This is a genomic window from Tsukamurella pseudospumae (assembly GCF_001575205.1).
GTDB lineage: Bacteria > Actinomycetota > Actinomycetes > Mycobacteriales > Mycobacteriaceae > Tsukamurella > Tsukamurella pseudospumae.
This window is the reverse complement of sequence record NZ_LSRE01000007.1, coordinates 1-54,004: the sequence shown is the minus strand read 5'-3', so window position 1 is coordinate 54,004 and position 54,004 is coordinate 1. Positions and strand designations below refer to the sequence as shown.

The window sequence follows — 54,004 nt, the reverse complement described above, 5'->3', positions numbered from 1 at the left end:
CGCAGCGATCGCCGCCAACGCCGCGTCGACATCGCCTGCTAAGGCGGTGATCAGCCGCGACACCGTCGGATCGGAGGCGACCTGGCCCATCACCTGTGGTTGGGTGCGGAGCTGATCGAGGTCGGCCAGGCAGTCCCCGCCCGCCGCGATCGACACCGCCAGATCAAGCACCGTCTTCCCCGGATCGTGGATCGCGTTCGGCTTGCGCCACGGCATCAACGCACTGGTCAGAGCCGCGGTCAGACCGACCGTCTCGGCGGTACGAAGCAACAGCACTGTCCCGGCATGCGAGACGAGGTTCGTTCCGGCCGCGTCGACCGACACCTTCGGGTAGCAGGACGTAGACTGACTCACCAGAAAGGTGCTCCTTCGAGACTGGAAATAGGTTGGTGTGGTAACCCCTATTCTTCCAGCTCAGAGCACCTTTCTTCATGTCCGACACGACCTCACCCGCGAAAGGCCGAGGCTAGTCGTTGCCGCAATCGTAGCGGGAGCCACATCACGGTGGCTGGCACTTCTGACTGGCCGCTTCCGGCTGAGCGTAGACAGGTTCGCCCCGAATCGACGCGCGGCCCCAGCGCGGCCCCAGCCCCTTGCAGCGCCCCCGAACACGACAAAGACCCCGGCCGGAAACCTACTCCGACCAGGGCCTTTCCATCTGAGCGGGCGACGGGAATCGAACCCGCGTAGCTAGTTTGGAAGACTAGGGCTCTACCATTGAGCTACGCCCGCGTACGTCTCACGACGCTCGCAACATGCTACGGCATGGCCTCGCACGGGTGGAAATCACCTGCGGCGAACTGTTCGGCGGGCACCGAACCGTTCCGGCACCAGGCTGGTGTCATGCATCCCGATCGGCGGCGCACCGTCGCACTCCTGGCCCTGTCCCTGGCGTTCGGCCTGATCCAGTTCGACGCCACCGTCGTCAACGTCGTCCTGGGCTCGATGACCCGCGATCTGGGCGGCGGCCTGGGCCTCGCGCAGTGGGCGGTCGACGGCTACACCATCCCGTTCGCGGCGCTGATGCTCCTCGCCGGCCCCGCGGCCGACCGATTCGGACGCAAGCAGGTCTGCGTCCTCGGATTCGCACTGTTCGCGCTCGCCACGGCGGGCTGCGCACTGGCCCCCGGCTGGGCGGCACTGATCGGCTTCCGCGTCGTGCAGGGCGTGGCGGCGGCGATGATCCTGCCCAGCTCGCTGGCGATGATCGGCGAGCTCTACCCCGGTGCGGCGGAACGGGCACGGGCGCTGGGGATCTGGGGCGGGATCGCCAGCGCCGGATTCGCGGCGGGTCCGCCGATCGGCGGCCTCCTGGCCGCGAGCGCGGGGTGGCGCGCGGTGTTCTGGGTGGGCGCGCCGATCGCGATCCTCGCGGGGCTGGCCGTGTGGGCGACGGTGCCCGACTCGCCCCGGCACGCCCGCCCCCTGGACGTGCGGGGCGCGACCGTCGGCGCGGCGGCGCTGGCTCTCGGCACGGCCGCCCTCATCGAGCTCGGTCAGGGGCGCGCTGCGCTCGCGGGCGCCCTGGCGGCCGCCGCCGTGCTCGCGACCAGCGCCTTCGTCGCCTCCCAGCGCGTCGCGCGGCATCCCATGGTTCCCCGCGGGCTGCTCGCGCGCGGACCGTTCCGAGGCGCGGCGATCACGGGGCTGGTCTTCAACTTCGCGCTGTACGGGGCGCTGCTCGTCGTCGGGTTGGCCCTGCAGCAGGTGCACGGCCTGACGGTGCTCGAGACCGGGGCGGCGATCCTGCCGATGACGGTGGTCGTGGCACTCGGATCCACCGCGAGTGGATTCGTCACCGCGCGTACCGGTCCCCGGCCGCCGATGGTCGCGGGCTTCGCCTGCGCGGCGACGGGCGCGCTGGTGGTCGCCGTCGGCGCGTCCCACCCGAGCGCGATCGTCACGGGGATGAGCCTGATCGGGCTCGCGTCGCTCGCCATGCCCGCGATGACCTCCGTCGCGCTGGACGCCGCGCCGCCCGAACACGCCGGGCTCGCCGGGGCGGTGCTCAACTGTGCGCGCCAGGCGGGCGGGGCGCTCGGCGTCGCCGGATTCGGGGCGCTCTACAACGCCACCGGCCGCACCTCCACCGCGCTCGCGGTGACCTTCGGCGCCGTCGCGGTCATACTCGTGGTGGGGGTGGTCACCAGCATCGGCGCCACCGCCCCCGGAGAGCAGGAGGTGCGCAGCGATGCCGGGTGATGCGGATCTGGCGGGGATCGGCGAGTTGTTCGCCGACCGCACCCGCAGCCGGATCCTCTTGTCCCTCTTGGGCGGTAGGGAGCTCGCCGCCGGCGTCCTCGCCGACGAGGCCGGAGTGTCGCGCCCCACCGCGAGCGGCCACCTCCGACGCCTCGTCGACGGGGGCCTGCTCGCGGTCCGGTCCGCGGGGCGCCACCGCTGGTACCGGATCGCGGGGCCGGAGGTCGCCGACCTCGTCGAGCGGTTGGCCGCGTTCGCCCCGCCGCAGCCGGTCAGCTCGCTCAAGGCGACCACCCGCGCGGAGCGCCTTCGCACGGCCCGCACCTGCTACGACCACTTCGCAGGCCGCCTCGGCGTCGCGATCATGGGCTCGCTGCTCGACCACGGACATCTGACGGGCGGCGACGGCCTGTTCCGCGACGACGGTGCCGACCGCCCCGCCTCGGCGGGCCGGGAGTTGGACTACCGCCTCACCGACGACGGGCTCGCCTTCCTCGACGACCTCGGCGTCGTGCTGCCCGACGGTGCCGCCCGCCCGCTGGTCCGGTACTGCATCGACTGGACCGAGACCCGGCACCACCTCGCGGGCGGCGCAGGCCGGGCGCTCAGCGACCGGTTCTTCACCGCGGGCTGGGCCGAACGCCTACCGCTGTACCGCGCCGTGCGGGTGACCCCCGCCGGGGAGCGGGTCCTGGCACGTCGATTCGGCGTCGACTGGCCCACCTGAGCCCATCCACCCGGATCACCGGGCTCACCGGGCTCACCGGGCTCACCGCACCAACGTGGCCGCCATCGCGATCGTCACCACCACCAGCAACCCGACGTACCACCGCGCGTGCGCAACATCGGACAGGCGCGGTGTGCGACGCCGCACCAGGACGATCACGGGGAGCGATCCCAGCATGAGGGCGCCCGCCGCTCGGAGATCGACGGCGCCCAGGAAACCGAATCCCGCACCGGCGGGCCGGCCGCCGGACCACAGCAGGAACACGGTGGTCGCAGGCAGCGCCACCGCGAGGGTCAGCGGATTCGCCAGCGCCGCCGCCACGTCCATGCGATGCCCGTTGCGCCGCATCATCGGCACGGTCAGGACGCTGCCGCCCACGCCCAGCACGGCCGCGACGGCGCCGATCGGGAGGCCGGCGGCCGACGGGATGGGAGGAGCATCGTCACCGTCCGGCCGCACGAAACCCGGCCGGACGGTGACGGACACGATCGTGACGACGAGGTAGGCGACGAAGCCCACTGCGATCGCGCCGCCGGGGACGTGCCGCGCCACGACCGCCCCGGCCGCTCCGCCGACGGCGAGGAGGCCGAGCAGGCGCCCGCTCCCCCGCAGCTCGGACAGCACCGCACGCCGGGTGGAGGCCGTCGCCACCGCGGCTGCGACCACCATCAGTACCGACGAGGTCGCGACGGCAGCGCGTGGGGCGTCGCCTCCCAGGTACGCGTCCGCCCACGTCAGCACCGGTACTGCGACGAACCCTCCCCCGAAACCGAACATCGCGGTCGTCACGCCCGACACCGCGCCCACCAGGACCAGGATCACTGCACTCACTCATCGATTCCACCGGACTCCGACGCTGCCGACAATCGATCGTGAGCTGGATATCTTCGAATCCCAGTAGCATCACGGGCATGCGGAACGTTCCGGTCATCGATCTCGAGGACCTCCCGCGGGACGTGCTCCCCGTCGGCACCGACTACCCCGACGGCTACGAACAGGCGCGGCACAGCCACCGTCGAGCGCAGTTCCTGTACGCCGCGACGGGCGTCATGGAGGTCGACACGGCGGACGGGGCGTGGACGGTGCCGACCGACCGCGCCGTCCTCATCCCGCCCGGCGAGCCGCACGCCGTCCGCTACGCGGGCGTGAGCACGCGCAGCCTCTACATCGAACCGGCCGCCGCTCCGTGGTGGCCGGCGCGTTGCACGGTCGTCGAGGTGACGGGACTGCTCCGGGAGCTCCTGCTGACCGCCGTCGACTTCCCCGCCGACTACGACGAGGCGGGACGCGCCGGAGCCGTCGCCGCGTTGCTGCTGCACGAGATCGCCGCCCTGGCACCGCTTCCGCTCCACGTTCCCCTTCCCGCCGATCCGGAACTGCGCGCGCTGTGCCGCGAGTACCTCGTCGAGCCCGAGGTCGCCGTCGACAACGCCACGTGGGCACGGCGGTGCGGGCGGAGCGAGCGCGCCTTCACCACGCGGTTCCGCGCGGCGACGGGGACCAGCCCCGCGGCGTGGCGCAGGCGTGCCCGGCTGCTCGCCGCCGTAGCGCTCCTGCGCACCTTCAGCGTCACGGCGACCGCGGGACGCCTGGGGTATTCGACCCCCGCGGCGTTCACCGCCGCGTTCACGGCCGAGTTCGGGATGCCTCCCTCGCGCGCACGATGGTCCGCCTAGGGTCGGATCATGACCGAACCCCTCCTGATCGAGCGCGACGGCCCCGTCGTCACCTGGACCCTGAACGACCCCGCGGCGCGCAACCCGGTGTCCGACGACGCGATGATCGAGGCGATCGAGCGCGCCGTCGACGCGGTCAACCACGACGACGAGGTCCGTGTCGCGATCCTCACCGGCGCGGGGTCGGCGTTCAGCTCCGGCGGCAACGTGAAGCACATGCGCGACAAGGAGGGCATGTTCGGCGGCACCGCGGCCCAGCAGCGGCAGGGCTACCGGCACGGCATCCAGCGGATTCCGCGGGCGCTGTACCACTGCGAGGTCCCGACGGTGGCCGCGGTGAACGGTCCCGCGATCGGCGCGGGCTGCGACCTCGCGATGATGTGCGACCTGCGAGTGGCCTCCACACGGGCGCTCTTCGCGGAGAGCTTCGTCAAAGTGGGGCTGATCCCCGGCGACGGCGGGGCGTGGCTGCTCCCCCGCATCGTCGGCATGGCGCGCGCCACAGAGATGGCACTCACGGGCGACGCGGTCGACGCCGAGACGGCGCTGGCATGGGGCATGGTGTCGAGCGTCGTCGAGCCCGACGACCTGCTCGCCGCTGCGCGCACCCTCGCGGACCGCGTCGCGGCGAACCCGCCGCAGGCCCTGCGGATGACGAAGCGCCTTCTCCGCGAGGGGCAGCACCAGAGCCTCGACGCGCTGCTCGAGCTGTCCGCGGCGATGCAGACCATCGCGCATGCGACCGCGGACCATCACGAGGCGGTCGCCGCCATGCTGGACAAGCGCCCGCCCCGCTTCACCGGGGCGTAGCCGCCCCCGCCCGCGCCCCGCCGTCCGACCGGCCGGGCAACGCGGGCGCCATCACCCACAGCACGCGCGCCCCCTCGGGTCCCGCGGCGAAGGCGTGCGGGCGTCCGGGGTCGAAGGTCATCGCGTCCCCGACGGCCAGCTCGACGCCCGGCTCCGGGGGCAAGGTGAGGTGCAGCAGCCCGCGCTGCACCAGTACGAAGGACACCTCGGCGGGTAGCGCGTAGGACTCGTCGCCGCTGCCGCCGCCGGGCTCGATGTCGCTGAGCAGCACCTGAACCCGCTGTTCGGCGGACGGCGTGAGCAGATACTCGGACAGGCCGGTGCCGCCGAAACTCACCTGCGGATAGGCGTCGGCCCGGACGACCGAGCCCGCCCCGCCACCGTCGAACAGCGATCCGACGGGGACCTCCAGGACCTCGCACAGCCGGACGAGGACGGCCATCGACGGTGCCGCGAGCCCCCGCTCCACCTTCGACAGGTATCCCTTGGTGACGCCGACCCGCTCCGCGATGTCGGCGAGCGTCAGCCGGCGGGAACGACGGGCCGCCTTGAGCGCCCCGCCCACCTGATCCGACACGGGCGGAAGGGCATCCGCCCCCGGAGCAATCGCATCCAACGCCTGTTTCCTCCCAGGAAACTCGAGTTGACAAGTCGGTCGATGTCCCACACTATGTGATCCGGCCCACAATTGCAGCCCCTGCGAGAGGATCCATCCGTGTCCGACGAAACCCAGCGCCCGTCGCAGCCCCGCGGACCGGTGGACGCGAGTCTCATTCCGCGCTACTGCGGCCCCGCGACCTTCGCCCGCCTGCCCCGACTCGACGAGGTGGACTCCGCCGCCGTCGCCGTGCTCGGCATCCCCTTCGACTCCGGCGTCAGCTACCGCCCCGGCGCACGCTTCGGCCCTGGCCACATCCGGGCGTCGTCGAAGCTGCTGCGGCCCTACAACCCCGCACTCGACGTCTCCCCGTTCGCCGTGCATCAGGTGGCCGACGCCGGCGACCTCGCGGTGAACCCGTTCGACATCCAGGAGGCGCTCGGCACCGTCGAGGCCGAGATCGCGCGCCTGCGCTCCGCGGGCTCCAAGGTCCTCACCCTGGGTGGCGACCACACGCTGGCCCTGCCGATCCTGCGGGCCGTCTCGGCCGACCGCGGCCCTGTCGCGGTGCTGCACTTCGACGCCCACCTCGACACCTGGGACACCTACTTCGGCGCGCCGTACACGCACGGCACCCCGTTCCGCCGGGCGAGCGAGGAGGGCCTGATCGACCTCGAGCGCTCGATGCACATCGGCATCCGCGGCCCGCTCTACGGCGAGCAGGACCTCACCGCCGACGGCGTGCTCGGCTTCCAGGTGGTCCGCTCGGACGACTACGAGAACGAGGGACTGCAGACGGTCATCGACCGCATGCGCCGTCGCCTCGCCGGGCCCGACGGTGCCGGCGGCCCCGTCTACGTCTCCGTCGACATCGACGTCCTCGACCCCGCGCACGCGCCCGGCACCGGCACGCCCGAGGCGGGCGGCATGACGAGCCGCGAGCTGCTGAACACGATCCGCGCGCTCGTCGGCACCGATGTGGTGGGCGCGGACGTCGTCGAGGTGGCCCCGCCGTACGACCACGCCGAGCTGACCGGCGTCGCCGCCGCGCACGTCGCGTACGAGCTGCTGTCGGTCCTCGCGGTGAACGCCCGGTGAACCCGTTCACGGCGGGCCTCATCGCCCGCAAGCCGGTCGACCGGATCCTGGCCGACAGCGCCGCCGAACACGAGGGACCGCAGCTCAAGCGGTCGATGGGCCTGGGCCACCTGACCGCGCTGTCCATCGGCGCCTCGCTCGGCACCGGCATCTTCGTCATCCTCGGCGAGGCGACGCCGAAGGCCGGGCCGGCGGTCATCGTCGCGTTCGTCCTGGCCGCCGTGACGGCGCTGTTCTCGGCGCTGTCCTACGCCGAGATGGCCGGAACCATCCCCGTGTCCGGCAGCTCCTACTCCTACGCGTACGCCACGATCGGCGAGCTCTTCGCGTGGGTCTGCGGCTGGTGCCTGCTGCTCGAGTACGGCGTCTCCGTCGCGGCGGTCGCCGTCGGCTGGGGCCAGTACATCAACGAGCTGCTGCGCACCCTCTTCGACGTCGAGCTGCCCGCCGCGATCGCCGCCCCGCCCGGCGACGGCGGCATCGTCAACATCCCCAGCATGGTGATCGTGGCGCTCGCGTGCCTCGTGCTGGTGGGCGGCGCCACGGAGAGCGCCCGGCTCAACACGGCCATGGTGGTCCTCAAGCTCTGCGTGCTGGTGTTCTTCTGCGCCATCGCCTTCACCGCCTTCAAGGCGGGCAACCTCAGCCCGTTCATGCCCTTCGGCGTCAACGGCATGACCGCCGCGGCGGCGATGGTGTTCTTCTCCTACATCGGCTTCGACGCCGCGTCGACCGCCGGTAACGAGGCCAAGAACCCCACCCGTGACCTGCCGCGCGCGATCATCCTGTCGCTCGGCATCATCACGGTGCTCTACTGCCTCGTGGCCCTCGCGGCGATCGGCGCGATGCCCTGGCAGGAGTTCGGCGGGTCCGAGGCTTCACTGGCGAAGATCCTCACCGGGGTCACCGGTCAGACCTGGCCATCCGTGATCCTGTCGATCGGCGCCGTGATCGCCATCGCCAGCGTGGTGCTCGCGGTGATGTACGGCCAGACCCGCATCCTCTACACGATGGGCAGCGACGGCCTGGTGCCGAAGGTCTTCGCGAAGGTCAACCCGCGCACCTTCGTGCCCGTGCGCAACATCCTCATCGTCGGTGCGCTCGTCGCCACGCTCGCCGGGTTCGTCCCCCTGGGCGAGCTCGCCAACGCCACATCGATCGGCTCGCTCTTCGCCTTCGCGCTGGTCAACGTGGGCGTGATCGTCCTGCGCCGCACCCGCCCCGATCTCCCCCGGGCGTTCCGGACGCCGCTCTTCCCGGTCGTCCCGGTCCTCGGCATCGGCTTCTGCGTCTACCTCATGCTGCAGCTGGAGACCCCGACGTGGATCGCCTTCGGCATCTGGTCGGCGGTCGGCCTCGCGGTCTACTTCGGCTACGGCTACCGCCACTCGCGCCTGCGGGGCGGGGTCGCGCTCGCGAAGGAGGCGTCATGACGGTCGTCGTCGGGATGTACCAGGGGCCGGAGGGCCTCGGGCCCGAGCCGGACGTCGGGCGCAACCTGGCCGCGATCGACGATGCGGCAGCCCGCGCCGCCGCCGGCGGCGCGCAGATGCTGGTGACGCCCGAGCTGTCGGTGACCGGCTACGACATCGGCCCGGCCGCAACCGAACTCGCTCGTCCGCGCGGCGGCGAGTACCACGCGGCGGTCGGCGCGGTCGCCCGCCGCCACGGCATCGCCATCGTGGCGGGGTATCCCGAGCGCGAGGGCGATCGGGTCTTCAACGCCACCACCGTGATCGCTCCCGACGGTGCGGAGCTCGCGCACTACCGCAAGACGCACCTCTTCGGGGACCTCGACCGCGCGGTCTTCGCACCCGGCGACGAGCTGCCCGTGCAGTTCGACCTCGGCGGCCTGCGCTGCGGGCTCCTCATCTGCTACGACGTGGAGTTCCCCGAGGCCGTCCGCGCCCACGCGGAGGCCGGCACCGACCTGCTCCTGATCCCGACGGGCCTGATGGAACCGTTCGGCCGGATCGCGGAACGTCTCGTGCCGGTGCGGGCCTTCGAGAGCCAGTTGTACATCGCGTACACCAACCACTGCGGCCGCGAGAGAACGCTCGAGTACTGCGGGCTGAGCACCGCTGCCGGACCCGACGGCGAGGTCGTGGCCCGCGCCGGACGCGACGAGGAACTCCTGACCTTCACCGCCGACGCCGAGGGGCTGCGCGAGGCCCGCATTGCGAACACCTACCTGCGCGACCGGCGCGCCGACCTGTACTAGCCCCCGAGAAGGAGCGCACATGACCCAGCCCGCCATGCCCGCCCACGGCCCGTCCGCATCCGAGGCACCCCTGACGATGTTCGGGCCCGACTTCCCCTTCGCCTACGACGACTGGGTGACCCACCCGGACGGCCTGGGCAGTGTCCCGGACGAGGCGCTCGGGACCGAGGTCGCCGTGATCGGTGCCGGCCTCGCCGGGCTCACCGCCGCCTACGAGCTGGCCCGGATCGGCCTGAAACCCGTGGTGTACGAGGCGGACCGGATCGGCGGGCGGATGCGCAGCGAGCGGTTCTCCGGCTACGACGACGATCTCGTCGCCGAGATGGGCGCGATGCGCTTCCCGCCCTCGTCCACCACGCTGCAGCACTACCTGGACCTCGCGGGGCTGCGGACGCAGGCCTTCCCGAACCCGCTCGCGGACGCGACGCCCAGCACCGTCATCGACCTCAAGGGTGAGAGCCACTACGCGCGCACCGCCGCCGACCTGCCGCCCGAGTTCGCCGAGGTGGCGAAGGCCTGGGACGCGACGCTCGCCGACTACGCCGACGCCGCCGAACTGCAGGACGCGATCCGCGCCCGGGACGTGCCGCGGATCCGGGCCGTGTGGTCGCGCCTCGTCGAGGAACTCGACGACCAGACCTTCTACGGCTTCCTCACCGCCTCGAAGCACTTCCGCTCCTTCGCGCACCGGGAACTGTTCGGGCAGGTCGGATTCGGCACCGGCGGCTGGGACACCGACTATCCCAACTCGATGCTGGAGATCCTCCGGGTCACCTGCACCGCCGCGGACGACCACCACCGCGGCATCGTCGGGGGCTCGGACCGGCTCCCGAAGCACCTCTGGGAGAACACCTTCGACGGTGCCCGGTCGGTCAAGGATCTCAACGGGGGCGCGCACCGCCCCGCGGTGACCGAGATCCGCCGGACCGCAGGCCCCGGCGGTGCGCCGCGCTACACCCTGGTCGACGCGGGCGGCGAGACCCGCACCTTCCCCGCGGCGATCTTCACCGGCCAGGCGTGGATGCTGCTCAACACCATCGACTGCGACGACGACCTGTTGCCCATCGACCACTGGACCGCGGTGGAGCGCACCCACTACATGGGCAGCTCCAAGGTGTTCGCGCTGGTCGACCGCCCGTTCTGGCTCGACGTCGACCCGGCCACCGGCCGGGACACGATGTCGATGACCCTGACCGACCGGATGAGCCGCGGCACCTACCTGCTCGACCACGGTCCGGACCGGCCCGGCGTGATCTGCCTGAGCTACACCTGGTCCGACGACTCGCTCAAGGTGCTCCCGCTGGACGTGAACGCGCGGATGGACCTCATGCTCAAATCTCTCGGCGAGATCTACCCGGGCGTGGACATCCGCAGCCACATCATCGCCACGCCGAAGACCGTGTCCTGGGAGACGGAGCGCTACTTCATGGGCGCGTTCAAGGCGAACCTGCCGGGGCACTACCGGTACCAGGAGCGCCTCTACACGCACTTCATGCAGGAGCGGCTCGATCCGCGGCACCGCGGCTTCTTCCTGGCGGGCGACGACATCTCGTGGACCGCGGGGTGGGCCGAGGGCGCGCTCCAGACGGCGCTCAACGCCGTCTGGGGCGTCGTGCACCACCTCGGCGGCGGCACGCGACCGACCAATCCCGGACCGGGCGACGTCTTCGCGGACATCGCACCGATCCGGCTCGGCGACGAGCGCGGCACGCGCGCCTGAGCGGCGCTGTGCTCAGTCCCGGGACAGTGCGGTCACCAGGCCGCCGCGCCCCGGGATCATGGTGACGTTGCGGTGCCTCGGCTGCTCGGCCGGGGCGTCCGTCATCGCGAGATCGACGCGCTGGAGGATCTGCGTGACCACCACCCGCAGCTCCGCCATCGCCAGGCCCGCCCCGAGGCAGCGGCGGGAGCCGCCGCCGAAGGGCATGAGCTTCTGCGGCGAGGGCTTGACGCCCAGGAAGCGCTCGGGATCGAAGGCGTAGGGCCGCGGGTACAGCTCCTCGCGGTGGTGCAGCAGCAGGATCGAGATCAGTGCCACCACACCGCGGTCCACGACGTAGTCGCCGAACCGCCAGTCCGACAGCAGCTCCCGTGCCACGATCGGCACCACCGGGCGGCTGCGCATCGACTCGTTGATCAACGCCTCGAGGTAGGCCTCCTCGTCGTCCTCGCGGGCGGCGAGGACCGCTCGCCGGTACACCTCGGGGTTGCGGGTGAGGCGCTCGAAGGTCCACGCCACGGAGTTCGACGTGGTCTCGTGCCCGGCGAGCACCAGGGTGAGCAGCTCGTCGCGGATCTCACTGTCGGCCAGCGGCGCACCGTCGTCACCGCGCGCTGCCATGAGCACCGTGAGGATGTCCGAACGGCCCCCGCCGTCCGGCCCGTCCGCTCCCTCCCGGCGCCGCTCCGCGATCACGGCGTAGATCGCCCTGTCGAGCGGGCGGAGCACCATCTTCAACGCGCCCCGCGGCTCGGGGCTGCGTGCATTGACCAGCTGCACCACGGTGGCGAGCGGGTGGGTCGAGAGGTGCAGCAGCCGGATCATCGACGAGCGGACAGCGCGCTCCGCCCGCGTGGCGCCCGCTTCGTCGTCGATGCCGAACACCGCCGACATGATCACGTCGAGGGTGATCTGCTGCCCGATGTCGGCGAGCGCCACCCGCTCCCCCGGCTGCCACTCGTCGATGCGGCGCGCCGTGGCGGCGTCGATGCGCTGCTGATACGCCGCCACCGCGCGCCCGTGGAACTGCGGCAGAAGGAGCCCGCGCTGCTGCTTGTGCCGCGGGCCGACCGAGGTGAGCACCGAGTCCGGCCCCACGATCGGCCGCAGCGGGGAGAACCGGGTGGCCGACGGCGCACCGTCGGGGCGCGACATCAGCGACGCGATGTGGGCGGGGTTGGACAGCATGACGATCCGCCCCGGACCGCCGGCGAACTCGGACCGGAACACGTCCCCGTACCGCTCCGACGCGCCGAAGATCACGTCCCCCTCGCGCAGGGTGTAGGTCAGAGACGCCCGCACCCGGCCCATCGGCAACGACGGGGCCGCACTCAGCCCGGCGCCGTCGTCCACCGGACCTGCATCGTCCGAGTTCCTGCCCGAGATCCCCGGCCGCGCGGGATCACGGAGATGCCAGGCGGGTTCGGGGATGGACAGGGTGCGCGCGACGGTGCCGCCCAGCCCGCTGCCGAATCCGGATCGGGCGGCGCGTGTGATCGTGGTCATATCGTCCTCCTTCATCGATTGTGCACGCCCGTGCTCTCCCGCGGGCGGCGGCCGGTTCTCAGGGGACGACGGTGCCCAGCGGCCCGGTCCGGTGGTCGCGCTCGGCGACCGCGCGGTGAACGTCGCGCGCGCCGAAGTCGAGACCGTCGCGGTCGTGGGTGAGGACCGCGATCGCGAGGACGAACGCGGCGATGACTCCAACGGTGATCATGTCCTGCTCCTTCTCCCGTGCCCGGTGGGTGTCCCGGGTCCGTCTTCGACGCTATCGCCGGCGTCGACGCAGGTCAGCGTGCTCAAGTCGGATTCGCGCCCCCGCCCGGGGGTGGAGCCGGGGATCCGCCCCCGGGCGGATGAACCGGGCTGGTCGCGCGGCTACGATGCAAGCCATGCGCGCTCTGCGGTGGCTCGAGGCGCGGTACCGGCGTGTACTCGCGCAGCTGGGCTACGAGTACCCGCCGTACTACATGACCATCACCGAGGCGGCGATGGTGCTGCTGACGATCGGAGCGGTGGCGCCCCGAGTGCTCGCCGGACCGCAGGTCGCGCAGTGGGTGTGGCTCGCAGCCGCGATCGCCCTGTCGCTGGTGCACCTCAGCGCCAGCCTCGTGAGTGCTCGATCCGTGTCGATCACCGCGCACACCGCGGCCACCCTGGGCGTGGCGATGCTGTTCTGGTGCGTGCCCACGACCTTCGACGTGGTGCCGCTCATGCTGGTCCTCGGCATCACCCAGGTCGCGGCGGTCTGCACGCCGCGAGTGGCGGCGACCCACCTGGCCGTGTACCTCGCCGTCGTCATCGGCGCCGGCCTGCTCGGCGCGAACCACCAGGCCTGGCTCATCGTGCTGACGGTCTGCTTCGGTGCCGCGGTCGGCCAGCTGCTGCAGAACCAGCTCCTCCTGCTGCGCGCCGAGCGCCGGGCGCAGGCGGCACGCACGGCGCTCGATCGTGCGGCCATCGCCGCCGAGGTCCACGACGTGGTGGCGCACTCGCTCGCCGTCGTGCTGCTCAACGTGACCGCCGCCCGTCGCGCGCTCGAGTCCGACGACGACCGGGCCGAGGCCGTCGAGGCCCTCCGCGACGCGGAGACCCAGGGCCGCACCGCGATGAAGGACATCCGCAACACCATCGAGCTGCTGCGCACCGACGGACCCGGATCCGCGCAGCCCGGCCTGGCCGACATCCCCGAGCTGGTCGCGTCCTTCGAGCGCGCCGGACTCGCGGTGACCCTCGACCAGCGGACCTCGTCGACGGCGCTCGCCGGCACCTCCGGTCTCGCCGCCTTCCGGGTGGTCCAGGAGTCCCTGGCCAACGCCGTCAAGCACGCACCGGGCGCGCAGGTCGCGGTCACCGTCGAGGCCCGGGAGCGGCGAGGCCTGGCCGTCCGGGTCGCGTGCCCCGTGCCCGACGGTGCCCGCCGCGCCCCGGGTGGGACGGGCCTCGACGGCATGCGGGCGCGCGTCGAGAGCGCGGGCGGCACCCTCACGACCGGTCCCGTCGACGGGACCTGGCTGGTGGACGCGCGATTCCCGGCGGCCCGCCCGAGTCCGACCGTCCGTCAGGAGACCCCGTCATGACCGTGACCGACCCGCCGATCCGGCTGCTGCTGGTGGACGATCAGGACCTGGTGCGCCTCGGGCTCCGCCGGATCCTGCGCCGCCGCGACGGATTCGAGGTCGTGGCCGAATGCTCCGACGGCGACGAGGTGGCGCGTGCGGTCGCCGACTCCGCGCCGGACGTGGTGCTGATGGACTTGCGGATGAAGCGGATGAGCGGCATGGAGGCCACCCGACGCGTCACCGGGAACAACGGCGCCCCACCGGTTCTCGTCCTCACCACGTTCCGCGACGACGACCTGCTGTCGGAGGCGCTGCGCGCCGGCGCATCCGGCTTCGTGCTCAAGGACTCACCGGCGGAGGAGCTGATCCGGGCCGTGCGGCTCGTCGCTGCGGGCGAGGCCGTCCTCGACCCGGCGGTGACCGGCCGCGTGCTCGAGACCTACCGCGCGGCACCGGTCGCGACCGCGGCACCGTCGGGCCCGGCGATCACCCGGCTGACGTCCCGGGAGATCGACGTGCTCGCCCTCGTCGGGCGCGGGATGTCGAACGACGACATCGCCGCCGAGCTGGTGATCTCCATCGTGACCGTGAAGAGCCACATCGGATCGATCTTCACCAAACTCGACGTCCGCAACCGCGCCGAGGCGATTGTTTTCGCGTTCGATCACGGCATCGTCCGGCCGGGCGGCTGACGGTCCGGAGGGGCGGGGCCAGGTCTTCGCCCCCGATCACGGCATCGTCCGCCCCGGCGGCTGACGCTCCGGCCCGCTACTGCCGCTCGACGAAGACGGGCTTCTCCTTGTTCATCGCCGCGGTGCGGGCGATGGTGTGATTGCGGCCGCGCAGGAGGCCCAGCTGGAGTGCCTGCTCGACGGGGAAGGACAGGCGCGAGCCGCTGTACCAGGTGTTCTCGAACAGGGCCTTCGAGGCGGCCACCGCATCGGGCGAGCGCTCCTTGAGCTTCTCCACCAACTCGAGGGCGTCCTTCATCGGATCGGCGGAGACACCGGTCACCAGGCCCCAGTCCAGGGCCTGCTTGGCGGTGAACATCTCGCCGGTCATCGTCAGGCGCTTCGCGACGTCGATGGTCGTGAGCTGGGCGATCGACGCGGAGATCGACATGTCGGGGATCAGGCCCCACTTCGCCTCGAGGATCGAGAAGTCGGCCTCGGTGGAGGCGTAGCGGAAGTCAGCGCCGAGTGCGATCTGCAGACCGCCGCCGTAGCAGTGTCCGGTGACCACGGCGATCACGGGCGCGGGCACACTGCGCCAGGCCCAGCCGGCGGCCTGGAAGCTGTTCGCGGCCGAGATCCGCTTCGGGACGAAGTTCATGAACAGGCGGCGCTGTTCCTTGCCCGCCGAGGCGAAGTCGAGGCCGGAGCTGAACGAGCTGCCCTCGCCCGAGAGGATCACGGCGCGCAGCGAGTGGTCGTTCTTCGCGCGGTCCGCGGCCCGCGCGAGATCGTCGAGCATGTCCAGCGTGAGGCCGTTGTGCTTCTCCGGACGGTTGATTCGCACATAGGCGACCTCGTCGCGCACCTCGTAGTCGATGTTCGACATTCGCTTCTCCTCGATTCCGCTCGCCGTTGGCCGTCAGACCAACCCTAGCCGCCGCGTTGCTCCCGATACTGGAAGGCACGGCTGAAGTACCATGACGGCCATGGCGGTCACGTTGCACATCACGGGGGAACCCGAGTCGGACGCGGTGCTCTCCGAGCACCCGTTCGCGCTGCTCGCGGGCATGCTCCTCGATCAGCAGTTCCCCATGGAGCGGGCGTTCGCGGGTCCCTGGAAGGTCCTCGAGCGATTCGGGAGCATCGATCCCCGCGACATCGCGGTCGCGGATCCGGTGCGATTCGAGGAACTGTGCACCACCCCGCCCGCGATCCACCGCTACGGGCGCGCCATGGCGGCCCGACTGCAGGCGCTCGCGCGGATCGTCGTCGACGAGTACGACGGACACGCCGAGCGCATCTGGACCGAGGCCTCGTCCGGCGCCGATCTGGTCAAGCGGATCGAAGCGCTCCCCGGGTTCGGCGCCCAGAAGGCGAAGATCTTCGCGGCACTCGTCGGCAAGCAGCTCGGCGTGAAGCCCCGCGGGTGGGCGACGGCGGTCGGCGACTACGGCAAGGCCGGTTTCCGCTCCGTCGCGGACGTGGTCGACGGCGAGTCGCTGCAGAAGGTCCGCGCCCACAAGAAGGAGATGAAGGCGGCCGCGAAGAAGGAGGGCGCATGACGGGTCCCGGCCCGCACGGCGGATACCACCCGCAGGAACCCGGCCAGGCGTACTCTCAGGCCCTTCCGCTGCCCGCGCCTCCGCGCGGCCCCGCCGCCCCCGGCCCCGTCCCCGGCGGCCCGCCGCCGCAGCCTCCCCGGAAGCCCTCGTCGGGCCGCAATCTCATCGTCGGCATCGTGGCCGTCGCGGCGGTGGTCGCGCTCATCGCGGCGATCGTGACGGCGGCACTGCTCAACGACTCCAAGGGGGGCAACGACCCCGGCAAGGGCGCGACGTCGGCGACGATCGACGCGACCGGTCAGGTGTTCCGGATCAACGACTGCCTCTACGACGTGCCCGAGAACCCCAAGGTCGGCAACTGCGACGACGGCGGGTCCCCGTACAAGGTCACCCAGGTGATGCCCGTGGGCGAGGCGTGCAAGAAGGAGCAGACCTCGATCACCAAGGGGCGCGCCTACTGCCTGACCCCGAACCTCAACGTGAACTACTGCTACTCCGCCCCGGTCCCGGGAACCTGGATCAAGGCGGCCGCGCAGTGCGGCGCGCCCGGCACCATCACCGTGATCTCCGTGGTGGGCGGCCTCAAGGACTCCGCCCGCTGCACCGGCGAGTGGGACCGCAGCTACTTCTTCGACGACCCCGTCTACACCATCTGCGCCAAGTCCTACACCTGAGTCTCGGGCGAGCTCTCGGCCGAGGCCTCGGGCGCCGGCAGCACCGTCGGACCTGCGGACGGCGCGTCGATGATGCGGGCGGGGCGCGGCTGCCGCGGCTGCGCAGCCCGGGCCATCTCGTTCGCGGTGCGGAGCGCGAACTTAGGCAGGCTCGACAGCAGGTCCGTCACCGGCTCGGCGACGGTGTTGGCCGCACCCACCACGGTCTCGATGTCGCTGATCCGCTGATTCATCGCGGACACCGTGGGGGTGAGCCGGTTGAGCGCGTCGGTCATCGCGGCGAGTTGCGCGACGACACCGTCCTCCGCGGTCAGCACGTCGACGATGCCGCCGTCCCGGGTGGCACGGTCCAGCGGACCGTCGGGCCGGATGATCCGATCGACGGATCCCCCCTCGTTGAACAGGTCCGCCACCCGATCGGCCGCGCCGCCGGGACCCACCACCCGGTGGATGGCACCCTCGTCGCCGAGCAGATCGGAGACGCGGTGCACGATCGACGGCACGCGCTGCGCGGCGGTGATCAGGTTCTCGTGGCGGGTGCCGTCACCCGAACCGGGATCGAGCCGGTCCGCGGCCATCCCGACGACGTCGCGCGCCACCGCGACGGAGGTCTCCGCCGCGGCGAGGCCGAGACCCGCGGCGGCCAGCCCGACACGTGCCGGGGCGAGCAGTACTTTCGGAAACTCCATGGTTCCAGCGTAGCGCCGATCCGCGATCGCGGAATCAGGAGATTCCCTGAGGTCAGACGCCGGGTGTGGGGCTCACCACGTAGGTCACGTCACCGTCGTTCGCGGAGATCCCGACGGTGAAGCCGTGGCCCCGGTACACCGCCCCGACCCGGCCGGCGTCCAGCGGGACGCCCGGCGCGACCGGCGCGAGCCCCGCGGCGAGCAGGGCGCGGGCGGCGGCCACCGTGTCGCGTCCGTCGACGGTGACGCGCCACATCGGGTGGCCCATGTCGATCGTCTCCGCCTTGCTGACCGTGCCGACGATCGGCACCTGCGCGACGGGGTATCCGGCGGGCAACGGCGTCACGGCGCGCGGCGGCGCGCCGCAGCCGCCCGCTCCCATCGCGACCGCGGCAACGACAAGGGCGGCGCCGATCACGGCGCCGCCCCTTCTCGTCTCGAGCACGGAGATCAGATCGAGATCCGGCCCTCGGCCAGCGCTCGGATGATCTGCTTCTCGCGGCGGGCGCGGGCGACCCGCGATCCCACGACGACGAGCACCAGCACGACGGCACCGGCTGCCGCGGCGAGTACCGGCGGCTTGGTCACGGTGGCGATCACCGATTGCTGGGCCTGCTCGGCGAGCTTGCGGGGATCCGCGCGCTCCCCCAGCTGATCCAGCGTCGCCGCCAGCTGCTCCCGGGCGCGCTCGATATCGCGCTCGATGCTCTCGGTGTCACGTGCCACTTCGCTCTACCTCCGGGTCAGCCGGCCTGCAAATACTTCTCCGACTCTAGACCAGCGGTCGCGGCCGCGGCCCGCTGCGGGGCCCGGGCGGCACGATCCGGCTCCGCGGGGAGGGCGAAGGTGGCCTGGACCTGCAGCCACTGCGCGAGGATCTGGCAGCCCGTGAGCTCGTAGTCCTCGTGCCGGAGCCGGGCGAGCGGCTCGTTCGCGTAGGCGGTGTGCCGGTCGCCGCGCAGGTTGTAGTCCCGCCCGCGGTAGTTCACCCGCGGCAGGTAGCCCAGGATCTCCCGACCGGCGGTGCGCAGCCGGTCCACGTCGCGCCGCCACTGCCGCGACCCGAACGCGGTGCGGGTGGCGTTCTGGAAGCGGTGCCCCAGGTACTCCCCGGCCGCGCGCGGCGCCCAGGTCGCCAGGTCGCGGAGCGTCAGATAGGCGGTCGCGTCGGCGATGTCACGCACGAAGGAGTCGACGCTGGCATTGCAGATGACATCCTGCGGGTGCGAGATCCACAGCAGCGGCAACCCGTCCGGCACCGCGGGTCCGTCGCCCGCGACGCCCGATCCGCACAGCGCGGGGTCGCTGCCGTGCGGCCGCTCCGGGTCGGAGATCAGGCCGGCGGCGAGCACGTGCGGCGCGAGCACGGGACCGTCCGCCATCGCGCCCAGGACCCGTCGGACCACGGTGCAGCCCTGCGAGTACCCGATGAGGACCACCGGCCCGTCGATCTCGGCCATCGCCACGAGAAGGCGTTCGACGCCGATCGCGACGGACTCCGCGAACGAGACGCCGTCGCGCGCCGGGACCGGGCCGTACGACGCCGGGTAGCCCACCCACCGGTCGGTGAACCGATCGTCGAGTTCCGCCACCACATGGCTGAGCATGCCGGTGACATCGGTGCGCGGATCGTCGATCCACGACTCGCCCGTACCGCCGACGGCGAGCACGGTGATCCGGGCCCGGCCGGCGTCCGCCGGTCGTCGGGCCGCCCTGCTGTGGACGGTCAGCGTGTTCATGCCCGCGACTCAACCCGCTGCGTGTGTGAACGAGCTGAAATCCATGTTAAGAAAGCGGTTCTGTGTCTGAGCTAACAGCGCGGTCAACTCTGACAGGTGGGACACCAGTAGAGGTTTCGCGCCTCCATCACCTCGGTGCGAACGGGCGTGCCGCACACCCGGCAGGGCTCGCCGGTGCGCCGGTAGACATAGGTCCGGGGCCGGTCCTCGGCGTACGACGGTGCGCCGTGGTCGTGTTCGGGACGCACTACGTGCATGCGCCCGCGCTCGACGCCGATCGGCATGAGCGCGACCAGGTCCGCCCAGATGCCGTCGAACTCCTCACCGGACACGTCCCGCCCCTCGCGGTGCGGGTCGATCCCGGCCCGGAACAGCACCTCCGCCCGGTAGACGTTGCCGACGCCCGCCAGCACCTTCTGGTCCATGAGCAGCGCGCCGATCGGTCGTCGCGAGCGCTCGATGCGCCGTCGTGCGTCGTCCGGGTCGGAGTCGGGTCGCAGCGGGTCGGGCCCGAGACGGGCCAGGACACCGTCGACCTGCTCCTCCGTGACGAGCTCGCAGGCGGTGGGGCCGCGCAGGTCCGTGCCGCCGCGCGGTCCGACGATGCGGTACCTCACCTGCCCCACGGGCGCGGGCGCGGCACCGTCGACCAGGCCGAAGTCCGTGAACGCGCCGTACAGGCCCAGGTGCACGTGCACGATCGCGCCGCCCTCGTAGCGGTGCCACAGGTGCTTGCCCCAGGAATCCGCGCGCTCGAAGACCCTGCCGTCGAGGCGCTGCGCCTCCGGTGCGAACCGCCCTTGGGGGCTGGAGACGCGGACGCCCTCGCCCCCGAACAGTGCGTCGTGGGCGAGGGCGAGCCGGTGGAGTGTGTGCCCCTCGGGCAATTACGCCTCCGGCGAGGCGGGCACCTCGGGCGCGACGCCCGTGCGCTCGTACTCCGAGAGGATGTCGATGCGGCGCTGGTGGCGCGGCTCGTCGGACCACTCGGCGGCGAGGAACGCGTCGACGATGGCGAGCGCCTCCTCCTTGCTGTGCATGCGGCCGCCGAGACCGATGAGCTGCGCGTTGTTGTGCTGCCGCGCCAGCTGCGCGGTCTCGACACTCCACGCCAGGGCGCAGCGAGCGCCGGGCACCTTGTTGGCGGCGATCTGCTCGCCGTTGCCGCTGCCGCCGAGCACGATGCCGAGGCTGCCCGGGTCGGCGACGACGCGCTTGGCGGCGTCGATGCAGAAGGCCGGGTAGTCGTCGAGGGCGTCGTAGGTGTGGGCGCCGCAGTCGACGACCTCGTGGCCGCCCGCCGTCAGGTGCTCGATGATCTGGGACTTCAGTTCGAATCCGGCGTGATCGCCGCCGAGGTAAACGCGCATGGCTACAAGTCTTGCACGCGCCGCGCGAGCATCGATGAGCGGCACAGCCTACATTCGATGGCATGGATGACAGCACCGAGCAGACACCGGGGCAGGAGCCGAAGGACGACTCCGCCCCCACCGAGTCCGCCCGCAGCGGCGCCTTCAGCTCCGAGCCGAACGAATCGACGATGCCCAGCACGGGCTTCTTCCCCGTCGTGCAGCCGGAGGACGTAGCACCGGGCGCGGACGCCGCAGCGTCCGTCTCCCCCTCGGACGCTGCGACCTCCGCGATCCCCGCCGCCGATTTCCCCACCGAGCGACACCGGACCGGCAGCCATCACGCGCTGCCCGAGCTGGGCGCGCACGACCCGGCGGTCACCGCCGGGCTCGGCGCGGCACCGTCGTATCCGGGAACCGGCGAGATCCCGCAGTTCCCGGCCGGCGCTCCCTTCGGCGCCGGGCCGCAGTTCCCGGGCGGACCGGCCGGACCCGTCGGTCCGGTGACGCCCGTGTACCAGCCGCCCGCCTACGCGGGCGCGCCCCGGCGGCACCCCTGGGAGATCCCGCTGCTGGTGATCGTGATCCTGGTGACCCTGCTCATCTACGGCGGCTCGATCCTGCTGGCGATGCTCGGCGCCATCAACGAGTACACGCTGCTCGCGCTGCTGGTCCCGATCGTCCTGTGGCTCGGGCGAGGCATCAACTGGGCCTCACCCCGGGTCCAGGGCATCCAGATGACGCCCACGCAGTTCCCCGAGGGCTATCGGATGGTGCGCGAGGCCGCGGCCCGGTACGGCATGCGCGAGGTGCCCGATGCGTTCGTCGTCCTCGGCAACGGACAGATCAACGCCTTCGCGTCCGGCCACGGGTTCCGCAGGTTCGTCGTGGTCTACAGCGACCTGTTCGAGATCGGCGGCGAGGCCCGCGATCCCGAGGCGCTGGCCTACATCATCGGTCACGAGGTGGGCCACATCGCCGCCGGCCACGTGTCCTACTGGCGCCAGGTCGGCTCGTTCGCGATGAGTTACCTGCCCGTCATCGGGACCGCGCTGTCGCGCTCGCAGGAATACACCGCCGACAACTACGGCTACTTCAACGAGCCCGCCGGGATCCCCGGCGGCATGGGCGTGCTCGGCGCCGGCAAGTACCTCGGCAAGCAGGTCGACTTCGACCAGCTCGCCGACCGCGCGTCCACCGACAAGGGCTTCTTCACCTGGGTGGTGAACCTCCTGTCATCCCATCCGGTGCTCACCTGGCGCGCCGCGGCGCTCCGCAACCGGACGCGCGCGGGCTCGCTGTGGTTCGCACCGTCCCAGCCGCTCCGCGGCATCGGCGGCGGCGCCGTCGTGCCCGCCGGGCCGGTACCCGTCTACAACCGCCAGGAGACGCTGGCCCCCGCGCCGGGCCAGGTCCCCCAGGGCCCCGTGGGCCCCCAGGGCCCGTTCGGTCCGGGCGCCCATCAGGTCCCCTCCGGGCCGGCGCCCCAGGGGCCCGTGGGTCCGTACCCGCCGCAGGGGCCCGGCCAGGCCCCGCAGGGCCAGCAGCAGCCGCCCGCGCAGCCCGGCCCGAACCAGCCCGGCCCGAACGGACCGGACGGCTCCTGATCGCGCTCTCCACCACGACCGGGGCCCCGTCGCACGTGCTGCGACGGGGCCCCGGGTCTGTGTCCGAGGGGCTGTCAGTCGAACTCGGGCTCCTCGGTCCGTGTGCGCTGAGCTCGACGAGAGACCACCTGGTCAGTCGAACTCGGGCTCCTCGGTCCGGGTGCGCTTGAGCTCGTAGAAGTGCGGGTACGCGGACAGCAGAACCGCGCCGTCCCACACCTTCCCGGCGGTCTCACCGCGCGGGATGCGCGAGAGCACCGGCCCGAAGAAGGCGACGCCGTTGATGTGGATCGTGGGGGTGCCCACGTCGTCGCCGACCTTGTCCATGCCGGCGTGGTGGCTCCTGCGCAGCTCCTCGTCGACATCGCTGCTGTTCGCGGCAGCCGCGAGGTCCGACTCGAGGCCGACCTCGGCGAGCGACTCCGCGATCACGACCGGCAGGTCCTTGTTCTGCTGGTTGTGGATCCGGGTGCCCATCGCGGTGTAGAGCTGCGGCAGCACCTCGTCGCCGTGCCGTTGGGCGGCGGCGATGAGCACGCGCACCGGGCCCCACGCCGTCTTCATCAGCTCCTGGTAGATCTCGGGCAGGTTGTCGCGGCCCTCGTTGAGCACCGCCAGGCTCATCACGTGGAAACTCACGTCGATGTCGCGGACCTTCTCGACCTCGAGGATCCAGCGCGAGGTGATCCAGCACCACGGGCACAGCGGGTCGAACCAGAAGTCGACGCGGTCCTTCGTCGGGGCGGTCTCGGTCACAGGGTCTCCTTGCGTTCGCGGTGGTCGACGGTGCCGCCGGGCACGGCGCGGACGTTCCCGGCCCGACGGTGTCGATTCTTCCCCTCGTCGCAACGCCGCGCACGCGCATGTGCTTCCCCGTCACACACTCGCGGGGCGCGGGTGGCATTGTGGAATCGGTCCCATCGAAGCGCGCAGTAGCCGAGCATGCACCCGAGCACGAAGGAGCGTCGCCCTTGTCCGCCCCCAATCTCACCCGGATCCAGGCCGCCGAACGCGCGGGAGTCGTCACCGTCTCCCGCTACGCGATCGACCTGGATCTCACCGACGGCGCGAACGCGCCCGGCGACAAGACCTTCGGCTCGACCACGACGATCACGTTCTCGGCGACGCCTGGCGCGGAGACCTTCATCGACCTCATCGCCACCGGCCTCACGGCGACCCTCAACGGGCGCCCGGTCGACACGTCCGGCTACACCGAGGAGGGCGGCCTGGCCCTGCACGGCCTCGCCGCGGAGAACGAGCTCGTGATCTCCGGGCGGTTCTTCTACTCCAACACCGGCGAGGGCCTGCACCGCTTCGTCGACCCGACCGACGCCGCGGTGTACCTGTACTCGCAGTTCGAGACCGCCGACGCCAAGCGCATGTTCGCGTGCTTCGACCAGCCCGACCTCAAGGCCGTCTTCGACGTGAGCGTGACGGCACCGTCGGCCTGGACGGTGGTGACGGGCGGCGCGGAGGCGACCAGGGAGCCGCTGCCGACCGGCGCGCACCGCTGGACCTTCGTCACGACCGAGCCGATGTCGACCTACCTCGTGGCGCTCATCGCCGGCCCGTACGCGGTGTGGACCGACGCCTACACCGATGAGCACGGCACCATCGACCTGCGCCTGTTCTGCCGCGCGAGCCTCGCCGAGCACATGGACGCCGATCGGCTGTTCGTCGAGACCAAGCAGGGTTTCGGCTTCTACCACAAGAACTTCGGGATCCCCTACGCCTTCGGCAAGTACGACCAGCTGTTCGTGCCGGAGTTCAACGCGGGCGCCATGGAGAACGCCGGCGCGGTCACCTTCCTCGAGGACTACGTCTTCCGGTCGAAGGTCACCCGCTACCTCTACGAGCGGCGCTGCGAGACGGTGCTGCACGAGATGGCGCACATGTGGTTCGGCGACCTGGTCACCATGCGGTGGTGGGACGACCTGTGGCTCAACGAGTCCTTCGCGACCTTCGCCTCCGTGCTCAGCCAGGCCGAGGCCACCGAGTACACCTCGGCGTGGACCACCTTCGCCAATGTCGAGAAGTCGTGGGCCTACCGGCAGGACCAGCTGCCGTCGACGCACCCCGTCGCCGCCGACATCCCGGACCTGCAGGCCGTGGAGGTCAACTTCGACGGCATCACCTACGCCAAGGGTGCGTCGGTGCTCAAGCAGCTCGTCGCGTACGTGGGCCTCGAGCCCTTCCTCGCCGGCCTGCGCGCCTACTTCGCCGAGCACAAGTTCGGCAACGCCACCTTCGACGACCTGCTCCGGGCGTTGGAGGCCTCCTCCGGGCGCGACCTGTCGGACTGGGGCGCGCAGTGGCTCAAGACCACCGGCATCAACATCCTGCGCCCCGACTTCGAGGTCGACGACGCCGGGAACTTCACCCGGTTCACCATCGTCCAGGAGGGCGCACAGCCCGGCGCGGGCGAGCTGCGCACGCACCGCCTCGCGGTGGGCGTCTACGCGGATCAGGATGGGAAACTGGTGCGCACCGAGCGCGTCGAGCTGGACGTCGCCGGCGAGCGCACGGACGTGCCGGAGCTCGTGGGCGTGCACCGCGGCGAGCTGGTGCTCCTCAACGACGACGACCTCACCTACTGCTCGGTGCGGCTGGACCCGGTCTCGCTGGACACGGTCACCGGCCGCATCGCCGATATCGCGGAGTCGCTGCCCCGCACCCTCGGCTGGTCCGCGGCGTGGGAGATGACCCGACAGGCCGAGATGCGGGCGCGCGACTTCGTCGAGCTCGTGCTCGGCGGCATCGGTGCCGAGACCGAGGTGGGCGTGGTGCAGCGCGTCGTGCTGCAGGCGCAGACCGCGGTCGAGTCGTACGCGGATCCGACCTGGGCCGACGCGGAGGGCCGCGAGCGGCTCGCCGCCGGACTGCTGGAGCTCGCCCGGGACGCTGAGGCGGGCTCGGACTTCCAGCTGGCCTTCGTCAACGCGCTCGCGGCGTCCGCCCTGGGTCGCGCCGAGATCGATGCCCTCCGTGCGCTGTACGACGAGGCCGAGCCCGCCACCGTCGGGCTCGCCGGCCTGACGGTCGATACCGATCTGCGGTGGCGGCTGCTCACCGCGCTGGCCCGCGCCGGCGTCGTCGGGGTGGACGAGATCGACGCGGAGGTCCTCCGCGATCCCACCGCCGCGGGCGAGCGCTCGGCCGCGGCCGCGCTCGCCGCGCGCCCGGACATCCGGGTCAAGGAGGAGGCCTGGGAGAAGGTCTTCGGCGACGACTCGCTGTCGAACACGCTGACCCGCGCGATCACCGCGGGCATCGGCGGCCCCGGCCAGGGCGAGCTGCTCGCCCCCTTCACGCCGCGCTACTTCGCGTCGATCGACGAGGTGTGGGGCCGCCGCTCCTCCGAGGTCGCGCAGACCGTCGTCGTGGGCCTCTACCCCTCCTGGGACATCTCCGACGGTGCCGTGGCCGCCGCGGACGCGTGGCTCGCGGGAGAGCACCCGCCGGCGTTGCGCCGCCTGGTGCTCGAGGGCCGCGCGGGCATCGTCCGCTCGCTGGCGGCCCGCGCCTTCGACCGGGCCTGACCCTCGAACGCCGCGGCCCCGGGATCCTTCGATCCCGGGGCCGCTTCGGCACGTGCGTCAGCTGATGAACGGGTGTCCGCTCACCGTCCTGCCGGGATCGTCCTGGATCACGTCCCAGTGCTCGACGATCTTGCCGTTGGCGACGCGGAAGATGTCGGCGACCGCCTGCGCCTTGCCGTCGTAGACCGACTTCGCGTAGACGACCACGACATCGCCGTCGGCGACCACGCGCACGATCGAGGTGCTGTACTTCGGGTCCTTCACGACGGGACCGAGAACCTTGACGAACGCCTCGCGCCCGTCGGCGACCTCGGGATTGTGCTGGATGTAGTTCTCACCGATGTAGCGCTGGGCGGCCCCGGCGATGTCGCGCTGCACGAAACCCTCGGTGTAGAAGGCGGTCACGACCTGCTTGGGGCTCGACGGTGCCGCGCTCGCCTGGGCCGCGACGCCGAGCACCAGTGCACCGACGGTGAACAGCGCCGCGACGGCGTTGCGGATCGTCCGGTTGAGGTTCATCCCGTATCCAATCATTGAAACTTCAATACTTTTATTCGATCAGAACACGATCGAACGCGACGCACAACGTGATGCCCATCGCCGTACGCTGCACACATGGACGCGCGCCACACTCCCGACACCGCCGAGGCACTGATGCGTTCCCGCTTCGCCGCGTTCCGCGACGGCGACGTGGAGTGGCTCCTCGCGTCGTGGCATCCGAGCACCCGCCCGGCGGATCTCGAGCTCGACGAGGACGTGCGCTGGCGCGGACTCCAGATCGTCGACACCGTCGACGGCGCCGCCGGCGACGGGACGGGTGTCGTGGAGTTCCGAGCCACCTACCTCGCCGCCGGGGATCTCGGCGTGCTCCACGAGCGGTCGCGCTTCGTCCGGGAGGACGGCGCATGGTTCTACGTCGACGGCGACCTCTTCACCTGATCCACTCCCCGATACCACCCCATATCGGCGCATACCGTCCGCCGTTCCGGACCCCGCGCCTCATGATTAGAAAATCTTGTTAGCGTGGAGAAATGGACAGGACGCGAACGGAATCGGGCGAACTGCACATAGCAGGCTGGGGCACCGAGAGTGTTCGATCCTCTCGCCGCCGTACGCTGGCGCGGCTCTTCCGGCGCAAGCCGCCGCTCACCGAGGAGTCGATCACGGTCGTCGACCAGCCGATGCTCAAGCGGGCGATCACCGCCGCCGCACTGGGCAACATGATGGAGTGGTTCGACTTCGGCGTGTACGCCTACCTCGCCACGACGCTCGGCAAGGTGTTCTTCGAGAGCCTTTCGCACACCGGTCAGCTGCTCGCGACCTTCGGCACCTTCGCCGCCGCGTTCTTCGTCCGCCCGCTGGGCGGAATCGTCTTCGGACTGATGGGCGACCGCGTCGGCCGGCAGAAGGTCCTCGCGGCCACCATGATCATGATGTCGATCGGCACCTTCGCCGTGGGCGTCATTCCGTCGTACGCCGCGATCGGGATGTGGGCGCCGATCCTCTTGCTGTGCGCCCGGCTCGTGCAGGGCTTCTCCACGGGCGGCGAGTACGGCGGCGCGACCACCTTCATCGCCGAGTACTCCCCGGACAAGCGCCGCGGCTTCCTCGGCAGTTGGCTCGACTTCGGCACGTTCATCGGCTATTCGTGCGCATCGCTGCTGGTCACGGTCCTCAACGCAGCGCTCTCCGAGGCGGACATGCTGTCGTGGGGGTGGCGCATCCCCTTCTTCATCGCGGGCCCGATGGGCCTGATCGGCCTGTACCTGCGCCTCAAGCTCGAGGACACCCCCGCTTTCCAGGCCCAGTTGGACGCCCACGAGGACGCACTGAAGGCGGTGCAGACGCCCCAGCACGAGCTGCGCATGATCATCACGAAGCTCTGGCGCCCACTGCTCGTGTGCATGGGCCTGGTGATCCTCTACAACGTGACCAACTACATGATCACCGCCTACCTACCTACCTATCTCACCGAGGTGGCGCACCGCACCCAGCTGACCGCGGACATGCTGGTGCTGCTCGCGATGCTCGTCGTGGTCGCGCTGATCCTGATCGTGGGACACCTGAGCGACATCGTGGGCCGCAGGGCCGTCTTCGCGACCGCGGCGGTCGCGCAGATCGTCGTCGCGGTGCCCGCGTTCTGGCTCTTCAGTCACGGCTCGCTCTGGGGCCCGGTGGTGGCCTGCATCGTGTTCGGCGCCGTTCTGGCCTGCTTCGCGGCGCCCACCGCCTCGACGCTGCCCGCCCTGTTCCCCACCGCCGTCCGGTACGGCGCTCTGGGACTCGGCTTCAACGTGGCCGTCTCGGCGTTCGGCGGCACGACCCCACTCATCACGTCCGCGCTGGTCGACGCTACGAAGAACGACCTGGTACCGGGCTTCTACCTGATCGTCAGCGGCATCGTCGGCCTGATCGCCGTCATCGCGATGCGCGAGACCGCCACCCAGCCCCTGCTCGGCTCCGCGCCGCAGGTGGACACCCCGGAGGAGGCGACGGAGCTGTACGAGGAGGCCCGGGACCTGGCGGCGGCCGAGCACTGACCTCGGTCCGGAGACGAAGGAACGGCCCACCGGATCGGATCCGGTGGGCCGTTCGTTCGTGCTGACTACTACGCCGTGGGTGGCTTCACGGCCGAGGCCATGACGCGCAGCGCGGCGATGAGGCCGTCGATGAGATCCCCGGCCTGGAAGGGCGGGATCGCGGCGGTCACGCCGAGCTGAGCGACCTTGTCGCCCAGGCGGTCGGCGACGCCGCTACCGGTGAGCACGACGATGTCGCGCGTGTTCGGCGAGACGGCGATGAGCGCGGCGTACTCCGGCTCGGGAGCCTGACGGAGCACCGCCTCGGCACCGGCGTGCGCATCGTCACCCAGGTCGCCGATGTACACCGAGAAACGGGCGTTCGCGTCGCGGGTCGCGCGGATCAGCGCCTCGTCGAGGCCGATCAGCTCCTCGCGCGAGAAGGGCGGGTTGACCGGGCTGTCGCTCGCCTGACGGGCCGCCGAGATGCGCCCGCTGGAGGTGATGGCCGTCCCGATGGGCAGGTCGCCCTGCGGAACGGCGACGGTCTGCGTGTGATCACCACTTGCCACGAGCGGCACCCCCGATCAGGTTCTCGTTGTCATGGTCGTCGTGGTGCCCGCCGTGCGGCCCCACCTGCGCCTCGTCGACCGCGCTGAACAGCATGGGCTCGCGGGTCCACGGCTCGCCGAGCTTGTACTCGTCCGGCTGCTGGTACTTCTCGTTGCGGCCGGTGGCCATCGAGATGACACACAGGACGACGATGACGATCGTGGCGATCACCGTGATCCCGCCGATGATGTTGAGCAAGCTCACTGTGGGCCCCTTTCCTGTCTGTGCGAACGCCCCACGGCGCTGGTCGGTCTGCAGAACAACTTAGCCTATGCCGCATCGAGGTCGAGATACCGACTCCACATCGGGTCGACCTCCTTGAGGGTCGACAGCAACCGCCAGTGCCGGCCCTGCGGCGCCCGCGGTTCCGTGCGGAGCTTCCAGCCGATTTCGGACAGCAGCCGGTCGGCCTTGCGGTGGTTGCAGGGGGCGCAGCAGGCCACACAGTTCTCCCACCCGTGGGCACCGCCCCGGGAGCGCGGCTGAACGTGGTCGATGGTGTCGGCCTTACCCCCGCAGTAGCCGCAGCGGAACCGGTCGCGATGCATGAGCGCGGCCCGGGTCATCGGTACCTGCGCCCGGTACGGCACGCGGACGTACGTGCGCAGCCGGATCACCGAGGGCACAGACAGCGAACGGTCCGCTGAATGCACCAGCGGACCGTTCGGATCGTCGTGGACCACATCGGCCCTATCCCTGAGCATGAGGACTATCGCCCTCCGCATCGAGATCGCGGTCAATGGCTCGTAGGTGGCGTTGAGGAGCAGCACCCGCCGCTTGCCCCACACCGACCCGCTGGGCGGGGTGTCGCCGGCGAGCGCGACCATCGCGGGGGCACCCGCGGCGTGCGTCCGCTTCATCGACTCTCCTCACCCTAGCGCCGACCCGCCGGGTTCGGCCGGGTCGTCCGCCTCTAGTAGTGCACCACGGACGACCGGTATCCGCACGGTGATTTCCGCGCATTTCCCGCGGCGAGTCGGCGCACAACCGGTGAACGCGAGGTGACCTACCCGACCACCACCCGGTTCCTGCCCAGGCCCTTGGCCCGGTACAGCCGACGGTCCGCCTCGCCGAGCAGCTGCGCGGCCGTGGATGTCGCGATCGAACCGGACGCCCCACCGCAACTGACCGAGACCGGGCGGGCACCGTCGTGGGTGAGTCCGAGGGCGAGCACGTCCGCGCGGACCTGCTCGAGGAGCGCCGGAAGGTCGACGGGGCCCTCGATGACGAGTCCGAATTCGTCGCCGCCCAACCGCGCCGCCGTGCTCCGCACCGCCGAGCCCGCTCGGGCCAGCACTCCGGCGACGGACTGCAGCGCGGCGTCCCCGGCCCCGTGCCCCCGCGCATCGTTGTACCCCTTGAAGTCATCGACGTCGATGACCGCGACGTGCACCGCGTCCCCACCCCGCGACGTCCGCCAGGCCTCGTCGAGCGCGCTGCCGAACCCCCGACGATTGGCGATCCCCGTGAGGTCGTCGAGCTCGACCAATCGGCCCAGTTTGAGGACCTCGCGGGCGGCCGCGCGACGGGCGATCACCTGCGGACTGATGTCGGTGAGCATGCTGACGATGCGCAGCGGACGCCCGTCGGGCCCGCGTTCGGTGACCCGGCCCTGCCCGAGGCCCCACAACCACTCACCCGACCGGGTCTTCAGACGGTGCTCGAAGGAGAAGCTCGGGGTCTCGCCACGCAGGTGGCGCCACACGGCGGCCAACGCGGGCGTCAGGTCCTCGGAGTGCACCCGGCGCTCCCATTCGACGGGACTCGAACCTATCTCGTCCTCGTGGCCCGCGTAGCCGAGCACCGCCTTCCAGCGGGCCGACAGGAACACCTCGCCCGACGTGAGGTCCCACTCGGCGACCCCGTCCCCCGCGACGTCGACGACGAACTGCCAGCGCGCCCGCGCGTTCTCCAGTTCGGCCGCCGCGCGCCGCGATTCGGTGACGTCCCGGGAGATCCCGATGAGACCGATGACGGCTCCGTCGGCGCCCCGGTAGGGAGCCTTGAGGGACATGAAGGTGCGCACCCGACCCTCGACGACGGGTGTCTCCTCGACCTCGCGCGCCGTCCCGCTGCTCATGATGGCGCGATCGGTGGCCATGAGTCGCGCCGCGAACGCCGGCCCGAAGAAGTCGGTGTCGTCGCGCCCCAGGACCTCCTCGACCGGCGCGCCCTTGACCTTCGCCGCCGCCGCGTTGAGGAACACGTACCGGCCCTCGAGGTCCTTGACGAACACCAGGTCCGGAGCCGCGTCCGCGATGGCCTGCAGCATCCGGAGGGTGGCGAGACCGCGGTCCTCGGCGGACCGCGTCGACTCGTCGATCATCGCGCGCAACCGCTCGATCTCCCCGTCACCGTCCACGGATCGAACAATAGCGGCGGGCCCCGGCCACCGTCGTCGCGCCGCGCTGCCGGTCCGGAGCGGCCGCCCCGCCCGTGCGAGACTGGAGGGGTGAGCACGCCCGACCAGCAGAGCTTCTACGACGCCGTCGGCGGCGCGGACACCTTCCAGGAGCTGATCCACCGCTTCTACCAGGAGGTCGCTCGCGACGAGCTGCTGCGACCCCTGTACCCCGAGGAGGACCTCGGCCCCGCCGAGGTCCGCCTGCGGATGTTCTTCGAGCAGTACTGGGGCGGCCCGCGCACCTACTCCGAGCAGCGCGGCCACCCGCGGCTCCGGATGCGGCACGTGCCGTACCGGATCACCGAGATCGAGCGCGACGCGTGGCTGCGGTGCATGGACACGGCGATCGCCTCGATCGACGACGTGCGGATGAGCCCCGATCGCAAGCAGCAGCTCAGGAACTACTGTGAGATGGCCGCACAGATGCTCGTGAACACCCCCATGGGCGGATGACTTGAGGAGTGAGATGACGCCACCCGTCCGCACGCCCCGCTACACCGACGCCCCGTGGTGGAAGGACGCGATCTTCTACCAGGTGTACCCCCGGTCCTTCTCCGACTCCAACGGTGACGGCGTGGGGGACCTGCGCGGCGTGATCGACCGGTTGGGCTACCTCGAGCTGCTCGGCGTCGACGCGCTGTGGCTCTCGCCGGTGATGCGCTCCCCCATGGCCGACCACGGCTACGACGTCTCGGATCCGCGCGACATCGACCCGCTGTTCGGGACCATCGAGGACATGGACGAGCTGATCCGGACCGCGCACGCGCACCGGATCCGCGTGACCATGGACCTGGTGCCGAACCACACCTCCGATCAGCACCCGTGGTTCCGCGCCGCGCTGGCGGCGGGCCCGGGCAGCGCGGAGCGCGAGCGCTACGTCTTCCGCGAGGGCCGCGGGCCGAACGGTGACGAGCCGCCGAACAACTGGCCCAGCATCTTCGGCGGCCCGGCCTGGCATCGCGTGACCGAGCCCGACGGGACGCCGGGCCAGTGGTACCTGCACATCTTCGCCCCCGAGCAGCCGGATCTGAACTGGCACAGCGAGGAGGTCTTCCAGGATCTGGCACAGACCCTGCGGTTCTGGCTGAACCGCGGGGTGGACGGTTTCCGGATCGACGTCGCGCACGGGATGGCCAAGCCGGCGGGGCTGCCGGACATGGACCTGGTGAACAACCAGATCATGGACAACGACGAGAACGACCTGCGGTTCAACGATCCCGGGGTGCATGCGATCCACCGGCGCATCCGCGCCGTGATGGACGAGTTCCCGGGACGCGTCACCGTCGGCGAGATCTGGGTGAAGGACAACGACCGCTTCGCCGAGTACATCCGGCCCGACGAGCTGCACCTGGGCTTCAACTTCCGCCTGGCGGAAGCGGAGTGGGACGCGCGGGAGATCCGCGCGGCGATCGACAACTCGCTCATCGCGGTCGAGTCGGTGAACGGCATCCCCACGTGGACGCTGTCCAACCACGACGTTCCCCGCGAGGTCACGCGGTACGGCGGCGGCGATCTGGGCGTGGCGCGGGCGCGGGCGATGATCCTCGTGGAGCTGGCGCTGCCCGGAACGGCGTTCCTCTACAACGGCTCCGAGTTGGGCCTACCCAATGTCGAGCTGCCCGACGAGGCGCTGCAGGACCCCACGTGGGAGCGCTCCGGGCACGCCGAGCGCGGCCGCGACGGCTGCCGCGTCCCCCTGCCCTGGCAGGGAACCCTTCCGCCGTACGGCTTCTCGACGGAGCCGGACACCTGGCTGCCGATGCCGGACGACTGGAAGGACCTCACGGCGGAGGCCGAGCTCGAGGACCTCGACTCGACGCTCACGCTCTACCGCACCGCGATCGAGCTGCGGCGCATGCGGCCGGAGTTCCGTGGCGACGCGATCGAGTGGTACGGCGCTCCCCGCCCGGGTGTGCTGGCGTTCCGCCGGGTCGACGGCCGCCTGACCTGCGTGCTCAACGCGTCGGACGACCCCGTCGAACTGCCCGGGGGCGAGGTCGTCCTCGCCAGCGCACCGCTGGTCGACGGTCTGCTGCCCCCGAACGCCGCCTGCTGGCTCGCGTAGCGCGCTGTCGGCGGACGCGGCTGCGCCTGATCCGCCCTCCCGGCTTCCCGGCTTCCGCCGAGACCGATCACGCGCCGATGCGCTCGCGCGCCGACGTACCGCGCCGCCCGACGGGCTGCACGCCGACCGCCGCGCCGAGCCCGACCGGCTTCGCGAGGTCGCCGTAGATCGACTCGTGTCCGCCGGCGGGCACGCGGTAGGTCTCGTGCCAGATCCCCGCACGCGAGCGCCCGTCCTGGTGGGTCATCGCGTAGAACTTCAACCACGCGGGGCGGTGCCGGAAGTCGGTCGACCGGGCGTATCGCTCCAGGTCCTCGAAGCTGCGCCAGTACTGGACCGCCATCGGCCCGGTCGTCGTGAACGCGTTGTAGCCGCCGAGGAACCCGATCGCGCCGCCGCGCCGGCGATCACGCTTGAGCTCTCGCTGCATGCCGAACATCGAGCGGGTGAGGAAGACCGCCTGCCCGAGATTCCACGTAGGACGCGGCTGCATCCCGATCAGGAAGACGATCACATCACCGTCATGGGCGTCGGTCTTGATGTCGTGCTTCACGGTGCGCCTCCCGAGGCAGCATTGGATAGTGACACTCTCCATATTGGAGAGTGAAGCTATCCCATGTCAAGATCGAATCATGCGATTGTCCGAGTTATCCGCCGAGACCGGCGTCAGCACCGCGTCGCTGAAGTTCTATCTCCGGGAGTCGCTGCTCGAGCCCGGCGTGCCGCGCACGCGCACCCAGGCCGACTACGGCCCCGCGCACGTCGAACGGGTGCGCCTCATCCGCGCCCTCGTCGAATCGGGCGGCCTGTCCCTCGCCCAGGTCCGGCGCGTCATCGACGCTCTGGACAGCCCGACGGTGCCGCGCCACGAGCTGCTCGGGGTCGCGCAGGACGCGCTCGCGGACGGCACCGCCTACGACGAGGATCCCGACTGGACCGCTACCGCCGTCGCCTTCGTCGAGCACCGCGACTGGCGGATCCGCGACGGCGATGTCCTGCTCCCCCAACTCGGATCGCAGCTCAAGGCGCTCGCCGAGACCTGCGACGTGGGCAGCACCAGCACCCTCGACCGCTGGGCGGACGCCGCGGAGGGCATCGCCGCCGGCGACCTCGACACGCTGACGGACGACGACGAGCAGGCGCTGCGCACCGCGATCGTGGGCACGGTCCTCTCCGACCGAGTGCTGCAGACCCTGCGCCGCCTGGCGCAGCAGAACCTCACCGCGACGCTCCTCGAGCGCGCCACCGAGGCCGAGCGTCAGACCAACAGGCCGGGCCCGGATTCCCTTCGCTGATACAGCGATCCGTACCGCGCGTCCACCCGCACCCACGTCGCCGACGCAGACACCCGGACGGGCTCGTCGGCACCGTCGGCGGCGAAGCCCATCGCCTCCAGCGCGAACGCCGTGCGCAGCGCGATCGGCACGGTGGTCTCCCCCGAGCTCACGCTGACCACCTCCGAGTCCAGCAGCGACGCCGGCGGCCCGGCGGGACCGCCCGCCTCCCGTCCCACCTCGACGCCGCGCGCCGCGACGTCCCGCAACGCGCGCGCAGGTACCTCGTCGACGGTGACGAAACCCGTTGCGGGTGGGAGCGCGCCGCGCCAGGCCGAATCGAGGGCGAAGCCCACGTCGACGTACCCGCCCGCGTGCTGCCGGTCGCCCGCGGGATCCTCTCGCAGGGAATCGAGGACGGTCGTGGCGCTGCACACGAGCGACTCCGGCGCGACAGTACCGGTGAGCACCCGGACCACGAGGACGCCGAAGCCCGTTCGGCCCCAGACCTCGACGTGGTCGTCGTCGCGCCGCCGGACCCGGACGACGGCCGAGTCGTCGGTGCGCAGCAGCCGGGTGACGAACGCCGCGAGGTTCGCCCGCGGCCGCGCCCCGGGCACCGTCAGCCTCCGGTCGCTCACCGGGAGAACGACTTCAGGTAGTCGCGCTGCTCTCCGGACAGGCGGCGCACCCGCTGCTCCGCCACGTCGAAGGCGGCCAGGCGCACGTGCGCCACCACGGCCGGCGCGGTGTCGAGCAGGGCGCCCGCGGGCCGGACCTCGTGGTGCACCACGAAGTCGGCCGCCCGCACGGCGGACGTCCACACCGTCACCTGCAGCGGCGAATCCTGGTGCCGCAGTTGCCCGCGGTACTCGACCTCCAGCTTGGCCAGCAGCAGTCCCTCGAGCAGGTCGCGGGTGGGCGCGTCCGGCGCGAAGAGCAGCGGGATCCGCGCCTCCTCCAGCAGCGTCACCATGCGCGCGTTGTTGATGTGCTGGTAGACGTCCATATCGGACCAGCGGACGTCGACGGGCACCGTCAGGACGGAGGCACCGTCGGCGGAGACGGTGCGCAGGCCCGTGACGCCCGCTGCGGTGAAGCTGTAGTCGGTCACGCCCTCAACGCTAGCCGACCACCGCTACCCCACGTGGCGCAGGAGCGAGCGCAGGGCCCGGGTCGCGACGGACAGCCGCGACTCGTCGTTCGCCGCCGCAGCCGCACCGTCCACCGGATCGAGGATCTCGGCGAGCAGCGCACCCACCCGCTCGAGACGCTGCGCGTGATGCGAGGCCCAGTCGCCGATCTTCTGCGTGGCGGGCTCGTCGGGATCGGTGAAGTTGAGCACCTCGACGGTGAGCGCCCGCAGCGCGCCGTACAGGTCGTCGCGCAGTGCGAGGCGGGCCATCTCGCTCCACCGGTCACCGCGCGGCAGCTCCGCGACCGCGCCCAACATCTTGTCGATCCGGAGGTGCTGCATGAGCGCGAAGTACAGGCGCCCGACCTCGTCGTCCTCACGCTCGGTGATGTCCGCGATGTCGACCACGTCCAGCAGGCTGAACCGGTACAGCGCCCGGCTCACCGCATACGCCAGGTCGTCGGGCACACCGGCCTCCCTGGCGTGATCCGCTGCCTTGCAGGCGTACGCGTCGTACTCGATGTCCCAGTCCGGCATCGCGGCCGTCATCGCCGCGATCCGGTCGGCGTAGCGGTTGACCTCCGCACCGATCGCGATCGGCTGGGGCCGGTTGGTGAGCATCCAGCGGGCGGCGCGGTCGAGCACGCGGCGGCTCTCGGAGAGCAGCGCGGCCGATTCCGCCGCCGAGGTCGGCAACGCCTTGACGGCCGCCCAGGTCGCGGGCAGATCGAAGACCCGACTGACCGCCACGAAGGCGCGTACGGCGTCCGAGGCGGCGGCGCCGGTCTCCTCCTGCAGGCGGTAGACGAAGCTGACGCCGGCGTTGTCGACGAGCTCGTTGACCGCCTGGGTCGCGACGATCTCACGGCGCAGCGGGTGCGAGAACACGGCATCGCCCGCACGGTCGCGCAGGTGATCCGGGAAGTACGCCGGGAAGCCCGCCGCCAGCGCGTCGTTGTCGGGCAGGTCGCTCGCGATGACATCGTCCTTGACGGCGAGCTTGACGTGCGCCATCAGGTTGCACAGCTCCGGCGAGCTCAGGCCCAGCCCGGCGGCCTGCAGCCGGTCGGTCTCCTTGCGGGTCGGCAGCGCCTCGAGACGCAGGTCGACGCCGCGGTTACGACTGAGGTCCGCGAGGATCCGGGCGTGCACGTCGACCATCTTCGGCGCGAGCGAGCGCTCCACCGACAGCGCGGTGTTCTGGGAGACGTTGTCCGCCAGCACCAGCCGGGAGACGTCGTCGGTCATGGACACCAGCAGGTCGTGCCGCTCGGCCTCCCCGATCGCGCCGGCCGCGATCTGCCGGTCCAGCAGGATCTTGATGTTGACCTCGTGGTCGGAGCAGTCCACGCCGGCCGAGTTGTCCATCGCGTCGGTGTTGATCCGGCCGCCGCTGCGATCGAACTCGATGCGGCCGAGCGGCGTCACGCCCAGGTTTCCCCCCTCGCCGACGACCTTGGCGCGCAGCTGGTTCCCGTCGACGCGGATCGCGTCGTTGGCACGGTCGCCCACCGCCAGGTCGGTCTCCGTCGACGCCTTGATGTACGTACCGATCCCGCCGTTCCACAGCAGGTCGACCGGGGCCAGCAGCACCGCGCGCATCAGTTCCGGCGGGGTCAGCTCGGTCACGTCGTCGGCCAGGCCCAGCGCCGTCCGGACCTGCGGGCTGATGGGCACCGACTTCGTATCGCGGCTGAACACGCCGCCGCCCTCGCTGATCGTGCTGGTGTCGTAGTCCTTCCACGACGACCGCGGCAGGTCGAACAGGCGCTGCCGCTCCGCGAAGCCCACGGCGGCATCGGGATTCGGGTCGAGGAAGATGTCGCGGTGGTCGAAAGCGGCGACCAGCCGGATGTGCTCGGAGAGCAGCATGCCGTTGCCGAAGACATCGCCGCTCATGTCACCCACACCGACCGCGGTGAAGTCCTCGCTCTGGGTGTCGACGCCCATCTCGCGGAAATGCATCTTCACCGACTCCCACGCGCCGCGCGCGGTGATGCCCATGCCCTTGTGGTCGTAGCCCTCGGAGCCGCCGGACGCGAAGGCGTCACCGAGCCAGAAGTCGTATCCGGCGGCGACGTCGTTGGCGATGTCGGAGAAGGACGCGGTGCCCTTGTCCGCGGCCACGACGAGATAGGTGTCGTCGGCGTCCCGGCGGACCACGCGCTCGGGCGGGAGCACGGCACCGTCGGGGCCGAGGTTGTCGGTCACGTCCAGCAGGCCCGAGATGAACATGCGGTAGCAGGCGACGCCCTCGGCGCGCTGCGCGTCCCGGTCGACGGTGGCGTCGCCGGTGATCTCCGGCGGCTGCTTGACGACGAAGCCGCCCTTGGCGCCGACCGGCACGATGACGGCGTTCTTGACCGCCTGCGCCTTGACCAGGCCGAGGACCTCGGTGCGGAAGTCCTCCCGGCGGTCCGACCAGCGCAGGCCGCCGCGGGCGACCATGCCGAACCGCAGGTGCACGCCCTCCACACGCGGCGAGTACACGAAGATCTCGAACCGCGGGCGCGGCTTCGGCGCCTCGGGGACGCGGCCGGGTTCCAGCTTGATGGAGATCACGGGCTTGTCGGCGTAGAAGTTGGTGCGCACGGTGGCCTGCACGACATGCAGGTAGGCCCGCAGGATCCGGTCCGCGTCCAGGCTCGTGACGGCCTCGAGCGTCGCGACGACATCGGTCTCCGCCTGGGCGGCCGCATCCGCGTCCGCGGCGATCGGGTCGAAGGTGGCCGTCCACAGCCTGTCCAGAGCGAGCGCAGCGTCCCGATGCTCCAGGAGCACCTGCGCCATGTGTCCCGGACTGTAGGGAAAACCGCACTGGCGCAGGTACTGTCCGATAGCTCGTAGCAGCGCGACGCGCCGCCAGTCCAGCCCGACGGAGAGGATCAGCTCGTTGAACCGGTCCACCTCGGCATCGCCCCGCCACGCCGCCGCGGCGCCATCGCTCGCCAGCCCGCGCAGTACGGCGTACCGCCCCGGCAGGTCCGACTCCGCCACCCCGGTCGCGGCGGCCGCGGTCAGCGCAGCGGGCACTCGCAGGCCGAAGTCGTAGACCGAGCACAGCACACCGTCGGGCCTGCGGATCTTGTAGGGGCGCTCATCGAGGACGTCCACGCCGAGCGACTGCAGCATCGGCAACGCCTGCGAGAGCGTCACCCGGCCGCCGTTGACGTACATCGCGAACCGCAGGCCGGCCTCGTCACCGTGACGCGGGTCGTAGAACACCAGGTCCTGCCCATCGGGCGCGAGGCCCGCGATGCGGGTGACGTCGGCGAGCGCCTGCTCCGGCGCGGCATCCTCCTTGTAGTTCGGGGAGATACCCGGCAGGTACTCGCGCACGAGGGCGGCGTCGGCGCCGGCGGCAGTCGCGGCGGCCAGGACGTCCTCGTCCCACGTGCGGCTGACATCGCCGAGCCGGGCCCGGATGCGGGCCTCGTCGGCGGCCTGGAAGACGGGAACCGCGCCCTCCGCCCGCGGGAGCAGCACGAACTGGATCCGAGCGATCGCGGACTCGGTGACGCGCGCGGTGAACCGATCGACCCGCATCCCGGTCTCGTCCTCGAGCACGTCAATGAGCACGCCGCGGGCCCGCGAGGTGTAGCGGTCGCGGGGCAGGTAGACCAGGGCCCGCGCGAACCGCGCCAGCTTGTCGGTCCGGAGGAACAGTGCGAGGTCCTCGTCGCCGAGGTCGCGCAGGGCGCCGAAGACACGGGCCAGCTCGTCCTCGTCCGCCACCACGAGCCGCAGGCGCGGATAGGTCTGGATGAACTCCATCAGGCGCTGATTGGCCGGATCCGACCGGTCCACCCCGATCCGCGCGAGCACGCGCTCGATCTTCGCCCCGACCATGGGAATGCCGAACACGTTGTGGTGCAAGCCCAGAACCGTCATCGCCATGGCGAACAGCTCGGTCGGCCCACCGTCCGACGGGCTCGCGGCGAGCAGGAAGGGAGAGCCCGCGGCGTCGCCGAGCGGCTGCGCGAGCTCGACGACCCCGATGCCGCCCGCCTCCGGCGCCGGCATCGCGTCGATGACCGCGCGGAGCTTGTCGTCGGGATCCGAGAGCACCCCCGTGCCGGCGTCGCCCGTCCACGTTCCGAGGATGCGCGCGTTCTCCTCGGAGAGCCAGGTCAGGAAGTCCGACGGTGACCGTCCGGGGGGCTGGTTGCCCACGCTCGCTGCAGCTCGGGTGAAGTCGGACGGATCGTGCGCGGACTGCTCCACGGGTGTACTCCTCCTGCGATGAGTCGCGGCAGCGGGCACGCCAAATGCGAGGTCAGCACACGGCGCCGTTGCCAAGGTGTGACGGAGCCGGTGGGCTCCGCGCACCACACTACGACCGAGCAGGGGGTTACGGGCGAGTAATGAACGACGACGCCCCCGGCGCGGGCCGGGGGCGTCGTTGTTCGTGCGGAGCGGGTCCGCGCGCGGGAATCAGTCGCGCGTGAGCTTGCGGTGCGTCACGGCGTGCGGACGGGCGGCATCGGCGCCGAGGCGCTCGACCTTGTTCGCCTCGTACGCCTCGAAGTTGCCCTCGAACCAGAACCACTGCCCCTCGTCGACGTTGCCCTCCCACGCCAGGATGTGGGTGCAGGTGCGGTCGAGGAACCACCGGTCGTGAGAGATCACCACGGCGCAGCCGGGGAACTGCTCCAGCGCGTTCTCCAGGCTCGACAGGGTCTCGACGTCCAGGTCGTTGGTCGGCTCGTCGAGGAGGATCAGGTTGCCGCCCTCCTTGAGGGTCAGCGCCAGGTTCAGGCGGTTGCGCTCACCACCCGAGAGGACCTCCGAGGGCTTCTGCTGGTCCGGGCCCTTGAAACCGAAGGCGCTCACGTAGGCGCGGGCCGGCATCTCGTTCTGGCCGACGGTGATGTAATCGAGCCCGTCGGAGACCACCTGGAAGACGGTCTTCTTGGGGTCGATGTTGGCGCGGTTCTGGTCGACGTAGCTGAGCTTGACGGTCTCGCCGACCTTCACGTCGCCCGAGTCCGGGGACTCGAGACCGACGATGGTCTTGAACAGCGTGGTCTTACCGACGCCGTTCGGACCGATCACGCCCACGATGCCGTTGCGCGGCAGTGTGAACGACAGGTCCTTGATGAGCACGCGGCCGTCGAAGCCCTTGTCGAGGTTCTTCACCTCGACGACCACGTTGCCCAGGCGGGGCGGCGTGGGGATCTGGATCTCCTCGAAGTCGAGCTTGCGGTGCTTCTCGGCTTCGGCCGCCATCTCGTCGTAGCGCTCGAGACGGGCCTTGTTCTTGGTCTGCCGGGCCTTCGCGCCCGAGCGGACCCACGCGAGCTCCTCCTTGAGGCGCTTCTGCAGCTTCTGATCCTTCTTGCCCTGCACCTCGAGGCGTTCGGCCTTCTTCTCGAGGTATGCCGAGTAGTTGCCCTCGTAGCCGTGCAGCTTGCCGCGGTCGACCTCGCAGATCCACTGCGCGACGTGGTCGAGGAAGTACCGGTCGTGGGTCACGGCCAGCACGGCGCCGGCGTAGCTCGCGAGGTGCTGCTCGAGCCACAGCACCGACTCGGCGTCGAGGTGGTTGGTGGGCTCGTCGAGGAGCAGCAGATCGGGCTTGCTCAGCAGCAGCTTGCACAGAGCCACGCGGCGCTTCTCACCACCGGAGAGGTTCTCCACGGACGAGTCGCCCGGCGGGCAGCGCAGCGCGTCCATGGCCTGCTCGATCTGCGAGTCCACATCCCAGGCGTCGACGGCGTCCAGCTGCTCCTGCAGCTTGCCCATCTCCTCCATCAGCTCGTCGCTGTAGTCGGTGGCCATGAGCTCGGCGACCTCGTTGTAGCGGCGCAGGTTGACCATGGTCTGGCCGAGGCCGTCCTCGACGTTCTCCTTGACGGTCTTGGTCTCGTCCAGCTTGGGCTCCTGCATCAGGATGCCGACGGTGGCCTCCGGGTCCAGGAAGGCCTCGCCGTTCGACGGCTGGTCCAGGCCCGCCATGATCTTGAGGATCGACGACTTGCCCGCACCGTTCGGACCGACGACGCCGATCTTCGCGCCCGGGTAGAACGACATCGTCACGTCGTCGAGAATGACCTTGTCGCCGTGCGCCTTACGCACCTTCTTCATCGTGTAAATGAAACGCTCTGACATTTTTACCCAATCTACCTGCAATAATGCAAGTTTCGCTCGCTGCCCCTTGTCCGTGCGCACAAGTGTTCTGACAGAACGTGCACAAGTCATCCCAGATTCTACGTTCGAGCGCGGATACAGTGGCCACGGACTGCTGACCAGCCACGGCGCCACCCCACAGCTCTACTGTCCACCGTCATCCGACAACTCTTCAATCCTCACACCAACCGCGGCTACACCCCGTGACGCCACAGCACAAACAAGGGTTGCTATCAAACCAAATAGTGCCGCTTCCCTGCCGATCCCATATTCAGGACTATCGATCGCCCCGGCCAGCCAACCGATGGGAAATAGGTAACCCGCAATAACGAGCACCGCAAACGAGAAGAAGAAGGAGACTAGCAAAACCAGGAGCTCGTCAAATAATAATCCCACCGCGCCGATCGAAGCACCAATACCAGCGATGCAACCAACCACAGTCAAGCGAGTGTTGCCAAAAATAGGATAGCGATCGTCACCGCTTACGATCCAGGCGTCCACGGCAGCGTTGTATGCGAAATACAGCAAAGCTAGCAACGACACCAGCATAAGCAATCCCGAACCGAATTGCACGATCCGGACAGATCTATCATTGCCTACCAGACGAACCAATCGAGGTATCACGACAAGCCTAATTGTTCACATAAGGATCTACCGACACGATGCACCACTTTCCGCTATCCCGCGCGAATCTGGCTGATCCGTCATGTCCAACCGTATCACTGGGACTTACGAACGGCCGATTGGGCGAAGTGTGGTAGAACCTGGCTTCAATAGGGTACGGAATCTTCCATCCAGGCTTCGCGGTGATCAGAAAGCGCTCCCAACGCGCCACCTCGTAATATTCCGGTCCCGAGTACTTACCAATCTCTCGATCAGGATCTGTATTTTCGAGCATGTGAGATTCCACAACCGATGAAGGGCAAACTAGCGCGAGAACATCTCTCCACGTCTTCCCCTTCCGATTCAAAGAGTAGAATTTCTCGACCAGCTTCTTGAGGTCTTCCTGCACTCCCGCCTCGACGTTCCCACTCTGACGCTCCCTGTCAACCGCATTAAAAACATCGACACACCGCTTCTCGAAACCCGTTTCACCACCATCATGAAATGCAGTTCCCGGCTGTACGTTATCCCAAGAAAGCCCACAACTAATCCCCGATACAGACGAATCACTCCCCTGCGCGCCTACTGTTGTCTCACTACTGCCGCTCGTCGAAGCCGAGCTGCTTGACGTGGACGGACCTGCATCATCACTCTCCAGAAGGTCGGGGAATGACACGGTCGTTGTAGTAGTTGCCGCCTCTGATTCCAATTCAGATAACGTAGCCGGCCCATCAGAATCGAAGGCGCATCCGCCTGCAACGGCGATTAAGACCAGCACCAAACCAGTTCTGAACAAGAATTTTACCCGGACGACAGATGCGCCATTACCATTCAGCATGGTATCGATGCTATCACATATTCCCGAACTCGCCACGCGGAGACAACGCAAGGCGTAGCCAGTCGCAGCCTAACAGTTTCGCCGCTTAACGACCATCACGATGGTGTCTCGTTCCTCGACACTTCTCACACACCAGTACCCAAGACAGCGTGCGAGCCACCGATCTCGCTCAACCCATGTTGAACATCAACAGGTCGCGTTCAGGTCGCCCAAAGATGGACGATATCGGCCGTATTCGAAATCTCAACATATGTTGATCGCCAAAATCACGAGATGCTCGGCCAACCCGGTTCAAGCTCCATACGGAACGATCCCGAGTTCGCGGATAGGACTCTGTGGTCCGGAATCAAAATTGTTGATTCACAAGCTCTCACTCAGATCTCAATCCGCATCATCCGCATCCAAGGATTCAAATCCTTGATGCCAGCACCGCCAGGTCAGGAGGTGTGGCCAGGTGTACTCTTAGCAGGCTCAATTCGAGACATCCCGTTCTGCGCGTGCTTCCATCATGTCATTCACGATGTCCGCTACCTGACTAGCGGGGCGCGTACCCAGTTTGATCAGCCGCATGTCGCCTAGATCAGATTCCTTAACCACTGTTCCAGAATCGCGAAGAAATTGAACATCATTCGCCGAAATGTCACCTGCGATCGTCTCCGTCTTTGATCTTTCAATTCCACCTAACGTCCACATCGATCTACCTCGACGAATCTGACTATCGGGAGCTCTCATGTTTTGAAACTGAGACTTGACCTTGCTCCCGTGCTTCTCGCCGTACTTTGTGCAATACCTCGCCCAGCTATTCATAGCGGCGTACCTGCTGCCATCCGGACCCAAGCGGACAGCCTCACCAGTCCATGCAATCTTATTGCCTCGCGACGAGAACTTGCCATAGCTCGAAACCAGAGCGTTAATCCATAAGCGCTTCACCACGTCGGCCTTGTAGCATGACTTACCGCGGAAGTCTATTCTGACGTCAGCATCAGGGATATACAACCAACCAGACCAGTGCTCGATATTTGCAGTCAATTTGCTATGCGTAAATTCAACCGTGGTATCCAAGGTAAGTCCTTTGAGGCCGGCTACTCCTCGTATCGCGCGGGCGAATCTTCGACGGATAGCCCTCGAATCTTTGTAGCCCAAATTGTCTACGACCGACTTCGGCGGCATCGCTAAGACAATCGGAAACAGGCTGCCGTGCGCTAGATCGTAGTCGACCGCGAGAAGACGGTCTAGAGTCGACCTCCTGTTGTCTCGAACCCCAGGAGTGTTGGCCGCCCCTGCAGGTCGTCCACCAATCGAGGACGCATCATGGTCATAGTCAACCACATAGGTCTTAATCTGGTCGTTCAGAGCGCGAGCTCTCAATATATTTCTACGCATCGCCCCATCTCCTAGAATCTTGCCACGTTTCCTTTGTTGGCGCTAACTGCGCAGCATTCCGCCGGAACTGTTGGCCACCACTAAGTACATTAGCATGAATCTAATTCAAATACTGCTAGTCATCAGATAGCTTACAACTCGAAGGTGAATCTCTCCTGTGATAGTCACTGCAATGGTCGTGACGACCGCATAGAACAGTAAGGCGAATCCAGCTGAGATGGTGCACTCTAGAGGATTTCGAGTGCAATCGGATTACCAAGCGAATGCACCCATTGACATGCACTGATTCCTGCCGAGGAACTCTAAGACGGACGATGCCTGGCATACAATTTATGTACCCGGTAATAGTATTAAGAACAGACAATAGTCTGATTGATCTGCGGATCTTTACCCCCAAGTCGCCTAACCCAACTCGCGCCTTCCTAACTCTTCATCAACATCCCGATGCTTTTGTCCTGACATGCCCGGGATCGTTGCGCGTCAACAATGAACTGGCTGCACGCAACATCCAGGCGGCGACACCTTGTATAAGTTGTGTAAATCGAACTCCTCGGTTAGGCTTGGCTTGTGAGCGTGAATCGGATAGTCCTACCAAGTGGCAACACTCGATGGCGCGGATCTGTGTACGATAAGTCAACGGGCAGGTCTCGAACCAAGAATTTCTCACGGCAGGACGACGCCCTGACTTGGGAGCGCACCGAATACGCGAAGATGTCTGGCGGAATAATGTCCCCTTCAGTTAGTCCTACCGAAGTAGTGATGGCCCGGAACATCCAGGAGAAGGACCTGGTCGCGAAGTTATCCACCATGACACACGAGACGACCATCTCGCCGTTGGGCAATCGACTCATCGCTAAATCTAATACGAACCTGGGGACGTTCCTCGACTCCTGGGTACTCGAATCCAGTAATTCCAACACTCGCAAGCTCCGTCAGAACTTGCGTGACAACTGCGAGCCGATCGCGGGCACGCTACTGATCAACTTCACTCACAATGACATTGTCTTGTGGGCGAATGGCCTACGATCTGGCGTCACTAAGAGTGGGAATAGCCTCGCTGAATCCACAATCAGAACCCACATGCGAATGCTAAAGGGTGCGTTCAACACCGCCGTGGAACGGGATCTTCTTCCCAAAGAGCTGCATCCAATGGCTGGGATGAAGCAAAAACGGTCCAATGGACGTGCAATCTCTCCGAGCGAGATCCCTACGAGCGAAGAGGTGCGCGCCTTTAAGAATGCAATGAGAGCTTCAGACGACGCGCGCTTCGCGCACAACTATGATCTCGAACTAATGGTTACTATCGCAGCAACCGCAGGACTTCGAATCAGCGAGATTGCGGGTCTGCGTATAACATCAATCGACCGGTCCGCCGGGCGGATTATGGTAATGGAACAAGCGGACGGAACCAATCCGTGGTCGTGGGCGCCTCCGAAGAACGGAACTTCACGCGAAGTGCCCTTACCGAACGAGGTCGTCGAGAAATGCCTCGAGCACGCGCGAGTCAATAATCGAGGACCGCGTGATCCGCTATTTCAAACAACGAACGGGGCAATGTGGTCACCGTCGCATGCCAACCAGGCGCGACGCAGACGGCGGGTACCGTTCGCCTGGCATAGCCTACGTCACTACTACGCCTCTACGCTTATCCACAATGGCATAGACGTACCTACTGTCTCTTCCTTGCTGGGGCATTCCACAACCCAGATCACATTGGATGTCTATACCCATATCCTGCCTGGTGCGATGACCCGGGCTCGAGAGGCGATTACAACTGCGGCGTCCATTAATGGCCTTGTTTAGAATCCCGGTGCTGTGCCCTGATTGACTTCCTCACGGCCTCAACCGCCCGCATACGGCAAAGGAGAGACTCGCCTGATTTCGGCGATCAGGCGGACAGCTGGGCCGTTGCTTCGTGTTGCGCCCCTCGACCATCGATAGTCGCGCGCCTACCTGGCTTGACACTCTGTCGAGAGTTGATTATCATAAATTCGGAGTGGTGTATCTTTACTTGTCCGGTGGGTGCTTCCACCCGGAATGCCAGCTTGAGCGAGATCCGCTGCGATCCTGTTGGTGCGGTTCGCAAACAACTGCGCACCGCAGAGAAGGAGCAGGAACAGATGACGAAGATGACAGAGATCGGTCGGATCGCTCGCGGAGCGCTCATCGCGACGGTGGCCGCGGGCGGTGTGGCACTCGCAGGCGGCGGGCCGGCCAATGCGTTTACTGCGCAGGACCAGGCGTTTCTGACCGTGCTGCGCGCTCAGGGCATCGTCGCGAAGGATGGAGGTGCGACCGCGGTTCGCATCGGAAAGGCGGTTTGCGCGGATCGACGCGACGGAGTCTCGTTGCAGGTCATCGTGAACAAGCTCAACAGGCAAGCAGGCCTCACGCCGTACAACGCCTCGTACTTCGCAGGGGCCGCAACGCGCGTCTACTGCCCGTGGTATCTCTGATGTGTCCACAATGGAACTGATTCGCTCGGACAGCGTTCGGCCGACCGAATCGGGTACTCACGTGATCTGGCGATGGGGGCAGTGGTGGGTTTGTCGGACTACACGGTGATCAGGCCGCTCGGACGTGGTGCGATGGGTGAGGTCTTCCTGGTGCGGCATCCACGTCTGCCCCGGATGGAAGCGCTCAAGCTGTTGATGCCGGCGCTCGCACGAGACGAGGTATACCGGGCTCGATTCCATCGAGAAGCGGCGATGCTCGCTACAGTGTCGCACCCCAATATCGTGACCGTGTTCGACTCAGGTACTGCGTCCGACAGACTATGGATGACTTCTGAGTTCATCGATGGCCCGGACGTACTCAGCCTCATTCGCAGAAATGGCGCTCTGGATCCGTGTCAGGTCATCGATATCGTGAGGCCAATCGCTGAGGCACTGGAGTTCGTGTGGTCGAGGTACGGGCTGGTGCATAGAGACATCAAACCTGCCAATATTCTCACGCTGCTCGACGGCGACCGCCCGGCGGTCGTGAAACTCGCGGACTTTGGTGTCGCGACGATGACGGAACTGACCAGTGGCTTGACCGAGACGCGAGGCATGGTCGGCACGCTTGCGTATCTGGCTCCGGAGGTGATTCACGGCGACGGTGCAGATCCGCGCTCGGACCAGTACTCGATGGCATGTTCGGCGTTCGAAATGCTCACAGGGAGTCTACCCTATCGCGTCGCCGCTCCTGCGGCGCTGATGATCGATCACCTTCACACGCCTCCGCCGTCAGCCTCCGCGCGCAGACCCGGTCTGTCTGAAGCCGTCGATGCCGTCCTCGCCAAAGGAATGGCCAAGAGTCCGAACATGCGGTACCGGTCCACGGCAGACTTCGCCTCCGCACTTGCATCCGCTCTGAGTGGCGGGGGTGTGCCTCACCGGCATACTGAGTGGACTTCGCGTCGTTACGGGCTGCGATGGCGCGCCGTTGCGGCCATGTGTGTTGTCGCGCTCCTATTGACGACAGCCGTGGTCCTGGTCGGCCCGCTGGGCTGGGGGTCACAGCGCGTGGCTGGCCAAGCAACAGTGGGCGAGCCAGCGCTTGATACTGGCAACTTCGGCACCGCGCCGCGCACTGTGGTCGCGCGGACCGAATCTGACGCCTGGCAACAAGAGTCACTCAACATGACGGACGCCGTCGTAGCCCCGTGGGAGGTTGATTCGGACTTTCAGTACCGGTTCGACACGACCACGGACGGCCAGAACTACCAGGAGGTCAGCGGGCCGGTCGTGTCAACCGCCAAGTTTGGATATCAGACGACCGCACGGTTGTTCAACCAAGAGCAGGCGAGCGCACTCAGGGCGATCAAGATGACTGCAGGGTACGTCGCAGTGTCGGTGGATGCCATGGGAGACGCTGCCAACAGAGTCCTGCGGGTGGGCATGCTCCGCTTTCGCACTGCGGAAGCGGCCGATCTGGCCTTGCGCGCGGTGGGGGCGAAACCAAGCACAGACGCATCGTTGAAGGGCGCCGGCAACACCGTGACGATCCTGGACGAACTGCTCTCGGTGGACAGCCCAGATGGCTCTGGGAAAAAGGTGCCTGTACGCACCCTAACTGCTGCAATCAAGGTCGGCGATCTGCTCGTGGTGGCAGGTGCGTCGGGAGCGGACAGCGGTGGCGCGGCGAAGATTGTCGCAAAAGCGCTGACGATGCAGGAGAAGCGATCGGCTGAGTACAGGCCGACGCCCGTTCCGACGTCCTCGCCCGAGATCCCTCGTGTTCCGATGGACCGCGATGGGGTTATGAGCGCTACGCTGCCCAACAAGGTGGACACTAATTCGGACCAGGGTTTTTCACCCGGCATCTCAGCGGGCGACGGATACGTCTCCGCTCGGGGTTGGGCATTGAATCAAGGAAGCTACTTGACTAAGCAGACCCTGGACGAGTACGGAGTCGACCTCGTCGGGTCCACCCAGAATGGCAACAGTGTCATCTTCCGCGCCAAAGATGCGACCCAGGCCGGGCGGATGTTCGCGGGATTCGTCTCGGACCGCACCGCGGGTGGGGTCAGGAACTTCGGCGTACCAGGACTAAATCGAGTGACCGCCTCGTGCACCGAAACCCCCGAGGCACGATCTGATGGCTCCGTTCGGCAGTACTACGTGTGCCGCGTACACAGGGGGCGGTACATGGCGGGTCTGGGCAGCTTTCAGAAGACTGATGCGCTTCAGGGCATCGCAGCACAGTACAAGCTCCTCGGGTCATTGCCGTGACGACCGCAATTCCAGGACAATGAAGGCAGTGCCGCATCTTGATGACCTCGTCGGGAGCGTCGTCCCGCTCTCGCGTGACCGGGTGACCTCAATCGGTCGCGATGCCGATCTCTCGTTCCCCGGCAACAACTTTCTGCACCGGCGTCTCATCGACATCTACTGGCGCGATGACGGCTGGTGGATCGAGAACGTGGGAGCCTGGATCCCCGTCCGATATTGCGCTGCGGCTGAGGCACTCAGCTCCATACTCGACGTGGGCCAGGCGATGCGGCTCAGCAGCCGCGTGACGCATCTCGTGTTTCGCGCAGGCGGCACGGAGTACGAGGTGGTTGTGAGGATCCCAGACCACCGCGAGCATCGACGAACCGAATCGGTTGGGCTTTCCCCCGGCACGAGCACCTTGGGCCCCGGATCTCTGACCTTGGAGCAGCTCGCGATGCTTGTCGCGTTCTGCGAACCGCTCTTGCTCGCCCCCGGCGTGGGCATAGACCGAATCCGCTCGATGCGCGCCGTCGAGGACCGGCTGGGCTGGAGTTCGGCAAAACTTCGTCGCAAGCTGGACAATCTGTGCGGGAAGCTCGCGACAGCGGGGGTAGCGGGACTCGTCTCGGAAACTGGGGTACCCGCGACGAACCGTCGGATCGCACTCCTAGAGTGGGCGCTGGCGACGCGCATCATCTCGACAGACTCCGTACGGCTATTGGACTTGTCCACTGTGAACGGGCCTCTGCACCCGAGACGCGATGGCGAAGATCAGTGAGCCTGGCTGCACGACAGGACGGACCGGAAGGTGGAAGTGTGAATCTCGAGCCTGGTACTCAGTTCGCTGGATACCGCGTCGTTGACGAAGTTGGGCGAGGAGGTATGGGACAGGTGTTCCTCGTCGAGAACGACCGCCTGCAGCGCCTCGAAGCGATGAAGTTAATGGCCGTCGGGTCCACCGACGCGCAGTTCCTCAGACGCTTCGCGACCGAGGCGCGGACGGCTGCAGGTTTGGATCACCCGGGGATCATCACGGTTTACGACTACGGGGTCACGCGTGGCGTTCCCTGGTACACCATGCGCTACATACCCGATGCAGTGTCCCTCGACGGGAGCGTTGTAGAACCACGCGACGTGATGAACGTGCTTGGTGAGCTGAGTGAGGCGATCGACTACGCCCACTCCATGGGCGTCGTTCACCGCGACATCAAGCCGGCCAACATCGCCGTGAGCACCGCTACGGATGGGTCAATCGCACGAGTCACGCTATTGGACTTCGGAATCTCCCGCGTGCTGGATGAGACCCGGATGACTTCCGCAGACGCCGTCGTTGGTTCAGCGGCGTATCTCGCTCCGGAATTGGTGCAGGGTGGCCAGCCGAGCGCGGCATCAGACCAGTACGCCTTGGCGTGCACGGTCTACCAGTATCTGTCCGGCGCCCCATTGTTTCGCGCGGACTCCGTCGCCGCATTGTTGTACGCGCAGGCACACGCTGATCCACGACCACTCACAGGTGCCGCTGGACCACTCGATACTGTCGTCCGGCGGGCTCTGTCAAAGGACCCTACCCATAGGTACGAGACATGTACGGCGTTCTCGGACGCCTTTGCGGGCGCCGTCCTTGCATCGCAGGCGCCCACTGAGTTCAACTGCGCCCAGGTCGCTCGCGGAGCGATAACACCCGAAGGGGCGGCGGGTACTGGTGCCCCTTCGGCTGCGGCGGATGGGCAACTGGAGCCAGCCAAGCAGCCAGCTGCAGTGGGCAGCAGCGCGATTCAAGACGCGTGGAGGTCCGGTAGCAACATCATCGGTGGCATCGGCCGTTCGGCATCACGAAATGTGGAGCGAGACTTACGCGATTTTCGATCGCGCGCGGTTCGGGTACCTGAGCGATTGTGGTGGCGCTTCACTCTCCTCCTTGTTGCCACTTGCTTGAGTATGTGGGGCCTAGTCGCCGCCGTGTTGTTCGGCGCGGACGCATACGGGCAAGCAGTCGAAGCCGGCCGGCGATGGTGGCTCGATACGGAGGTAGTCCTCCAAGGCATCGCCGCATTGGTCGGAGTTATTGTCTTAGCCTTCTTCGCCACACGGTTCCTCCGTGCGGCACGAGAGGTGCGCTCCAACTGGAAACGGGACTAGTCGACGCCACCAATTACCCGGTTCAGCGACAACAAGTCACGGCAGCAGCCGCAGAGAGTCGCGAGACACGATTCTACTGGCCAAGGCCCACTCACAGAGGACGACCCTGCGGTTGCTCGCAGAGGGGCCTGGGGCCAGTCCGGGAACTCCCGCGGTGGTCAGCTTGACACACAAATTATCGATCTTCCGCTCGAGCTTCTTCACCGACCAGTCTAGGCGGCACGCAGCGTCCTTCGTCGAGACGATCTGAGCCATGCCGGTACCCGGCTGGCGGAGGATAGGTTCACACAGCGCAACCAAGAGTTGCAATTGCTCGATCGTGAGCGAGCCTGGCCCGAGCGTCTCGATACCGACGGGCAGCGGTGGTAGCTCCACCGATGATGTGCCAGTTTGCACGTCGGGAATCCGAATCATCAGCCGATGTTCTATCTTACCCGCCCTGATGACGACCAAGGTTTCGACCCGGGTGATTCTGGTAGCTTGCCCGACGCTGAGAACGTTGCCTAGAGGGTCGTCCCGGTGCTCGTAACGGATAGGAATCCACTCGCCGGTGTTGCGCAGCCACCATGCCCCGTCCGACCAGTAGACCGCTGCCGCGCGACGATGCAGAAACTGGTTCTCCGAATACGAGAGGTCTGCATCGCGCCCGATCGTCGTGACCCGGTCTCTGCTCAGAGGAACGGAGATCCCCGTGGCATCGATCAGCTGGGGCGCAGGCAGCGCTGTCATGTTCGTCGCTCCAATCCTACGGCAACCGAAACGGTGCCTCTCCGACCAACCATACGAGTTCAATCGCCGTGCTTCGTCTCCGACTGTCACGCCTGCGGAGTCGGCGGCTACCCAGCGTCGCCATGTACAAGCTCAAAGGCCCTGTCCAAAACCCCGAATCGGTATGAGTCGCCGCGGAAACCACATCGGTTGGGTGTAACCACCCTCAAGCAGCGAAACGCGCCCGATTGTCAGCAACAATAGTTGGGACAGGATGTCAAGGATTGGGAGGAACCATGAAGAAGTCGACCACGGTCCGTCGGATGGCCACATGTATGGCGGCTGCGATTGCACTCAGCGGCGCGGTGCTGACGACAAGCGTCGGGGCCGCGTCCGCAGCCCCCCGCGAGGGAGTCTACTCGTGGGGCTTCCCGCTCAAGTCGGTCTGTGAAGAGGCGCGGTCCGATGCTCTGAGCGGAACGCCCTTCCGGGCTCTCGACTGGTCGAGGTCCGGCAGCTACGAGAAGCGCAGGGTCGTGCAGGTGAGCAACAAGTGCCAATACGGCAACGTCCGGAACCATGGCAGCGGCTTCCGGTTCGCTGCCGTCGTTGCGAACTAGGCCACAGCCGAGCCACACCGTTTCGCGGTCCGAGGACTCCGCTCATCGGACTCCAGCGCTCGTTCGAGGGTGAGACAAGACACTTGTCTCACCCTCGAATCTCTCGACACGCGGGGGTTCGACCTCGGAGTTGGGATGTCGAGCGCCTCGAACGTGTACAAGTCATAGTGATCATCGTGAACAAGTCATGACTGCAGCATAAGACGTACTTGATTGTCAAATCGACAGGTCAAGACTATTTTTGAGGCTCACCTCTGTTACGATTCAGTCTTCATGGTGTAGATGAACTCAGCCACAGTCCCTGCCTGCTCTCACGCGAAAACGACCCACCGGTGTGCCGGGGGCAAACGAGTCCAGCCTACCCACCGCGGCGGCAGCCATCGCCTCGGCCGTCATCGCGGCGGCCACCGTCCACCGCCCGCACGACGACCTCTCGGCCGCGCGGTCCGAACCCATGATCAGGCTCATCGAAAGTCCCCAGTGATGCTCATTGAAATTCCTCACCTGGGTGCGGTCGGATTATAGCGGTCGGCGGCTGGGTGCGATTGCTGTGCGGTGGGTTTCGTTGCGGGCGTGGTGGTCTCGTAGTCGGTAGCTGTCGCCGTCGAGTTTGAGGACGACGGAGCGGTGTAGGAGCCTGTCGAGCATGGCCGCGGCGACGGTGGTGTCGCCGAGGACTTCGCCCCATTCGGAGACCGATCGGTTGGTGGTGATGACGATCGATGTTTTCAGATACCGTTGCGCGACAACCTGAAACAACGCTGATGCGGCTTCGGCGGGCAAGGGGAGGTAGCCGAGTTCGTCGATGACGAGCAGCGTCGGGCCAGCGAAGAACCGCATGGTCGTCGACCAGCGGCCTTCGATCGCCGCTTTGTGGCAGCGGGCGGCCAGGTCGGCGGCGGTGGTGACGTAGGTGCGGTATCCGGCGTGC

Annotated in this window: 52 protein-coding genes, 1 tRNA gene and 1 pseudogene; 25 read left to right on the top strand and 29 right to left on the bottom strand. The window is 68.3% G+C overall.

From position 1 onward, the window contains the following. Positions 1 to 354 (bottom strand): transposase (locus AXK61_RS05215; RefSeq protein ID WP_197466748.1); only part of this gene is annotated, 354 nt, incomplete at its 3' end. Between the two features lie 307 nt (positions 355 to 661). Further along, positions 662 to 732, bottom strand: a tRNA-Gly gene (locus tag AXK61_RS05210). Between the two features lie 111 nt (positions 733 to 843). On the opposite strand from AXK61_RS05210, the gene AXK61_RS05205 reads away from it, so the two are divergent. Continuing rightward, positions 844 to 2,202 (top strand): MFS transporter, encoded by a 1,359-nt coding sequence (locus AXK61_RS05205; RefSeq protein ID WP_068570082.1) that lies wholly within the window; start codon positions 844 to 846, stop codon positions 2,200 to 2,202. Continuing rightward, a complete protein-coding gene (locus tag AXK61_RS05200) occupies positions 2,192 to 2,929 on the top strand; it encodes an ArsR/SmtB family transcription factor (RefSeq protein ID WP_068570083.1) in 738 nt (245 codons plus the stop codon). Before AXK61_RS05205 ends, AXK61_RS05200 begins: the two co-directional genes overlap by 11 nt. A gap of 42 nt (positions 2,930 to 2,971) precedes the next feature. Here AXK61_RS05200 and AXK61_RS05195 read toward each other — a convergent pair whose 3' ends face one another. Then, positions 2,972 to 3,760 carry a sulfite exporter TauE/SafE family protein gene (locus tag AXK61_RS05195; RefSeq protein ID WP_082777833.1) on the bottom strand — a complete coding sequence of 263 codons (789 nt, stop codon included), beginning with the start codon at positions 3,758 to 3,760 and terminating at the stop codon, positions 2,972 to 2,974. Positions 3,761 to 3,840: 80 nt separating this feature from the next. Between AXK61_RS05195 and AXK61_RS05190 the strand changes: the two genes are divergently transcribed. Further along, positions 3,841 to 4,605 carry a helix-turn-helix domain-containing protein gene (locus AXK61_RS05190; RefSeq protein WP_068570084.1) on the top strand — a complete coding sequence of 255 codons (765 nt, stop codon included), beginning with the start codon at positions 3,841 to 3,843 and terminating at the stop codon, positions 4,603 to 4,605. Positions 4,606 to 4,614: 9 nt separating this feature from the next. Beyond that, a complete protein-coding gene (locus AXK61_RS05185) occupies positions 4,615 to 5,415 on the top strand; it encodes a crotonase/enoyl-CoA hydratase family protein (protein WP_068570085.1) in 801 nt (266 codons plus the stop codon). On the opposite strand, the gene AXK61_RS05180 is transcribed toward AXK61_RS05185, so the two are convergent. Beyond that, positions 5,402 to 5,992 carry a helix-turn-helix domain-containing protein gene (locus AXK61_RS05180; protein WP_231855437.1) on the bottom strand — a complete coding sequence of 197 codons (591 nt, stop codon included), beginning with the start codon at positions 5,990 to 5,992 and terminating at the stop codon, positions 5,402 to 5,404. The two genes, AXK61_RS05185 and AXK61_RS05180, sit on opposite strands and share 14 nt — an antisense overlap. 138 nt (positions 5,993 to 6,130) lie before the next feature. On the opposite strand from AXK61_RS05180, the gene speB reads away from it, so the two are divergent. Genes speB through AXK61_RS05160 form a run of 4 tightly spaced genes read left to right on the top strand, consistent with a single transcriptional unit; the run spans position 6,131 to position 11,052 of the window. Beyond that, positions 6,131 to 7,111, top strand: coding sequence for an agmatinase (speB, locus tag AXK61_RS05175; protein ID WP_068744160.1), 981 nt, complete (start codon positions 6,131 to 6,133; stop codon positions 7,109 to 7,111). After that, positions 7,108 to 8,544, top strand: coding sequence for an amino acid permease (locus AXK61_RS05170; RefSeq protein ID WP_068570087.1), 1,437 nt, complete (start codon positions 7,108 to 7,110; stop codon positions 8,542 to 8,544). The genes speB and AXK61_RS05170 overlap by 4 nt, the downstream gene beginning before the upstream one ends. Beyond that, positions 8,541 to 9,332 (top strand): carbon-nitrogen hydrolase family protein, encoded by a 792-nt coding sequence (locus AXK61_RS05165; protein ID WP_082777834.1) that lies wholly within the window; start codon positions 8,541 to 8,543, stop codon positions 9,330 to 9,332. Before AXK61_RS05170 ends, AXK61_RS05165 begins: the two co-directional genes overlap by 4 nt. Positions 9,333 to 9,351: 19 nt before the next feature. Further along, positions 9,352 to 11,052, top strand: a complete 1,701-nt coding sequence (locus tag AXK61_RS05160) for a flavin monoamine oxidase family protein (RefSeq protein WP_068744158.1) — start codon at positions 9,352 to 9,354, stop codon at positions 11,050 to 11,052. 12 nt (positions 11,053 to 11,064) lie between these two features. Here AXK61_RS05160 and AXK61_RS05155 read toward each other — a convergent pair whose 3' ends face one another. Together AXK61_RS05155 and AXK61_RS24835 are read right to left on the bottom strand one after the other, a co-directional pair. Next, positions 11,065 to 12,558, bottom strand: coding sequence for a cytochrome P450 (locus AXK61_RS05155; RefSeq protein WP_068744156.1), 1,494 nt, complete (start codon positions 12,556 to 12,558; stop codon positions 11,065 to 11,067). Positions 12,559 to 12,616: 58 nt separating this feature from the next. Then, complete coding sequence (locus AXK61_RS24835) at positions 12,617 to 12,769, bottom strand: hypothetical protein (RefSeq protein WP_156485574.1); 153 nt, start codon at positions 12,767 to 12,769, stop codon at positions 12,617 to 12,619. A 175-nt stretch (positions 12,770 to 12,944) separates the two neighbouring features. On the opposite strand from AXK61_RS24835, the gene AXK61_RS05150 reads away from it, so the two are divergent. Beyond that, a complete protein-coding gene (locus AXK61_RS05150; RefSeq protein WP_068570090.1) occupies positions 12,945 to 14,132 on the top strand; it encodes a sensor histidine kinase in 1,188 nt (395 codons plus the stop codon). Then, entirely contained in the window at positions 14,129 to 14,806 is a 678-nt protein-coding gene (locus AXK61_RS05145; RefSeq protein ID WP_068744155.1) for a response regulator, read from the top strand. Before AXK61_RS05150 ends, AXK61_RS05145 begins: the two co-directional genes overlap by 4 nt. Before the next feature lie 76 nt (positions 14,807 to 14,882). On the opposite strand, the gene AXK61_RS05140 is transcribed toward AXK61_RS05145, so the two are convergent. Further along, the gene (locus AXK61_RS05140; protein ID WP_068744153.1) at positions 14,883 to 15,674 is read right to left on the bottom strand and encodes a crotonase/enoyl-CoA hydratase family protein; all 792 of its coding nucleotides are present in this window, start codon (positions 15,672 to 15,674) and stop codon (positions 14,883 to 14,885) included. Between the two features lie 100 nt (positions 15,675 to 15,774). Here AXK61_RS05140 and AXK61_RS05135 point away from each other — a divergent pair, with 100 nt between their 5' ends. Continuing rightward, positions 15,775 to 16,350, top strand: a complete 576-nt coding sequence (locus AXK61_RS05135) for an HhH-GPD-type base excision DNA repair protein (RefSeq protein ID WP_068570093.1) — start codon at positions 15,775 to 15,777, stop codon at positions 16,348 to 16,350. Then, positions 16,347 to 17,024, top strand: a complete 678-nt coding sequence (locus AXK61_RS05130; RefSeq protein WP_068744151.1) for a hypothetical protein — start codon at positions 16,347 to 16,349, stop codon at positions 17,022 to 17,024. Before AXK61_RS05135 ends, AXK61_RS05130 begins: the two co-directional genes overlap by 4 nt. On the opposite strand, the gene AXK61_RS05125 is transcribed toward AXK61_RS05130, so the two are convergent. The 6 genes from AXK61_RS05125 to AXK61_RS05100 all read right to left on the bottom strand — a co-directional run bounded on the left by AXK61_RS05125 (position 17,015) and on the right by AXK61_RS05100 (position 20,822). After that, positions 17,015 to 17,713: a hypothetical protein gene (locus AXK61_RS05125; RefSeq protein ID WP_068570095.1), complete on the bottom strand. Its 699-nt coding sequence runs from the start codon at positions 17,711 to 17,713 to the stop codon at positions 17,015 to 17,017. The two genes, AXK61_RS05130 and AXK61_RS05125, sit on opposite strands and share 10 nt — an antisense overlap. A 52-nt stretch (positions 17,714 to 17,765) precedes the next feature. Beyond that, positions 17,766 to 18,131 carry a hypothetical protein gene (locus AXK61_RS05120; RefSeq protein WP_068744150.1) on the bottom strand — a complete coding sequence of 122 codons (366 nt, stop codon included), beginning with the start codon at positions 18,129 to 18,131 and terminating at the stop codon, positions 17,766 to 17,768. A gap of 32 nt (positions 18,132 to 18,163) precedes the next feature. Next, the gene (locus AXK61_RS05115; RefSeq protein WP_068570097.1) at positions 18,164 to 18,439 is read right to left on the bottom strand and encodes a DUF3618 domain-containing protein; all 276 of its coding nucleotides are present in this window, start codon (positions 18,437 to 18,439) and stop codon (positions 18,164 to 18,166) included. A gap of 17 nt (positions 18,440 to 18,456) precedes the next feature. After that, positions 18,457 to 19,452, bottom strand: a complete 996-nt coding sequence (locus AXK61_RS05110; protein WP_068744148.1) for a PE-PPE domain-containing protein — start codon at positions 19,450 to 19,452, stop codon at positions 18,457 to 18,459. Between the two features lie 83 nt (positions 19,453 to 19,535). Beyond that, positions 19,536 to 20,339, bottom strand: a complete 804-nt coding sequence (locus tag AXK61_RS05105) for an Fpg/Nei family DNA glycosylase (protein ID WP_068570099.1) — start codon at positions 20,337 to 20,339, stop codon at positions 19,536 to 19,538. Beyond that, positions 20,340 to 20,822 carry a ribose-5-phosphate isomerase gene (locus AXK61_RS05100; protein WP_068570100.1) on the bottom strand — a complete coding sequence of 161 codons (483 nt, stop codon included), beginning with the start codon at positions 20,820 to 20,822 and terminating at the stop codon, positions 20,340 to 20,342. A 404-nt stretch (positions 20,823 to 21,226) separates the two neighbouring features. On the opposite strand from AXK61_RS05100, the pseudogene AXK61_RS25630 reads away from it, so the two are divergent. Next, a pseudogene (locus AXK61_RS25630) lies at positions 21,227 to 22,168 on the top strand (M48 family metallopeptidase); the annotation flags it as partial. A 372-nt stretch (positions 22,169 to 22,540) separates the two neighbouring features. On the opposite strand, the gene AXK61_RS05090 reads toward AXK61_RS25630, so the two are convergent. Further along, entirely contained in the window at positions 22,541 to 23,164 is a 624-nt protein-coding gene (locus AXK61_RS05090; protein ID WP_068744144.1) for a mycothiol-dependent nitroreductase Rv2466c family protein, read from the bottom strand. Positions 23,165 to 23,379: 215 nt separating this feature from the next. Here AXK61_RS05090 and pepN point away from each other — a divergent pair, with 215 nt between their 5' ends. After that, positions 23,380 to 25,947 carry an aminopeptidase N gene (pepN, locus tag AXK61_RS05085; protein ID WP_068744142.1) on the top strand — a complete coding sequence of 856 codons (2,568 nt, stop codon included), beginning with the start codon at positions 23,380 to 23,382 and terminating at the stop codon, positions 25,945 to 25,947. Between the two features lie 57 nt (positions 25,948 to 26,004). Here pepN and AXK61_RS05080 read toward each other — a convergent pair whose 3' ends face one another. Continuing rightward, positions 26,005 to 26,466, bottom strand: a complete 462-nt coding sequence (locus AXK61_RS05080; protein ID WP_197466747.1) for a nuclear transport factor 2 family protein — start codon at positions 26,464 to 26,466, stop codon at positions 26,005 to 26,007. A 96-nt stretch (positions 26,467 to 26,562) separates the two neighbouring features. Between AXK61_RS05080 and AXK61_RS05075 the strand changes: the two genes are divergently transcribed. Together AXK61_RS05075 and AXK61_RS05070 are read left to right on the top strand one after the other, a co-directional pair. Next, entirely contained in the window at positions 26,563 to 26,886 is a 324-nt protein-coding gene (locus AXK61_RS05075) for a YchJ family protein (RefSeq protein ID WP_231855436.1), read from the top strand. Between the two features lie 92 nt (positions 26,887 to 26,978). After that, the gene (locus AXK61_RS05070) at positions 26,979 to 28,487 is read left to right on the top strand and encodes an MFS transporter (RefSeq protein ID WP_068570105.1); all 1,509 of its coding nucleotides are present in this window, start codon (positions 26,979 to 26,981) and stop codon (positions 28,485 to 28,487) included. Between the two features lie 68 nt (positions 28,488 to 28,555). Here AXK61_RS05070 and AXK61_RS05065 read toward each other — a convergent pair whose 3' ends face one another. The 4 genes from AXK61_RS05065 to AXK61_RS05050 all read right to left on the bottom strand — a co-directional run bounded on the left by AXK61_RS05065 (position 28,556) and on the right by AXK61_RS05050 (position 31,440). After that, positions 28,556 to 29,038 (bottom strand): DUF5130 domain-containing protein, encoded by a 483-nt coding sequence (locus AXK61_RS05065; protein WP_068570123.1) that lies wholly within the window; start codon positions 29,036 to 29,038, stop codon positions 28,556 to 28,558. After that, positions 29,025 to 29,282, bottom strand: coding sequence for an aa3-type cytochrome oxidase subunit CtaJ (gene ctaJ / locus AXK61_RS05060; protein WP_068570106.1), 258 nt, complete (start codon positions 29,280 to 29,282; stop codon positions 29,025 to 29,027). The genes AXK61_RS05065 and ctaJ overlap by 14 nt, the downstream gene beginning before the upstream one ends. Positions 29,283 to 29,347: 65 nt before the next feature. Next, positions 29,348 to 29,905, bottom strand: a complete 558-nt coding sequence (locus AXK61_RS05055) for an HNH endonuclease (protein WP_068570124.1) — start codon at positions 29,903 to 29,905, stop codon at positions 29,348 to 29,350. Between the two features lie 179 nt (positions 29,906 to 30,084). Then, entirely contained in the window at positions 30,085 to 31,440 is a 1,356-nt protein-coding gene (locus tag AXK61_RS05050; RefSeq protein WP_068570107.1) for a sensor domain-containing diguanylate cyclase, read from the bottom strand. 90 nt (positions 31,441 to 31,530) lie between these two features. Here AXK61_RS05050 and AXK61_RS05045 point away from each other — a divergent pair, with 90 nt between their 5' ends. Next, the gene (locus AXK61_RS05045) at positions 31,531 to 31,935 is read left to right on the top strand and encodes a globin (protein ID WP_068570108.1); all 405 of its coding nucleotides are present in this window, start codon (positions 31,531 to 31,533) and stop codon (positions 31,933 to 31,935) included. 13 nt (positions 31,936 to 31,948) lie between these two features. Continuing rightward, positions 31,949 to 33,547, top strand: a complete 1,599-nt coding sequence (locus AXK61_RS05040) for a glycoside hydrolase family 13 protein (RefSeq protein ID WP_068570109.1) — start codon at positions 31,949 to 31,951, stop codon at positions 33,545 to 33,547. 67 nt (positions 33,548 to 33,614) lie between these two features. On the opposite strand, the gene AXK61_RS05035 is transcribed toward AXK61_RS05040, so the two are convergent. After that, complete coding sequence (locus AXK61_RS05035) at positions 33,615 to 34,100, bottom strand: DUF4188 domain-containing protein (RefSeq protein ID WP_231855435.1); 486 nt, start codon at positions 34,098 to 34,100, stop codon at positions 33,615 to 33,617. A gap of 79 nt (positions 34,101 to 34,179) precedes the next feature. On the opposite strand from AXK61_RS05035, the gene AXK61_RS05030 reads away from it, so the two are divergent. Next, positions 34,180 to 34,842 (top strand): MerR family transcriptional regulator, encoded by a 663-nt coding sequence (locus AXK61_RS05030; protein ID WP_068570111.1) that lies wholly within the window; start codon positions 34,180 to 34,182, stop codon positions 34,840 to 34,842. Here AXK61_RS05030 and AXK61_RS05025 read toward each other — a convergent pair. From AXK61_RS05025 to AXK61_RS24820, 7 genes are all read right to left on the bottom strand, one after another. Next, positions 34,806 to 35,462 (bottom strand): hypothetical protein, encoded by a 657-nt coding sequence (locus AXK61_RS05025; RefSeq protein ID WP_068570112.1) that lies wholly within the window; start codon positions 35,460 to 35,462, stop codon positions 34,806 to 34,808. The genes AXK61_RS05030 and AXK61_RS05025 overlap by 37 nt on opposite strands. Continuing rightward, on the bottom strand, positions 35,459 to 35,896 hold the full coding sequence (locus AXK61_RS05020) for an acyl-CoA thioesterase (protein WP_269451155.1): 438 nt from the start codon (positions 35,894 to 35,896) through the stop codon (positions 35,459 to 35,461). Before AXK61_RS05020 ends, AXK61_RS05025 begins: the two co-directional genes overlap by 4 nt. A 63-nt stretch (positions 35,897 to 35,959) precedes the next feature. Beyond that, positions 35,960 to 40,180, bottom strand: coding sequence for an NAD-glutamate dehydrogenase (locus tag AXK61_RS05015; protein ID WP_068744139.1), 4,221 nt, complete (start codon positions 40,178 to 40,180; stop codon positions 35,960 to 35,962). Between the two features lie 210 nt (positions 40,181 to 40,390). Then, positions 40,391 to 42,067, bottom strand: coding sequence for an energy-dependent translational throttle protein EttA (gene ettA, locus AXK61_RS05010; protein ID WP_068570114.1), 1,677 nt, complete (start codon positions 42,065 to 42,067; stop codon positions 40,391 to 40,393). Positions 42,068 to 42,229: 162 nt separating this feature from the next. Further along, positions 42,230 to 42,586 carry a hypothetical protein gene (locus AXK61_RS24830; RefSeq protein ID WP_139057768.1) on the bottom strand — a complete coding sequence of 119 codons (357 nt, stop codon included), beginning with the start codon at positions 42,584 to 42,586 and terminating at the stop codon, positions 42,230 to 42,232. Positions 42,587 to 42,716: 130 nt separating this feature from the next. After that, the gene (locus AXK61_RS24825) at positions 42,717 to 43,526 is read right to left on the bottom strand and encodes a hypothetical protein (protein WP_139057769.1); all 810 of its coding nucleotides are present in this window, start codon (positions 43,524 to 43,526) and stop codon (positions 42,717 to 42,719) included. Between the two features lie 471 nt (positions 43,527 to 43,997). Then, complete coding sequence (locus tag AXK61_RS24820) at positions 43,998 to 44,588, bottom strand: hypothetical protein (RefSeq protein ID WP_139057770.1); 591 nt, start codon at positions 44,586 to 44,588, stop codon at positions 43,998 to 44,000. Positions 44,589 to 45,668: 1,080 nt separating this feature from the next. Here AXK61_RS24820 and AXK61_RS24270 point away from each other — a divergent pair. The 5 genes from AXK61_RS24270 (at position 45,669) to AXK61_RS04990 (ending at position 51,745) form a co-directional block, all read left to right on the top strand. After that, the gene (locus AXK61_RS24270; protein ID WP_175399939.1) at positions 45,669 to 46,712 is read left to right on the top strand and encodes a tyrosine-type recombinase/integrase; all 1,044 of its coding nucleotides are present in this window, start codon (positions 45,669 to 45,671) and stop codon (positions 46,710 to 46,712) included. Positions 46,713 to 46,954: 242 nt separating this feature from the next. Further along, the gene (locus AXK61_RS05005; RefSeq protein WP_139057771.1) at positions 46,955 to 47,365 is read left to right on the top strand and encodes a DUF732 domain-containing protein; all 411 of its coding nucleotides are present in this window, start codon (positions 46,955 to 46,957) and stop codon (positions 47,363 to 47,365) included. Between the two features lie 72 nt (positions 47,366 to 47,437). Beyond that, positions 47,438 to 49,624: a serine/threonine-protein kinase gene (locus tag AXK61_RS05000; RefSeq protein WP_068570116.1), complete on the top strand. Its 2,187-nt coding sequence runs from the start codon at positions 47,438 to 47,440 to the stop codon at positions 49,622 to 49,624. A 19-nt stretch (positions 49,625 to 49,643) separates the two neighbouring features. Continuing rightward, a complete protein-coding gene (locus tag AXK61_RS04995) occupies positions 49,644 to 50,384 on the top strand; it encodes a hypothetical protein (protein WP_068744137.1) in 741 nt (246 codons plus the stop codon). 38 nt (positions 50,385 to 50,422) lie between these two features. Continuing rightward, positions 50,423 to 51,745, top strand: a complete 1,323-nt coding sequence (locus tag AXK61_RS04990) for a serine/threonine-protein kinase (protein WP_156485573.1) — start codon at positions 50,423 to 50,425, stop codon at positions 51,743 to 51,745. Between the two features lie 36 nt (positions 51,746 to 51,781). On the opposite strand, the gene AXK61_RS04985 is transcribed toward AXK61_RS04990, so the two are convergent. Continuing rightward, positions 51,782 to 52,474: a hypothetical protein gene (locus AXK61_RS04985; protein WP_068744133.1), complete on the bottom strand. Its 693-nt coding sequence runs from the start codon at positions 52,472 to 52,474 to the stop codon at positions 51,782 to 51,784. 275 nt (positions 52,475 to 52,749) lie between these two features. On the opposite strand from AXK61_RS04985, the gene AXK61_RS04980 reads away from it, so the two are divergent. Continuing rightward, positions 52,750 to 53,073 carry a hypothetical protein gene (locus AXK61_RS04980; protein WP_068744130.1) on the top strand — a complete coding sequence of 108 codons (324 nt, stop codon included), beginning with the start codon at positions 52,750 to 52,752 and terminating at the stop codon, positions 53,071 to 53,073. Positions 53,074 to 53,592: 519 nt separating this feature from the next. On the opposite strand, the gene AXK61_RS04975 is transcribed toward AXK61_RS04980, so the two are convergent. After that, the coding region (locus AXK61_RS04975; RefSeq protein ID WP_197466746.1) for an ATP-binding protein at positions 53,593 to 54,004 on the bottom strand (412 nt) is incomplete at its 5' end.

Bases quoted from the DNA above. Each gene is read 5' to 3' on its own strand.
- AXK61_RS05205 (WP_068570082.1), top strand. From the start codon at position 844: ATGCATCCCGATCGGCGGCGCACCGTCGCACTCCTGGCCCTGTCCCTG.
- AXK61_RS05135 (WP_068570093.1), top strand. From the start codon at position 15,775: ATGGCGGTCACGTTGCACATCACGGGGGAACCCGAGTCGGACGCGGTG.
- AXK61_RS04980 (WP_068744130.1), top strand. From the start codon at position 52,750: ATGAAGAAGTCGACCACGGTCCGTCGGATGGCCACATGTATGGCGGCT.
- AXK61_RS05030 (WP_068570111.1), top strand. From the start codon at position 34,180: ATGCGATTGTCCGAGTTATCCGCCGAGACCGGCGTCAGCACCGCGTCG.
- AXK61_RS05140 (WP_068744153.1), bottom strand. From the start codon at position 15,674: ATGTCGAACATCGACTACGAGGTGCGCGACGAGGTCGCCTATGTGCGA.
- AXK61_RS05150 (WP_068570090.1), top strand. From the start codon at position 12,945: ATGCGCGCTCTGCGGTGGCTCGAGGCGCGGTACCGGCGTGTACTCGCG.
- AXK61_RS05145 (WP_068744155.1), top strand. From the start codon at position 14,129: ATGACCGTGACCGACCCGCCGATCCGGCTGCTGCTGGTGGACGATCAG.
- AXK61_RS05155 (WP_068744156.1), bottom strand. From the start codon at position 12,558: ATGACCACGATCACACGCGCCGCCCGATCCGGATTCGGCAGCGGGCTG.
- AXK61_RS05185 (WP_068570085.1), top strand. From the start codon at position 4,615: ATGACCGAACCCCTCCTGATCGAGCGCGACGGCCCCGTCGTCACCTGG.
- AXK61_RS24270 (WP_175399939.1), top strand. From the start codon at position 45,669: ATGGCCCGGAACATCCAGGAGAAGGACCTGGTCGCGAAGTTATCCACC.
- AXK61_RS05200 (WP_068570083.1), top strand. From the start codon at position 2,192: ATGCCGGGTGATGCGGATCTGGCGGGGATCGGCGAGTTGTTCGCCGAC.
- AXK61_RS05100 (WP_068570100.1), bottom strand. From the start codon at position 20,822: ATGCGCGTTTACCTCGGCGGCGATCACGCCGGATTCGAACTGAAGTCC.
- AXK61_RS05110 (WP_068744148.1), bottom strand. From the start codon at position 19,452: ATGAACACGCTGACCGTCCACAGCAGGGCGGCCCGACGACCGGCGGAC.
- AXK61_RS04995 (WP_068744137.1), top strand. From the start codon at position 49,644: ATGAAGGCAGTGCCGCATCTTGATGACCTCGTCGGGAGCGTCGTCCCG.
- AXK61_RS05125 (WP_068570095.1), bottom strand. From the start codon at position 17,713: ATGGAGTTTCCGAAAGTACTGCTCGCCCCGGCACGTGTCGGGCTGGCC.
- AXK61_RS24825 (WP_139057769.1), bottom strand. From the start codon at position 43,526: ATGCTGAATGGTAATGGCGCATCTGTCGTCCGGGTAAAATTCTTGTTC.
- AXK61_RS24835 (WP_156485574.1), bottom strand. From the start codon at position 12,769: ATGATCACCGTTGGAGTCATCGCCGCGTTCGTCCTCGCGATCGCGGTC.
- ettA (WP_068570114.1), bottom strand. From the start codon at position 42,067: ATGTCAGAGCGTTTCATTTACACGATGAAGAAGGTGCGTAAGGCGCAC.
- AXK61_RS05160 (WP_068744158.1), top strand. From the start codon at position 9,352: ATGACCCAGCCCGCCATGCCCGCCCACGGCCCGTCCGCATCCGAGGCA.
- AXK61_RS05130 (WP_068744151.1), top strand. From the start codon at position 16,347: ATGACGGGTCCCGGCCCGCACGGCGGATACCACCCGCAGGAACCCGGC.
- AXK61_RS05080 (WP_197466747.1), bottom strand. From the start codon at position 26,466: ATGAACCTCAACCGGACGATCCGCAACGCCGTCGCGGCGCTGTTCACC.
- AXK61_RS05055 (WP_068570124.1), bottom strand. From the start codon at position 29,905: ATGGTCGCGCTCGCCGGCGACACCCCGCCCAGCGGGTCGGTGTGGGGC.
- AXK61_RS05075 (WP_231855436.1), top strand. From the start codon at position 26,563: ATGGACGCGCGCCACACTCCCGACACCGCCGAGGCACTGATGCGTTCC.
- AXK61_RS05000 (WP_068570116.1), top strand. From the start codon at position 47,438: ATGGGGGCAGTGGTGGGTTTGTCGGACTACACGGTGATCAGGCCGCTC.
- AXK61_RS05070 (WP_068570105.1), top strand. From the start codon at position 26,979: ATGGACAGGACGCGAACGGAATCGGGCGAACTGCACATAGCAGGCTGG.
- AXK61_RS04985 (WP_068744133.1), bottom strand. From the start codon at position 52,474: ATGACAGCGCTGCCTGCGCCCCAGCTGATCGATGCCACGGGGATCTCC.
- AXK61_RS05040 (WP_068570109.1), top strand. From the start codon at position 31,949: ATGACGCCACCCGTCCGCACGCCCCGCTACACCGACGCCCCGTGGTGG.
- AXK61_RS05165 (WP_082777834.1), top strand. From the start codon at position 8,541: ATGACGGTCGTCGTCGGGATGTACCAGGGGCCGGAGGGCCTCGGGCCC.
- AXK61_RS05190 (WP_068570084.1), top strand. From the start codon at position 3,841: ATGCGGAACGTTCCGGTCATCGATCTCGAGGACCTCCCGCGGGACGTG.